This is a genomic window from Kitasatospora sp. NPDC057500 (assembly GCF_042802195.1).
Classification (GTDB): domain Bacteria; phylum Actinomycetota; class Actinomycetes; order Streptomycetales; family Streptomycetaceae; genus Kitasatospora.
On the sequence record NZ_JBHVER010000047.1, the window covers coordinates 1 to 43,831 of the forward strand.

General features: G+C 73.2%; 40 protein-coding genes. 24 read left to right on the top strand and 16 right to left on the bottom strand.

Annotated features, from left to right (window positions below; translation table 11 throughout):
• Window positions 1-80: 80 nt before the first annotated feature.
• The 4 genes from ACFU74_RS13270 to ACFU74_RS13285 form a co-directional block, all read right to left on the bottom strand.
• Complete coding sequence (locus tag ACFU74_RS13270) at window positions 81-1,148, bottom strand: NAD(P)/FAD-dependent oxidoreductase (protein WP_380755822.1); 1,068 nt, start codon at window positions 1,146-1,148, stop codon at window positions 81-83.
• Between the two features lie 129 nt (window positions 1,149-1,277).
• Entirely contained in the window at window positions 1,278-2,276 is a 999-nt protein-coding gene (sigJ, locus tag ACFU74_RS13275) for an RNA polymerase sigma factor SigJ (RefSeq protein ID WP_380755824.1), read from the bottom strand.
• 118 nt (window positions 2,277-2,394) lie between these two features.
• Window positions 2,395-4,521: an ABC transporter ATP-binding protein gene (locus tag ACFU74_RS13280; protein ID WP_380755826.1), complete on the bottom strand. Its 2,127-nt coding sequence runs from the start codon at window positions 4,519-4,521 to the stop codon at window positions 2,395-2,397.
• Complete coding sequence (locus ACFU74_RS13285) at window positions 4,518-6,251, bottom strand: ABC transporter ATP-binding protein (RefSeq protein ID WP_380755828.1); 1,734 nt, start codon at window positions 6,249-6,251, stop codon at window positions 4,518-4,520. Before ACFU74_RS13285 ends, ACFU74_RS13280 begins: the two co-directional genes overlap by 4 nt.
• 321 nt (window positions 6,252-6,572) lie before the next feature.
• Between ACFU74_RS13285 and ACFU74_RS13290 the strand changes: the two genes are divergently transcribed.
• The 3 genes from ACFU74_RS13290 to ACFU74_RS13300 are packed head-to-tail and all read left to right on the top strand — an operon-like array spanning window position 6,573 to window position 10,384.
• Window positions 6,573-8,495 (top strand): AMP-dependent synthetase/ligase, encoded by a 1,923-nt coding sequence (locus ACFU74_RS13290; protein ID WP_380755830.1) that lies wholly within the window; start codon window positions 6,573-6,575, stop codon window positions 8,493-8,495.
• Between the two features lie 60 nt (window positions 8,496-8,555).
• Window positions 8,556-9,785 (top strand): radical SAM family heme chaperone HemW, encoded by a 1,230-nt coding sequence (gene hemW, locus ACFU74_RS13295; protein ID WP_380755832.1) that lies wholly within the window; start codon window positions 8,556-8,558, stop codon window positions 9,783-9,785.
• Window positions 9,786-9,826: 41 nt separating this feature from the next.
• Entirely contained in the window at window positions 9,827-10,384 is a 558-nt protein-coding gene (locus ACFU74_RS13300; protein ID WP_380755834.1) for a Uma2 family endonuclease, read from the top strand.
• On the opposite strand, the gene ACFU74_RS13305 is transcribed toward ACFU74_RS13300, so the two are convergent.
• The 4 genes from ACFU74_RS13305 to htpX all read right to left on the bottom strand — a co-directional run bounded on the left by ACFU74_RS13305 (window position 10,375) and on the right by htpX (window position 13,612).
• Window positions 10,375-11,208: a DUF3097 domain-containing protein gene (locus ACFU74_RS13305; RefSeq protein ID WP_380755836.1), complete on the bottom strand. Its 834-nt coding sequence runs from the start codon at window positions 11,206-11,208 to the stop codon at window positions 10,375-10,377. The two genes, ACFU74_RS13300 and ACFU74_RS13305, sit on opposite strands and share 10 nt — an antisense overlap.
• A gap of 20 nt (window positions 11,209-11,228) precedes the next feature.
• Window positions 11,229-11,999, bottom strand: a complete 771-nt coding sequence (locus ACFU74_RS13310) for a DUF2785 domain-containing protein (RefSeq protein WP_380755838.1) — start codon at window positions 11,997-11,999, stop codon at window positions 11,229-11,231.
• A 42-nt stretch (window positions 12,000-12,041) separates the two neighbouring features.
• The gene (locus tag ACFU74_RS13315) at window positions 12,042-12,629 is read right to left on the bottom strand and encodes a hypothetical protein (protein WP_380755840.1); all 588 of its coding nucleotides are present in this window, start codon (window positions 12,627-12,629) and stop codon (window positions 12,042-12,044) included.
• Window positions 12,630-12,691: 62 nt separating this feature from the next.
• Window positions 12,692-13,612, bottom strand: coding sequence for a zinc metalloprotease HtpX (gene htpX / locus ACFU74_RS13320; protein ID WP_380755842.1), 921 nt, complete (start codon window positions 13,610-13,612; stop codon window positions 12,692-12,694).
• Window positions 13,613-13,886: 274 nt separating this feature from the next.
• Between htpX and hrcA the strand changes: the two genes are divergently transcribed.
• The 15 genes from hrcA (at window position 13,887) to ACFU74_RS13395 (ending at window position 28,137) form a co-directional block, all read left to right on the top strand.
• On the top strand, window positions 13,887-14,921 hold the full coding sequence (gene hrcA / locus ACFU74_RS13325) for a heat-inducible transcriptional repressor HrcA (RefSeq protein ID WP_380755843.1): 1,035 nt from the start codon (window positions 13,887-13,889) through the stop codon (window positions 14,919-14,921).
• Between the two features lie 73 nt (window positions 14,922-14,994).
• A complete protein-coding gene (gene dnaJ / locus ACFU74_RS13330) occupies window positions 14,995-16,140 on the top strand; it encodes a molecular chaperone DnaJ (RefSeq protein ID WP_380627762.1) in 1,146 nt (381 codons plus the stop codon).
• Window positions 16,141-16,221: 81 nt separating this feature from the next.
• A complete protein-coding gene (locus ACFU74_RS13335) occupies window positions 16,222-16,971 on the top strand; it encodes a 16S rRNA (uracil(1498)-N(3))-methyltransferase (protein ID WP_380755845.1) in 750 nt (249 codons plus the stop codon).
• Window positions 16,972-17,059: 88 nt separating this feature from the next.
• Window positions 17,060-20,302, top strand: coding sequence for a S41 family peptidase (locus tag ACFU74_RS13340; RefSeq protein ID WP_380755847.1), 3,243 nt, complete (start codon window positions 17,060-17,062; stop codon window positions 20,300-20,302).
• Window positions 20,303-20,426: 124 nt separating this feature from the next.
• The gene (locus tag ACFU74_RS13345; protein ID WP_380755887.1) at window positions 20,427-20,780 is read left to right on the top strand and encodes a histidine triad nucleotide-binding protein; all 354 of its coding nucleotides are present in this window, start codon (window positions 20,427-20,429) and stop codon (window positions 20,778-20,780) included.
• Between the two features lie 5 nt (window positions 20,781-20,785).
• On the top strand, window positions 20,786-21,706 hold the full coding sequence (locus ACFU74_RS13350; RefSeq protein WP_380755849.1) for a ribonuclease Z: 921 nt from the start codon (window positions 20,786-20,788) through the stop codon (window positions 21,704-21,706).
• Between the two features lie 179 nt (window positions 21,707-21,885).
• The gene (locus ACFU74_RS13355; RefSeq protein WP_380755851.1) at window positions 21,886-23,010 is read left to right on the top strand and encodes a PhoH family protein; all 1,125 of its coding nucleotides are present in this window, start codon (window positions 21,886-21,888) and stop codon (window positions 23,008-23,010) included.
• Window positions 23,011-23,024: 14 nt separating this feature from the next.
• Window positions 23,025-23,519, top strand: a complete 495-nt coding sequence (gene ybeY / locus ACFU74_RS13360; protein ID WP_350546232.1) for an rRNA maturation RNase YbeY — start codon at window positions 23,025-23,027, stop codon at window positions 23,517-23,519.
• Between the two features lie 19 nt (window positions 23,520-23,538).
• A complete protein-coding gene (locus tag ACFU74_RS13365; protein WP_380755853.1) occupies window positions 23,539-24,864 on the top strand; it encodes a hemolysin family protein in 1,326 nt (441 codons plus the stop codon).
• Between the two features lie 33 nt (window positions 24,865-24,897).
• On the top strand, window positions 24,898-25,134 hold the full coding sequence (locus tag ACFU74_RS13370) for a hypothetical protein (RefSeq protein ID WP_380755855.1): 237 nt from the start codon (window positions 24,898-24,900) through the stop codon (window positions 25,132-25,134).
• 30 nt (window positions 25,135-25,164) lie between these two features.
• Entirely contained in the window at window positions 25,165-25,704 is a 540-nt protein-coding gene (locus ACFU74_RS13375) for a DUF4383 domain-containing protein (protein ID WP_380755857.1), read from the top strand.
• A gap of 43 nt (window positions 25,705-25,747) precedes the next feature.
• The gene (locus tag ACFU74_RS13380; RefSeq protein WP_380755859.1) at window positions 25,748-26,101 is read left to right on the top strand and encodes a cytidine deaminase; all 354 of its coding nucleotides are present in this window, start codon (window positions 25,748-25,750) and stop codon (window positions 26,099-26,101) included.
• Window positions 26,102-26,251: 150 nt separating this feature from the next.
• Complete coding sequence (locus ACFU74_RS13385; protein ID WP_158960387.1) at window positions 26,252-26,410, top strand: hypothetical protein; 159 nt, start codon at window positions 26,252-26,254, stop codon at window positions 26,408-26,410.
• 55 nt (window positions 26,411-26,465) lie between these two features.
• Complete coding sequence (gene era / locus ACFU74_RS13390; protein WP_380755861.1) at window positions 26,466-27,395, top strand: GTPase Era; 930 nt, start codon at window positions 26,466-26,468, stop codon at window positions 27,393-27,395.
• Between the two features lie 28 nt (window positions 27,396-27,423).
• Window positions 27,424-28,137, top strand: a complete 714-nt coding sequence (locus tag ACFU74_RS13395) for an alpha/beta fold hydrolase (RefSeq protein ID WP_380755863.1) — start codon at window positions 27,424-27,426, stop codon at window positions 28,135-28,137.
• 3 nt (window positions 28,138-28,140) lie between these two features.
• Here the strand turns inward: ACFU74_RS13395 and ACFU74_RS13400 are convergent, their stop codons facing one another.
• Window positions 28,141-28,407 (bottom strand): protealysin inhibitor emfourin, encoded by a 267-nt coding sequence (locus tag ACFU74_RS13400; RefSeq protein WP_344337572.1) that lies wholly within the window; start codon window positions 28,405-28,407, stop codon window positions 28,141-28,143.
• A 67-nt stretch (window positions 28,408-28,474) separates the two neighbouring features.
• The gene (locus tag ACFU74_RS13405) at window positions 28,475-29,497 is read right to left on the bottom strand and encodes a M4 family metallopeptidase (protein WP_380755865.1); all 1,023 of its coding nucleotides are present in this window, start codon (window positions 29,495-29,497) and stop codon (window positions 28,475-28,477) included.
• Window positions 29,498-29,855: 358 nt separating this feature from the next.
• Here ACFU74_RS13405 and leuA point away from each other — a divergent pair, with 358 nt between their 5' ends.
• The 4 genes from leuA (at window position 29,856) to ACFU74_RS13425 (ending at window position 34,285) form a co-directional block, all read left to right on the top strand.
• Window positions 29,856-31,652 carry a 2-isopropylmalate synthase gene (gene leuA / locus ACFU74_RS13410; RefSeq protein ID WP_380755867.1) on the top strand — a complete coding sequence of 599 codons (1,797 nt, stop codon included), beginning with the start codon at window positions 29,856-29,858 and terminating at the stop codon, window positions 31,650-31,652.
• 280 nt (window positions 31,653-31,932) lie between these two features.
• The gene (locus ACFU74_RS13415) at window positions 31,933-32,586 is read left to right on the top strand and encodes a TerB family tellurite resistance protein (RefSeq protein ID WP_380755889.1); all 654 of its coding nucleotides are present in this window, start codon (window positions 31,933-31,935) and stop codon (window positions 32,584-32,586) included.
• 102 nt (window positions 32,587-32,688) lie between these two features.
• Window positions 32,689-33,435 carry a DNA repair protein RecO gene (gene recO / locus ACFU74_RS13420; RefSeq protein ID WP_380755869.1) on the top strand — a complete coding sequence of 249 codons (747 nt, stop codon included), beginning with the start codon at window positions 32,689-32,691 and terminating at the stop codon, window positions 33,433-33,435.
• A 4-nt stretch (window positions 33,436-33,439) separates the two neighbouring features.
• Complete coding sequence (locus tag ACFU74_RS13425; protein WP_380755871.1) at window positions 33,440-34,285, top strand: isoprenyl transferase; 846 nt, start codon at window positions 33,440-33,442, stop codon at window positions 34,283-34,285.
• A gap of 95 nt (window positions 34,286-34,380) precedes the next feature.
• Here ACFU74_RS13425 and ACFU74_RS13430 read toward each other — a convergent pair whose 3' ends face one another.
• The 4 genes from ACFU74_RS13430 to ACFU74_RS13445 are packed head-to-tail and all read right to left on the bottom strand — an operon-like array spanning window position 34,381 to window position 37,628.
• A complete protein-coding gene (locus tag ACFU74_RS13430; RefSeq protein WP_350546264.1) occupies window positions 34,381-34,791 on the bottom strand; it encodes a Fur family transcriptional regulator in 411 nt (136 codons plus the stop codon).
• 35 nt (window positions 34,792-34,826) lie between these two features.
• Window positions 34,827-35,795 (bottom strand): metal ABC transporter permease, encoded by a 969-nt coding sequence (locus ACFU74_RS13435; RefSeq protein ID WP_380755873.1) that lies wholly within the window; start codon window positions 35,793-35,795, stop codon window positions 34,827-34,829.
• On the bottom strand, window positions 35,792-36,571 hold the full coding sequence (locus ACFU74_RS13440) for a metal ABC transporter ATP-binding protein (RefSeq protein ID WP_380755875.1): 780 nt from the start codon (window positions 36,569-36,571) through the stop codon (window positions 35,792-35,794). The genes ACFU74_RS13435 and ACFU74_RS13440 overlap by 4 nt, the downstream gene beginning before the upstream one ends.
• Before the next feature lie 13 nt (window positions 36,572-36,584).
• Complete coding sequence (locus tag ACFU74_RS13445; RefSeq protein ID WP_380755877.1) at window positions 36,585-37,628, bottom strand: metal ABC transporter substrate-binding protein; 1,044 nt, start codon at window positions 37,626-37,628, stop codon at window positions 36,585-36,587.
• A 191-nt stretch (window positions 37,629-37,819) separates the two neighbouring features.
• On the opposite strand from ACFU74_RS13445, the gene ACFU74_RS13450 reads away from it, so the two are divergent.
• Window positions 37,820-39,202, top strand: coding sequence for a glycine--tRNA ligase (locus ACFU74_RS13450; protein WP_380755879.1), 1,383 nt, complete (start codon window positions 37,820-37,822; stop codon window positions 39,200-39,202).
• 83 nt (window positions 39,203-39,285) lie between these two features.
• Here the strand turns inward: ACFU74_RS13450 and ACFU74_RS13455 are convergent, their stop codons facing one another.
• Both ACFU74_RS13455 and ACFU74_RS13460 read right to left on the bottom strand, forming a co-directional pair.
• On the bottom strand, window positions 39,286-40,476 hold the full coding sequence (locus ACFU74_RS13455; protein ID WP_380755881.1) for a hypothetical protein: 1,191 nt from the start codon (window positions 40,474-40,476) through the stop codon (window positions 39,286-39,288).
• A 148-nt stretch (window positions 40,477-40,624) separates the two neighbouring features.
• Window positions 40,625-41,215: an NADAR family protein gene (locus ACFU74_RS13460; protein WP_380755883.1), complete on the bottom strand. Its 591-nt coding sequence runs from the start codon at window positions 41,213-41,215 to the stop codon at window positions 40,625-40,627.
• Between the two features lie 214 nt (window positions 41,216-41,429).
• Between ACFU74_RS13460 and ACFU74_RS13465 the strand changes: the two genes are divergently transcribed.
• Window positions 41,430-43,781 (top strand): LPXTG cell wall anchor domain-containing protein, encoded by a 2,352-nt coding sequence (locus ACFU74_RS13465; protein ID WP_380755885.1) that lies wholly within the window; start codon window positions 41,430-41,432, stop codon window positions 43,779-43,781.
• Window positions 43,782-43,831 lie beyond the last annotated feature (50 nt).

Consider the following 43,831-nt stretch of genomic DNA (forward strand, 5'->3'; position numbering starts at 1 on the left):
GCCCGGGGCGCATCGTGCGCCCCGGGCCCCTCCGGCGTTCCCGGGCCGCTCAGCACGCCTAGCTCGCCCGCCCCGCCCGCTCAGCGCAGCGACAGCACGACGGTCCTGAGGATCGCCGCCTTGGCCAGCCGTCCGGCCCGCCCGGTGAGCACGGCCGGCCGCATCGAGTCGTCGGGGTGGATGAACTGCAGCAGCCCGTCACGCCGCCCGAGGCTCAGGCACTGCACCACGTACCGGAAGGCGAACGGCTCGTCGGTGCGCCCGGTGAGCAGCTTGCCGAGGTACTGGCCCTGCGGCAGGGCGGTGGCGCAGCCCATCCGCAGGGTGCCGGTGCCGGGGACGGTGACCTCGGCGGCGTCGCCGATCACGTGGACCTCGGGGTGCGAGACCGACCGCAGGTGGTCGTCGACGACCGCCCGTCCGGCGGGGGTGACGGCGAGGCCGGCCTCGGCGGCCAGCGGGTGCGGCTCCAACGAGGCGGCCCAGACGACCAGGTCGGCGGGGATCCGGCCGGCGGCGGTGGTCAGGCCCTCGGCGTCGACGGCGGTGACCGGGCTGTGCTCGTGGATCCCGACGCCGAGGCCGCGCAGCACGCGGTGGACGTGGTCGTGGCCCTTGGCCGAGAACCAGCCGCCGACCTGGCCGGCGGCGACGATCCGCACGGTCCACCGGGGGTGGGCCTCGGCGAGTTCGGCGGCCAGCTCGATGCCGGTGGCGCCGCCGCCGATGACCGCGACGGTGCCGGGGCGCTCGGCGGTGCGCAGCCGCTCGGCGACCTCGGCGGCCCGCTCGACGGGGTGGGCGTGCTCGGCGGCGCCGGGGACGTCGTGCCAGGCGGTGCGGCTGCCGAGGGCGTAGACGAGGGTGTCGTAACCGAGGGTGTCGCCGTTGTCGAGGAGGACCTTGCGGCCGGCCAGGTCGAGTTCGGTGGCGCGGGCCTGGACGTGCCGCACGCCGCGTCCGCGCAGCACTTCGGTGATGGCGGGCCGCCGCACCGGGAGGCCGGCGCTGATCTCGTGCTGGCGGATGCGGTGGAGGATGCGGCTCTCGGGGGCGATCAGGGTCACCCGGCCGCGCTTGCCGGCCCGGGTCGCGGCGGCGAGGCCCGCGTAGCCGGCACCCAGTACGACGATCTGCTTCTCGGTCATGTCGTCCCGCTCCTTCGTGGCGCCGTCGGTGGCGTCCTCTCGCGGTGTCCCCGGGGTGGCCGGGGAGCGCCTGTCCGCGTGTTCGGAAGGGGGACGGCGGCGCCCGCGGGAATGTGACGGTGACCTGCGTCACACCTCCGGCGGGGTGGCGGGGGCGTTGAGGTGGGTGAGCTTCTCCGGGTTGACCACGGTGTACGCCTCGGTGATCCGGCCGTCGGCGACGGTGAAGGCCATCACCCCGCCGATCACGCCCGGCTGCGAGTACCAGATCAGGCCGGGTTCGCCGTTGACCAGGGCGAACTCCACGGAGGTGTCGGCCGTGACCCACTTGGACACCAGGCCGAGGACCAGCCGGGAGACCTTGACGGAGCCCAGCACCGGGCGGACGCCGGCGCTGACGACGCCGCCGCCGTCGGAGTGCCAGACGATGTCGGGGTCGAGGACGGCGAGCAGGCCCTCGATGTCGCCGCGGGCGCTGGCGGCGGCGAACGCCTCGACGGCCTGCCGGTGCTCGGCGGGGTCGGCGGTGGCCCGGCGTCCGCCGTCCTTGACCCGGCGGCGGGCGCGGGAGGCGAGCTGGCGGGTGGCGTCGGGGCTGCGGTCGAGGGAGGCGGCGATCTCGTCGAAGCCGACGGCGAAGACGTCGTGCAGGACGAAGGCGGCGCGTTCGGCGGGGGTGAGCTGTTCGAGGACGGCGAGCAGCGCGAGCGAGACGGATTCGCCGCGCTCGGCGAGGTCGGCGGGGGAGGCGGGGGCGTCCTGGTAGGAGAGGGACGGCTCGGGCAGCCATTCGCCGAAGTAGGACTCGCGGCGGGCCCGGGCGGAGCCGAGCTGGTCGTAGCAGAGGCGGGTGACGACGGTCGTGAGGTAGGCGCGGGGGTCGGCGACGGTGGCGCGGTCGGCGGCGCGCCAGCGCAGCCAGGCCTCCTGGAGGACGTCCTCGGCGTCGGTGAAGGAGCCGAGCATCCGGTAGGCGACGGAGCCGAGGTAACGCCGGTTCGCCTCGAAGGCGTCCTGCCCGGAGGCGTCCTGCCCGGTGGCGGCGGCACCGTCGGCGGCGGCACCAGTGGCGGCACCGGAGGCGGCGGCGGGCTCGGTGGCGGCGGTGGCCGACGGTTCGTCACTCACGGCCCTACCGTAGCGCCCGCCCCCGGGCCGGCGGCAGGGGCGGGCCCGGACGCGCGGGAGCCCGGGGCGGGCCGGCCGGGACCGTCCGCGCCCCGGGCTCCCGGGCGTCCGCGCGGCGCTACTCGACCTCGGCGACCGCCTCGGCGAACTGCGCCTTGTAGAGCCGGGCGTAGGCCCCGTCGGCGGCGATCAGCTCGTCGTGGCCGCCCTGTTCGACGATGGAGCCGTTCTCCATGACGAGGATCACGTCGGCGTCCCGGATGGTGGAGAGCCGGTGGGCGATGACGAAGCTGGTGCGCCCGGCGCGCAGCCGGGCCATGGCCCGCTGGATGAGCACCTCGGTGCGGGTGTCGACGGAGCTGGTGGCCTCGTCGAGGACGAGGATCGAGGGCTGCGCGAGGAAGGCGCGGGCGATGGTGATGAGCTGCTTCTCGCCGGCGCTGACGCCGGTGCCCTCGTCGTCGATGACGGTGTCGTAGCCCTCGGGCAGGGTGCGCACGAAGCGGTCGACGTGGGCGGCCCGGGCGGCCTCGACGACCTGGTCGCGGGTGGCGCCCGCCCGTCGCCCGCCACCACCCTCGGCCGAGTCGCTGCGCTCCACACCTCCTTCCGCGCCGTAGGCGATGTTGTCGGCGATGGTGCCGCCGAACAGCCAGGTGTCCTGGAGGACCATGCCGATGCCGGAGCGCAGTTCCTCGCGGGACATGGCGGCGATGTCGACGCCGTCGAGGGTGATCCGGCCGGAGCTGACCTCGTAGAACCGCATCAGCAGGTTGACCATGGTGGTCTTGCCGGCACCGGTGGGGCCGACGATGGCGACGGTCTGGCCGGGTTCGACCTTGAGCGAGAGGTCCTCGATGAGCGGCTTGCCCGGGTCGTAGCGGAAGGCGACGTCCTGGAAGACGACCCGGCCGCGCAGCACGTCGGGGCGTTCCGGCATGGCGGGTTCGGGGGTCTGCTCGGGGGCGTCGAGGAGTTCGAAGACGCGTTCGGCGGAGGCGACGCCGGACTGCACCAGGTTGGCCATGCTGGCGACCTGGGTGAGCGGCTGGCTGAACTGGCGGGAGTACTGGATGAACGCCTGGACGTCGCCGATGGACAGCGCGCCGGAGGCCACCCGCAGGCCTCCGACGACGGCGATCAGCACGTACTGGAGGTTGCCGATCAGCATCATCGCGGGCTGGATGATGCCGGAGATGAACTGGGCCTTGAAGCTGGAGGCGCAGAGGGCCTCGTTGTGCTCGCGGAAGGTCTCGGCGGACTCCTTCTGCCGGCCGAAGACCTTGACCAGGGTGTGGCCGGTGTACATCTCCTCGATGTGCGCGTTGAGCTGCCCGGTGGACTTCCACTGCTGGACGAACTGCGGCTGGGCGCGCTTGCCGACGCGGGTGGCGACGACGACGGACAGCGGGACGGCGATCAGCGCGATGAGGGCGAGCAGCCAGGAGATCCAGAACATCATGGCGAGCACGCCGACGACGGTGAGCAGCGAGTTGACCACCTGGCCCATGGTCTGCTGCATGGTCTGGCTGATGTTGTCGATGTCGTTGGTGACCCGGCTGAGGATCTCGCCGCGGGGCTGCTTGTCGAAGTAGCTGAGCGGCAGCCTGGCGAGTTTGGCCTCGGCGTCCTGGCGCAGCCGGTAGCCGGCGCGCTGGATGGCGCGGGCGGCGAGGCGGCCCTGGACGACGCCGAAGACGGCGGAGGCGACGTAGACGGCGAGGACCCAGAGCAGGACGTCGCCGATGGCGCCGAAGTCCATGCCCTGGCCGGGGGTGAAGTCGACGGAGGAGAGCAGGTTGGCGAGGTCGTCGTCGCCGCGGGCGCGCATGGAGTCGACGATCTGCTGCTTGGAGGCGTCGGCGGGGAAGCGGCCGCTGATGACGCCGGCGAAGATCAGGTCGGTGGCGTGGCCGAGGATCTTGGGGCCGATGATGGCGGCGCCGATGCTGAGGGTGCCGAGGGCGAGCACGCCGGCGATGAGGGCGCGTTCGGGGCGGAGGAGTTTCAGCAGCCGTTTGCCGGAGCCCTTGAAGTCCATGGACTTCTCGGCGCCCTGGCCGCCCATGAAGCGGCCGGGGCCGGCGGGGCCGCGGCGGGCGGCGGCGGCCTGGGAGTCGCCGGCCGCGCCGGGGCCGCCCGGGCGTCCGCCGGGCGCCTTGCCGGCGTCGGGGCCGGGCTCGCCGGGGACGGGCGCGGTCTTCCCGAGGTCGGGGCCGGGCGCGGGCTTGTCGGGGCTGGTCACGCCGCCTCCTGCTCGGTGAGCTGGGAGAGCACGATCTCCCGGTACGTCGGATTGCCGGCCATGAGCTCGCCGTGGGTGCCGCTGCCGACGACGGCGCCCTCGTCCAGGACGATGATCCGGTCGGCGTCGCGGATGGTGGAGACGCGCTGGGCGACGATCACCACGGTGGCGTCGGAGGTCTCGCGGGCGAGCGCCTTGCGCAGCTTGGCGTCGGTGGCGTAGTCGAGCGCGGAGAAGGAGTCGTCGAAGAGGTAGACGTCGGGCCGGCGCACCAGGGTGCGGGCGATGGCCAGGCGCTGGCGCTGGCCGCCGGAGACGTTGCCGCCGCCCTGGGCGATGGGCGCGTCCAGGCCTTCGGGGAGCTGTTCGACGAACTCCCTGGCCTGGGCGATCTCCAGGGCGTGCCAGAGTTCCTCGTCGGTGGCGTCGGGCCGGCCGTAGCGCAGGTTGCTGGCGACGGTGCCGGAGAACAGGTAGGGCTTCTGCGGGACGAGTCCGACGCTGTCGGACAGCGTGGTGGGTTCGAGTTCGCGGACGTCGACGCCGCCGAGCAGGACCTGGCCGGAGGTGGCGTCGAAGAGCCGGGGGACGAGGCCGAGCAGGGTGGACTTGCCGCTGCCGGTGGAGCCGATGACGGCGGTGGTCTCGCCGGGCCGGGCGGTGATGCCGATGCCGTGCAGCACGCTCGCCTCGGCGCCGGGGTAGCGGAAGTCGACGTTGCGCAGTTCGAGGTGGCCGCGGCGCAGCACCTCGGTGACGGGGGCGGCGGGCGGCACGACGCTGGAGCGGGTGTCGAGCACTTCCTGGATGCGTTCGGCGCAGACCTCGGCGCGCGGCACCATCATGAACATGAAGGTGGCCATCATGACGCTCATCAGGATCTGCAGCAGGTAGGAGAGGAAGGCGGTGAGGGCGCCGATCTCCATCTCGCCGCTGTTGATCCGGTAGGCGCCGAACCACAGGACGGCGACGCTGGAGACGTTGACGACGAGCATGACGCCGGGGAACAGGTAGGCCATCAGCTTGCCGACCTGGAGCGAGACGCCGGTGAGGTCCTCGTTGGCGTCGGCGAACCGGTTCTGCTCGTGGTCGTCCTTGACGAAGGCGCGGATGACCCGGATGCCGGTGATCTGCTCGCGCAGCACCCGGTTCACGGTGTCGATCCGCTCCTGCATGCTGCGGAAGCGCGGGCGCAGCTGGCGGACCAGGACGGTGACGACGACGCCGAGGGTGGGGACGACGGCGAGCAGCAGCCCGGAGAGCGGCACGTCCTGGTTGAGGGCCATGATGATGCCGCCGACGCACATGATCGGCGCGGCGACCATCAGGTTGAAGGACATCAGGACCAGCATCTGGACCTGCTGGACGTCGTTGGTGGTGCGGGTGATCAGGGAGGGCGCGCCGAACTGGCCGACCTCGCGGGCGGAGAAGCCCTGGACGCGGTCGAAGACGGCGGCCCGGACGTCGCGGCCGACGGCCATGGCGGTGCGCGCGCCGTAGTAGACGGCGCTGATCGAGCAGAGGGTCTGCAGGAGGGTGACGCCGATCATCACCGCGCCCACGCGCAGGATGTAGCCGGTGTCCCCCTTGATCACTCCGCTGTCGATGATGTCGGCGTTGAGCGTGGGCAGGTAGAGCAGCCCGAGGGTGGACACCAGCTGGAGGAGCACCAGCAGGGTGATCGGTCGGGTGTAGGGGCGCAGGTACGCCCTGAGCAGTCTGATCAGCACTGGCTCACTCTTGTCGTCGGCGGCGGCTTTGGCATCCCAATTCTCGTGGTTCGGGAGGCCGGTACAGGAGATTCCGGGCAAGCGAGCCGGATCTTTGTCCAGCCCTTTGCCGAACGTTCCGGGGGTCGTGCTCGTGCCGTGCACCGGCGGCGCGGGAGGGTGCCGGCTCGGCCCGCCCTCTTACGGAATGACCGGTTTCCCCCTAGGCTGCTGGCAGCCCTCTTGTTACTCGCCGGTACCGAGTCCGGTTGCCAGGGGGCCGGCGGCCGCCCCCACGGACGTCACATCATTCAGACGGCCACCCGCCCCCGGAGGTCCTCGTTGAGTTCCGCGCAGTCCCTGATCGACTCCGGCCGTACCGACATCGTGGCCGGGCGCCCCGCCTCCGTCGCCCACCTGTTCCAGGAGCGGGTCGCGCTGACCCCCGGCGGTGAGGCCTACCGCCACCCCGTCCCGGTGGACGAGCACGCGGCGGACAGCACGCCGGGCGCCGAGCAGTGGCGTTCGCTGACCTGGGCGCAGACCGCGGCCCGGGTGTACGCGGTGGCGGCCGGTCTGCTGTCACTGGGCATCGAGGCGGAGGACCGGGTGGCGCTGGCCTCCTCCACCCGGCTGGAGTGGATCCTCGCCGACCTCGGCAACATGTGCGCGGGCGCGGCCACCACGGCCGTCTACCCGAGCACCAACGCCGACGAGACGGCGTTCATCCTCTCCGACTCCGGCTCCCGGGCGCTGTTCGCCGAGAACGCCGCCCAGTTGGAGAAGGTGGTCGCCGAGCTGGACCGGCTGCCCGGGCTGGAGACGGTGGTCCTGTTCGACGCGCCGGACGGGCCCCCGGCGGCCGGCCGGCTGAAGGTGATCACCCTCGCCGAGCTGGAGCGGCTGGGCGCCGAGCACCTGGCCGCGCACCCGGACGCGGTGGAGAAGGCGATCGCCGCGCTCGACAAGGAGCAGCTGGCCACCCTCATCTACACCTCCGGCACCACCGGCCGCCCCAAGGGCGTGCGCCTGGTGCACGACTGCTGGGCCTACGAGGGGCGGGCGCAGGAGGCGAGCGGGCTGCTGGCCGCCGACGACGTGCAGTTCATGTGGCTGCCGCTGTCGCACGTGTTCGGCAAGACGCTGATCTCGGGGCAGATCGCGACCGGGCACGTGATGGCGCTGGACGGCCGGGTGGAGCGGATCATCCACAACCTGCCGGTGATCCGGCCCACCATCATGGCCTCGGCGCCGCGGATCTTCGAGAAGGTCTACAACGGCATCGCCGGCAAGGCCAGGGCGGAGGGCGGCGCCAAGTACAAGATCTTCCTGTGGGCGGCGCGCACCGCCCGCGACTACGCCCGCACGGTCCAGGACAACCGGGTGGCGACCGGGGTGGACGGCGCCCCGGCGGTGCTGCGGATGAAGCACGCGCTCGCCGACAAGCTGGTGTACGCCAGGATCCGGGCGGCCTTCGGCGGGCGGCTGCGCGGGGCGGTGTCCGGCAGCGCCGCACTGGCCCCGGAGATCGGCTACTTCTTCGTCGGCGCCGGGGTGCCGATCCTGGAGGGCTACGGGCTGTCCGAGACCAGCGCCGGCTCCAGCGTCAACCGGGCCGAGGACATCCGGGTGGGCACGGTGGGCCGCCCGCTGCCGGGCACCGAGGTGCGGATCGCCGAGGACGGCGAGATCCTGCTGCGCGGCCCGGGCGTGATGCGCGGCTACCACAACCTTCCGGAGAAGACCGCCGAGGTGCTGGAGGCGGACGGCTGGTTCCACACCGAGGACATCGGCGAGCTGTCCCCGGACGGCTTCCTGAAGATCACCGACCGCAAGAAGGACCTGTTCAAGACCTCCGGCGGCAAGTACGTCGCGCCGAGCGAGGTGGAGGGCAAGTTCAAGGCGGCCTGCCCGTTCGTCAGCAACGTCCTGGTGATCGGCAACGGCCGCAACTACTGCACCGCGCTGATCGGCCTGGACGAGGCGGTGATCATGCCCTGGGCCGCCGAGAACGGCCTCGCCGGCAAGGACTACGCCGAGGTGGTCGCCGACCCGCGGACCCGTGAGCTGATCGACGGCTTCGTGCGGCGGCTCAACGGCCGGCTCCAGCGCTGGCAGACGATCAAGAAGTTCCACCTGCTGCCGCGCGACCTGGACGTCGAGCACGGCGAGCTCACCCCGAGCCTGAAGATCAAGCGCCCGGTGGTGGAGCGGACCTACGCGGAGGCGGTCACCGCGATGTACGCGGGTGCCAACGAGGACTGAGAGGCCCGCCCGTCCCGTACGGCCGGGGGGACCACCCCGGCCGTACGGGACAATGGGGTCATGCCCTCCGCACTTCCCGACGGCGAACCGGTGCCGTCCGACGGTTCCCTGCCCGCGCACGCCCTCGACGGGCTGGGTTCCCGGCCGCTCGGCTTCTACCTGCACGTGCCCTACTGCGCGAGCCGCTGCGGCTACTGCGACTTCAACACCTACACCGCCACCGAGCTGCGCTCCTCGGGCACCGTCGCCTCCCAGGAGACGTACGCGGACAACGTGGTCGCCGAGGTCCGGCTCGCCCGCCGGGTCCTCGGCGCGGACGCGCCGCCGGTGCGCACCGTCTTCCTGGGCGGCGGCACCCCGACCCTGCTGCCGGCCCGCGACCTGGTGCGGATGCTCGCCGCGATCCGCGACGAGTTCGGGCTCGCCGACGGCGCCGAGGTGACCACCGAGGCCAACCCGGAGTCCGTCGACCCCGCGTACCTGGCGGAACTGCGCGAGGGCGGCTACAACCGGATCTCCTTCGGCATGCAGTCCGCCCGCCCGCACGTGCTGCAGCTGCTCGACCGCCACCACACCCCCGGGCGCCCCGAGGCCTGCGTCGCCGAGGCCCGCGCGGCCGGCTTCGAGCACGTCAACCTCGACCTCATCTACGGCACCCCCGGCGAGTCCGACGACGACTGGCGGGCCTCCCTGGACGCGGCGATCGGCGCCGGCCCCGACCACGTCTCCGCCTACTCGCTGATCGTCGAGGAGGGCACCCGGCTGGCCGCCCGGGTCGGGCGCGGCGAACTGCCGATGATCGACGACGACGTGCACGCCGACCGCTACCTGATCGCCGAGGAGGCGCTGAGCGCCGCCGGCTACTCCTGGTACGAGGTCTCCAACTGGTCCACCACCCCCGAGGGCCGCTGCCGCCACAACGAGCTGTACTGGACCGGCGGCGACTGGTGGGGCGCCGGCCCCGGCGCGCACAGCCACGTCGGCGGCGTGCGCTGGTGGAACGCCAAGCACCCGGCCGCCTACGCCCGCGCCCTCGCCGAGCACCGCACCCCCGCCCAGGGCCGCGAGCGCCTCACCGCCGAGGACCGCCGGGTCGAGCGGATCCTGCTGGAACTGCGTCTCGCCGACGGCGTCCCCCTCGACCTCCTCACCCCCGCCGGCCGCACCGCCGCCGCCCGCGCCCTCGCCGACGGCCTCCTCGCCCCCGCCCACTACGACCACGGCCGCGCCGCCCTCACCCTCCAGGGCCGCCTGCTGGCCGACGCGGTGGTGCGTGACCTGGTGGACTGAGTGTCGTTAACGTGGTGTCAGCCGTCGGAGGGAGCGCGCACATGACCGCCATCGATGACCGGATGACTGGGATCTTCGAGAACCTGGAGGTCCCTGAAGGCTTCAAGGCCGAGCTCATCAGGGGGGAAATCGTGATGATGGCGGGGCCGGACCTGGCCCACAACCTCATCGTCGAGGCGATCGTCGACCAGATCCCGCGCGGTCGCTGGCACCGGCTCCAGACGCAGGACGTCGCCTTCCCCGCCGACGCCAGCGAGCCGCAGCCGGATCTGGTGGTGATCGAGCGGGGAGCCGTCGAGGGGCCCGGGCGGCTGGTGCCGGCGCCGGCCGTGACGCTGGTGGTCGAGGTCGTATCGAAGACCAGCGTGCTGCGCGACTACCGAACCAAGCGGGAGCTGTACGCCGAGGGCGCGGTTCCCGTCTACCTGATCATCGATCCGATCAAGGGCCTCTGCGTGCTGCTGACCGAGCCGACCCCGGCGGGGGCCTCGGGGCTGCCGGACTACGCGGCCGAGCGGACCACCAAGTTCGGCGAGCCGGTGCCGTTGGACCTGCTGGGTGTCGTTCTCGACACCTCGGAGTTCCGGACCTACTCCTGACCCGGGAGGGTGACGAAGTCGATCAGCTCCTCGACGCGGCCCAGCAGCTCGGGCTCCAGGTCCTTGTAGGAGTTCACCGTGGACAGGATGCGCTTCCACGCGGCCGGGGTGTCCTCGGGCCAGCCGAGGCGGCGGCAGGTGCCGAGCTTGAAGTCCTCGCCGCGGGGGACGGCGGGCCAGGCGGGGATGCCGACGGAGGAGGGCTTCACGGCCTGCCAGACGTCGATGTAGGGGTGGCCGACGACCAGCACGTGCGGGCCGGTGACCCGGGCGGCGATGCGGTGCTCCTTGGTGCCCGGGAGCAGGTGGTCGACCAGGACGCCGAGGCGGCGGCCCGGGCCGGGGGCGAAGTCCGCGACGATCGCGGGCAGGTCGTCGACGCCCTCCAGGTACTCGACGACCACGCCCTCGATCCGCAGGTCGTCGCCCCAGACCCGCTCCACCAGTTCGGCGTCGTGCCGGCCCTCGACGTAGATCCGCGACTCGCGGGCCACCCGGGCGCGGGCGCCGGGGACGGCGACCGAGCCGGAGGCGGTGCGCCCCGGGGTGCGGGCGGGCGCCGGTCCGGCCGGCCGGACCAGGGTGACCGTCCGGCCCTCCAGCAGGAAGCCGCGCGGCACCATCGGGAAGACCCGGTGCTTGCCGAACCGGTCCTCCAGGGTGACGGTGAGGCCCTCGGCGGTCTTCTCGCAGCGCACCACCGCCCCGCAGAAGCCGCTCGCCGCCTCCTCGACCACCAGGTCCCGCTCGGCGGGCACCTCCGGCGCGGGGGCCTGCTTCTTCCACGGCGGGGTCAGGTCGGGTCCGTACTGGCGGCTGCGCATTCCACGCAGTCTACGAGGCGTCAGCCGAGGTAGTACGAGGTGTTGACCGCCAGGACCTCGGCGAGTCGCCCGCGCAGGGCGGCGGCGTGGCGCAGCGCCACCGGCTCGGCGCCCGGGACCGGGCGCACCCCGCGGTCGGCGAGCAGGTACACCACCCGCAGGGTGCGCAGGGTGTTGGAGACGGTCGCGGGGACGACGCCGGGCTTGCGGCGGCCGGTGGCGGCGATCGGGTCGAGCCAGGCCAGCGCCTGCCGCTCGGTCAGCTCGGGGCGGGTGAGGACCTGGCCGACGGCGCGGCCGAGGCGGTCGTCCTCCATGGCGTCCAGGACGTGGTCGGTGGGGGCGAGCAGCCGGGCCGTGGCCAGGTCCAGCAGGGGCGCCGGGTCGGCGACGAGCGGGCTGCGGCCGAGGGCGCCCAGCAGGTCGGCGCCGTGCGCGACGGCGTGCAGCCAGCCGAGTCCGGGGTCCCAGCCGCGCAGGTCGGTCTCGGTGGGGTACCAGTGGGCGAAGGCGGCCGACCAGGCGGGGCGGTACGCGCCGGCGTCGACGAGTTCGGCGAGGACCAGCGGGGCGAAGGTGCGGGCCTGGATCTCGGGGTCGGACAGCCGCTCGGCCATCTCGTCGCCGAGGGCCAGTCGCTGTCCGGGGGTGAGCAGGGGCACCCAGCGGCACAGCTGCTCGTAGGCGTGGGTGTCGCGGGTCCCGGGGTCGGGGGAGCGCATCGCGGCGCTCACGGCGGTGAGCAGTTCGGGGGTGGGTTCGGCGGTCTCGATCTCGGTCCAGTTGATCACGGCCGGACCCTAGGCGGCCCGGGTCGCCGCGGCCACCGGTTTTCACAGCCCCGGGGCGCCCCAGAGGGGGAACCAGCGCGACAGGTCGGGTTCGATGCGAAGATCGTTTTTGAGCATGTTCGCTACTTCGATCTCCAGGGGGTTGTCCCGCTTCTCTCCGCCGCCGGGCCGTATACACAGCGGGTAGAAGGTGCCGCGCTTGTACAGGTAGACCAGGGCCAGCGGGCGGCCTCCCGCGGTGTCCCGGAAGCCGACCAGCGAGCAGAGCAGCTGCGGCCCGAAGCCGTGCGCCTCCAGCTCGCTGTTGACCGCGTGCAGGTCGTTGACCAGTTCCGGCAGCTCCTCGGGGGCGTGCCGGGCGAGCAGCCAGGAGTAGCCGTAGTCGTCCCGGGACGCCTCGACGGGGACGCCGCCGCGCGCGGTGTCGGCGTCGAGCAGCGCCCGGACCTGGCGTTCGACCTCGTCGAAGGCCCCGCCCTCGACCGAGGCGAAGCAGACCGAGCCGAGCCCGGTGGGCCGGAAGCCCGTGCCGGCCTCCAGGGTCAGCGCGGCGGACGGCACCCCGAACAGCTGGTCGAGGTCGGGTCTGACGGGCTTGCTGCGGCCGAACAGCGCGTCCAGGATTCCCACGGCGGTCCTTCCGGTGGCGGTGGTGGCAGGGTCAACGGGTCAACGGGTCAGCGGGTCACGGGTCACCGGCCGAGCCGGGTGGAGATCTTCGCGAGCTGCGCCAGCCGCTGCTCCAGGCTCGGGTGGGTGGAGAACAGCTGGGCGGCGGCCTCCCGGGCGCTCAGCGCGGGGGCGAAGTAGAAGGCGTTGTAGGCCTGCGCCCGGCGCAGGTCCTTGGTCGGGATGGCGGCGATCTGGCCGGTCACCTTGGTGAGCGCCGAGGCGAGCGCGCTGGGGCGGCCGGTGAGCTGGGCGGCGGCCCGGTCGGCGGCCAGCTCCCGGTAGCGGGAGAGCAGCCGGGTCAGCAGGAAGCTGATCGCGTAGACGGCGATCGACACCAGCGGGATCACCAGCGCGGCGATCGCGGCGTTGGAGTCGTTGCTGTTGCGCCCGCCGCCCATGAAGCCCCCGTACATGGCGATCCGGGTCATCGCGCCGGCCAGCACGCCGAGGAAGCCGGCCACCGTCATCACGGCGACGTCCCGGTGGGCGACGTGCGACAGCTCGTGCGCGAGCACGCCCTCCAGCTCCTCCGGCTCCAGCCGGCGCAGCAGCCCGGTGGTGACGCAGACCACCGCGTTGCGGGGGTTGCGGCCGGTGGCGAAGGCGTTCGGCATGTCGTTGTCGGCGACGGCGACCCGGGGCTTGGGCATGTCGGCGAGCGCGCAGAGCCGGTCGACGGCGCCGTGCAGCTGCGGGTACTGCTCCGGGGTGACCCGGTGGGCGCCCATGGCCCGCTCGGTGATCCTGTCGCTGAACCAGAACTGGGCGACGAACAGGCCGCCGGAGATCAGGACGATGATCGGCCAGGCGCCGCGCAGCAGGGCGATCAGCAGCCCGGTGAAGCCGACGTACAGCAGTCCGATCAGGAACATCGTCCCCACCATCCGGCCGGTCAGGCCGCGGTCGGGGGCGAAACGGGTGTGCTGGCCCGGGGTCGACATCGCTGTTCCTCCGTTCGCCGTCCGCTTCCGATGCTGCCACCCGGGCGGGCACGCGGCATCACCCGCGTGCCGCGAACTGCGGGCAGGATCACCCCGGCAGGGCCGTTCCTGCCGTCGGACCCGGGCCTTACACTGGCAGGTACGGTGCTGGCACTCGGGTGTTCAGAGTGCCAAGGCCGGGGTCCTGCGGGGCCGGCCGGACAGCTCGAATGCGGACACATGCCACAACGGCGTGTCACAACGGACAACGCGTGAAGACGGAGGTGCGTGCCCCATGGCCGGTGAGGTCCGTCAGCTCGACGACCGCAAGCTCGCGGTGCTTCGCGCGATCGTCCAGGACTACGTGGGGACGGAGGAGCCGGTCGGCTCCAAGGCCCTGGTCGACCGGCACAACCTCGGGGTCTCCCCGGCCACCGTCCGCAACGACATGGCGGCGCTGGAGGAGGACGGCTACATCCACCAGCCGCACACCAGCGCCGGACGCATCCCCACCGACAAGGGCTACCGGCTGTTCGTCGACAAGCTGGCCGAGGTCAAGCCGATGAGCGCGCCCGAGCGGCGGGCGATCCGGCACTTCCTGGACGGCGCGGTGGACCTCGACGACGTGGTCGCCCGCACGGTGCGGCTGCTGGCCCAGCTGACCCGCCAGGTCGCGGTGGTGCAGTACCCCTCGCTGAGCCGCTCCACGGTGCGGCACATCGAGCTGGTCGCGCTGGCCCCGGCGAAGGTGATGCTGGTCCTGATCACCAACACCGGCCGGGTCGAGCAGCGGCTGGTGGACTGCCCGGGCACCGTCGGCGAGAGCTTGCTGGCGGACCTGCGGGCCCGGGTCAACGCACGGGCCGCGGGCCAGCGGCTCCCGGAGGTCCCGGGGCTGCTGGAGGAACTGCCCGCGCTGTTCGAGGCGGCCGACCGGCCGACCGTGTCGACGGTGCTGGCGACGCTCTTCGAGACGCTCGCCGAGCAGAGCGAGGAGCGGATCATGCTGGCCGGCACGGCCAACCTGACCCGCTTCGGCCACGACTTCCCGCTGACCATCCAGCCGGTGCTGGAAGCACTGGAGGAGCAGGTCGTCCTGCTCCGCCTCCTGGGTGAGACCGCGGACGCCGGGATGACGGTCCGGATCGGGCGGGAGAACGCCTACGAGGGCCTGAATTCCACGTCGGTCGTCTCGGTCGGTTACGGTTCGGGCGACGAAAGCGTGGCCAAACTGGGTGTGATCGGTCCGACCCGGATGGACTACCCGGGCACAATGGGGGCGGTGCGAGCGGTGGCACGGTACGTGGGCCAGATCCTGGCCGAGTCGTAGGAACGAGCCCGCCGGAATCCGGCGGTGCCCGAAGTCGCAAGCACACTTACAGGCGGAACAAGCGGAGCATTTGGTGGCCACGGACTACTACGCGGTACTCGGCGTCCGACGGGATGCGGGGCAGGACGAGATCAAGAAGGCGTTCCGGCGCCTGGCACGCGAACTGCACCCGGACGTCAACCCGGACCCGAAGACGCAGGAGCGGTTCAAGGAGATCAACGCCGCCTACGAGGTGCTCTCCGACCCGCAGAAGCGCCAGGTCTACGACCTCGGCGGCGACCCGCTCTCGCCGAACGGCGGGGGCGGCGGGGCGGGCGGCTTCGGCGCGGGCGCGGCCGGCTTCGGCTTCTCCGACATCATGGACGCCTTCTTCGGCGCCGCCTCCGGCCAGCGCGGCCCGCGCTCGCGGACCCGGCGCGGCCAGGACGCCATGATCCGCCTGGAGATCACCCTGGAGGAGGCCGCGTTCGGCACCACCAAGGAGCTCCAGGTCGACACGGCCGTCACCTGCACCACCTGCAGCGGAGAGGGCGCCGCGCCCGGCACCTCCGCGCAGACCTGCGACATGTGCCGCGGCAAGGGCGAGGTCTCCCAGGTCACCCGGTCCTTCCTGGGCCAGGTCATGACCTCCCGCCCCTGCCCGCAGTGCCAGGGCTTCGGCACCGTCGTGCCGACCCCGTGCCCGGAGTGCGCCGGCGACGGCCGGGTCCGCGCCCGCCGCACCCTGACCGTCAAGATCCCGGCCGGTGTCGACAACGGCACCCGCATCCAGCTGGCCGGCGAGGGCGAGGTCGGCCCCGGCGGCGGCCCGGCCGGCGACCTGTACGTCGAGATCGCCGAGACCACCCACGCGGTGTTCCAGCGGCGCGGCGACGACCTGCACTGCACCGTCACCATCCCGATGACGGCGGCCTCGCTCGGCACCCAGGTGCCGCTGCAGACCCTGGACGGGGTGGAGGAGGTCGACATCCGGCCCGGCACCCAGTCCGGCCAGTCCATCCCGCTGCACGGCCGGGGCATCACCCACCTGCGCGGCGGCGGCCGGGGCGACCTGATAGTGCACGTCGAGGTGCAGACGCCCACCAAGCTCGACGCCGAGCAGGAGGACCTGCTGCGCCGCCTGGCGGTGCTGCGCGGCGAGGAGCGGCCCTCCGGCCAGTTCGCGCCCGGGCAGCAGGGGCTGTTCTCCCGGCTGAAGGACGCCTTCAACGGCCGGTAGCCGTCCCGCGCGGGGGTGCCGAGGCTTCCTCGGCACCCCTTTCGCGTTCCCGTTCCCCTTCCCACCCCGGAGGTTCCCCGCATGACCGCGCCCGTGTTCGTCGCCGACACCGAGCGGATCGCCGCCGCCGCGCCCGGCGCCCTGGTGCTGCTGGACGGGCCGGAGGGCCGGCACGCGGCCGCCGTGAAGCGGCTGGAGCAGGGCGAGGCGGTCACCCTGACGGACGGCCTCGGCCTCGGCGTGGACGGCACCGTCGCGCGGGTGCTCGGCAAGGACGCGGTCGAGGTGGCGGTGGCGGCCGTGCGCGAGGAGCCGCAGCCGCAGCCGCGGATCGTCGTCGTCCAGGCGCTGCCCAAGGGCGACCGGGGCGAGCTGGCCGTGGAGACCATGACCGAGGTCGGCGTGGACGTGGTGATCCCCTGGGCGGCGTCGCGCTGCATCACCCAGTGGAAGGGCGAGCGCGGCGGCAAGGCGCTCGCCAAGTGGCGGGCCACCGCGCGGGAGGCCGGCAAGCAGTCCCGCCGGCTGCGCTTCCCCGTGGTCCGCGACGTGATGACCACCCGGCAGCTGGCCCCGGTGCTGATCGGCGCCGCGTTCGCGGCCGTGCTGCACGAGGAGGGCGCCGAGCCGCTGGCCGGCGCCGCGCTGCCGGACACCGGGGACCTGGTGCTGGTGGTCGGCCCGGAGGGCGGGGTCTCCCCGGAGGAGCTGGCCGCCTTCGCCGCGGACGGCGCGAAGCCGTACCGGCTCGGCCCCTCGGTGCTGCGCACCTCGACCGCCGGCGTGGCGGCCGGCGCGCTGCTGCTGGGCCGCACCGGCCGCTGGTCGTAGCACCGGTTCCCCGGCGGCGTCCCCCGCAGGGGGCCGTGGTCGGGAAAGTCCCGGCGCGCGGGGCGGCCCCGTGCCTAGGGTGACGGGTGTGAGCGAACCCGAGAGCACTCCCGTGGGCGCCTATCTGCGCCACCCGCACCTGCACGGTGACCTGATCACCTTCGTGGCCGAGAACGACGTGTGGCTCGCCCCGCTGGACGGCGGCCGGGCCTGGCGGCTGACGGCGGACCACGTCCCGGTCCGCCGCCCCCGGTTCTCCCCGGACGGCCGGTACGTCGCGTTCACCTCCACCCGCGACGGCGCCCCCGAGGTGCACCTCGCGCCGGTGGACGGCGGCCCGTCCCGCCGGCTCACCTACTGGGGCGACGACCAGACCCAGCTGCGCGGCTGGACGGCGGACGGCCGCCCGATCGCCACCACCGCCGCCGGGCAGGCCTCGCTGCGCCGCACCTGGGCCCACGCCGTGCCGCTGGACGGCGGCGAGCCGGTGCGGCTGCCGTACGGGCCGGTCGGCGGGCTGGCCTTCGAGCCGGGCGGCGACCGGGCGCTGCTGGTCTCCGCGTTCGGCGTGGAACCGGCTTGGTGGAAGCGGTACCGGGGCGGGCGGGCCGGGAAGCTGTGGATCGGCGCCGAGCGCTTCGAGCGCGTCCACGAGGAGCTGGCCGGCAACATCGAGTCGCCGCTGTGGGTGGGGGAGCGCATCGCCTTCCTCTCCGACCACGAGGGCGTCGGCGCGCTGTACTCCAGCCTCCCGGACGGCTCCGACCTGCGCCGCCACGGCACCTCCCCGGAGGGCTTCTACGCCCGCGACGCCGCCACCGACGGCACCCGGGTGGTCTGGCACAGCGCCGGGGAGGTGTGGCTGCTGGAGGACCTGGCCGGCGCCGAGCCGCGCCGCCTGGACGTCGGCCCGGCCGGTCCGCGCGCCGGCCGCCGCCCCCGCCCGGTCTCCGCCGCCCACTGGCTGGAGGGAGTCGCCCCGGACCGTACCGGCCGGGCCGGCGCGGTGGTGGTGCGCGGCACCGTGCACTGGCTGACCCACCGCGAGGGGCCGGCCCGGGTGCTGGACGAGACGCCGGGCGTGCGCGGCCGCCTCGCCCGGGTGGTGCCGGGCCCGGCGGGCGAGGACGCCGCCCAGGGCGTGGTCTGGGTGACCGACGCGGAGGGCGAGGACGCGATCGAGTACGCGCCCGCCGTGCTCGGCGCCGAGCGCCGCCGGCTGGCCGCGGGCCTCCTCGGGCGGGTCCGCACCCTGCTGGTGTCGCCGGACGGCAAGCAGTTGGCGGTCGGCTCGCACGACGGCCGGGTGCTGCTGGTCTCGCTGGCCGACGGGGCCGTGCACGAGCTGGCGCGCAGCGCCGACGGCGAGGTCAGCGGGCTGGCGTTCAGCCCCGACTCGGCGTGGCTCGCCTGGTCGCAGCCGGCCCTCGGGCCGTGGTCGCTGCGCCAGATCGTGCTGGCCAACCTGGCCACCAGGACGGTCTCCGAGGCGACCCCGCAGCGCTTCATCGACACCTCGCCGGCGTTCACCGCGGACGGCCGGCACCTGGCGTTCCTCTCGGTGCGCAACTTCGACCCGGTGTACGACTCGCACGTCTTCGACCTGTCGTTCCCCAACGGCTGCCGCCCGTACCTGATCACGCTGGCCGCCGACACGCCGTCCCCGTTCGGGCCGATCCGGGCCGGCCGGCCGGTCGGCGGCGAGGACGACGAGCCCCGCGGCAAGCGGACGGACGGCGAGGAGGGCGGGGCCGACGCGCCGCCGGTGACCCGGGTCGACCTGGACGGCATCGCCGACCGGATCGTGCCGTTCCCGGTGGAGGGCGGCCGGTTCGGCGCCCTGCGGGCCGCCAAGGACGGGGTGCTGTGGACGCGCGTCCCGCTGGTCGGCGAGCTGGGCGACGAGGCGGCCTCGCTGGAGGACGAGCGCCCGCGGCCCACCCTGGAGCGCTTCGACCTCCGCAAGCGCCGGGCCGAACAGCTGGTCGACGGCCTGGACGCGTTCGCGGTGAGCGGCGACGGCACCCGGCTGGCCGTACTGGACGAGGGCGAGCTGCGGATCCTGCCCGCCGGCCACAAGGCGTCCGGCGAGGACGAGGAGGCCGACGTCGACCTGGCCCGGCTGCGGGTGACCGTCGACCCGGCGGCCGAGTGGCGGCAGATGTACGACGAGAACGGCCGCCTGATGCGGGACAACTTCTGGCACCCGGACCTCGCCGGGGTGGACTGGGCCGGGGTGCTGGCCCGCTACCGCCCGCTGGTGGAGCGGCTCGGCTCGCACGACGACCTGGTGGACCTGCTCTGGGAGGTGCACGGCGAGCTGGGCACCTCGCACGCGTACGTGGTGCCGCCCGGGACGCACACCGAGGCGGCCCGCCGGCAGGGCCTGCTCGGCGCCGATCTGGTCAGGGACGGCGAGGCGTGGCGGATCGCCCGCATCCTGCCCGGCGAGTCCTCGGACCCCCGGGCGCACTCGCCGCTGGCCGCGCCCGGCGCGGCGATCCGCCCGGGGGACGCCGTGCTCGCGGTCAACGGCCGCCCGGTGGACCCGGTCACCGGCCCGGCGCCGCTGCTGGCGGGCACCGCCGGGCAGCCGGTGGAGCTGACCGTGGCCGGCAAGGACGGCACCGACCGGCGCCACCCGGTGATCGTGCCGCTCGCCGACGACGAGGCGCTGCGCTACCACGACTGGGTGGCCGGCCGGCGGGCCGCGGTGCGCGAGCTGTCCGGGGGCCGGCTCGGCTACCTGCACGTCCCCGACATGCAGACCACCGGCTGGGCGCAGATCCACCGCGACCTGCGCTCGGAGATGGCCAGGGAGGGCGTGATCGTCGACATCCGGGGCAACCGGGGCGGGCACACCTCGCAGCTGGTGGTCGAGAAGCTGTCCCGGCGGATCGTCGGCTGGGGCGTCGCCCGGGACATCGCCAACCCGTCGCCGTACCCCGAGGACGCCCCGCGCGGGCCGGTCGTCGCCCTGGCCGACGAGTACTCCGGCTCGGACGGCGACATCGTCAACGCGGCCATCCAGGCGCTGGGCATCGGCCCGGTGGTCGGCACCCGCACCTGGGGCGGGGTGATCGGCATCGACAGCCGGTACTCGCTGGTGGACGGGACCCTGGTGACCCAGCCGAAGTACGCGTTCTGGTCGGAGCGGGTCGGCTGGGGCCTGGAGAACCACGGCGTGGACCCGGACGTCGAGGTGCCGTTCCCGCCGCACGCCTGGGCGGCGGGGGAGGACCCCCAGCTCGCCGAGGGGGTCCGGCTGGCCCTGGAGGCGCTCGCCGAGCGTCCGGCGAAGACCCCGCCGGCGGTGCCGGGCCACCGGTAGCCGCGGGCGCGGCGGGAGGCCCGGCCGGGTCTCCCGCCGGTCCGGCCGGACCGGCCTCCCGCCGCGCGGAGGCTCGGCTAGCATGCCGCCGTACGTACCGACCCGATTCCGCGAGGAGACCCCGATGGCCGGCGAGCCGCAGTCCGACTGCCTGTTCTGCAAGATCGTGGCGGGCGAGATCCCGGCCACCGTGGTGCGCAAGACCGAGCGGGTGCTCGCCTTCCGCGACATCGCACCGAAGGCCCCGGTGCACGTCCTGGTCATCCCGCACGCCCACTACCCGAACGCCGCCGCGCTGGCCGCCGAGGAGCCGGAGATCGCGGGCGAGCTGCTCGCCGAGGCCGGCCGGGTCGCCGCCGACGAGGGCGTCGAGGACTACCGGCTGATCTTCAACACCGGCGCCGGCGCCGGCCAGACGGTCTTCCACGCCCACGTCCACGTGCTCGGCGGCAGGCCGATGACCGAGAGCATGGTCTGACGGGGGTGTCGCAGCGCGAACTCGTCGTCCTCGGCACCGCCAGCCAGGTGCCGACCCGGCACCGCAACCACAACGGCTACCTGCTGCGCTGGGACGGCGAGGGCCTGCTGTTCGACCCCGGCGAGGGCACCCAGCGCCAGATGCTGCGCGCCGGGGTCTCCGCCACCCAGCTCACCCGGATCGCCGTCACGCACTTCCACGGCGACCACAGCCTGGGCCTCGCCGGGGTGATCCAGCGGATCAACCTCGACCGCGTCCCGCACCCGGTGGACGTCTACTTCCCGGCCTCCGGCGAGGTGTACTTCGAGCGGCTGCGCCACGCCACCGCCTTCCACGAGACGGCCGTGCTGCGGCCCCGCCCGATCGAGGAGCCCGGCCCGCTGCCGGCGCCCGGCGCCCGCTTCGCGCTGGACGCCGTCCGGCTCTCGCACCCCGTCGAGTCCTTCGGCTACCGGCTGCGCGAGCCGGACGGCCGCCGGCTGGTGCCCGAAAGGCTGGCCGCCCTGGGCATCGGCGGGCCGGACGTCGGCCGGCTCCAGCGGACCGGCGCGATCGAGGCGGACGGCCGGCGGGTCACCCTGGACGAGGTCAGCGAGCCCCGGCCCGGCCAGCGGTTCGCCTTCGTCATGGACACCCGGCTCTGCGAGGGCGTGCACGAGCTCGCCGAGGGGGCCGACCTGCTGGTCGTCGAGGCGACCTTCACCGACGCCGACGCCCGGCTCGCCGAGGAGCACGGCCACCTCACCGCCGGCCAGGCCGGCAAGGCCGCCGCCGAGGCGGGCGCCCGCACCCTGGTGCTGACCCACTTCTCCCAGCGCTACCCGGACCCCGGCCAGCACCTGGCCGACGCACGCAAGCACTTCGACGGCCCGATCGTGCTTGCCGAGGACCTCGCCCGGGTACCAGTACCGCCCCGGCAGCGGTGACCAGCGGCGGACGGTCCGGAAAACCGCTCGCGCCACCCGGGCGGTCTGCCGCAGCATCGTCGGGTGCGGCCCCGCCGCCCGCCGCGTCGATCACGTACGCGGCGTACCCTGGTGCCCCGGGAGAGACCCAGCGGCACCACGAGACACGGATGGGATGAGGCAGGCCCCAGCGCCGACCTATGAGTGACACATCGCAGACCCGTACCAACGGACAGCCGCGCCCCGAGCCGGCCGACGACGGCCGCGTCAGCGCCCGGATCGTCATCCCCGAGAAGCATCCGATGGTCACCCTGCTCGGCGCCGCCGACTCGCTGCTGCGGGTGATCGAGCAGGGCTTCCCCGCCGCCGACATCCACGTCCGCGGCAACGAGGTGACCGCGACCGGCGCCCGCGCCGAGGTCGCCCTCGTCAAGCAGCTGTTCAGCGAGATGATGCTGGTGCTGCGCACCGGCCAACCCCTGACGGAGGACGCCGTGGAGCGCTCCATCGCCATGCTCCGCGGTGCCGCGGAGGACCCCGACAGCCCGGCGCCGTCGCAGGTGTTCACCGCGAACATCCTGTCCAACCGGGGCCGGACCATCCGTCCCAAGACCCTCAACCAGCAGCGCTACGTCGACGCGATCGACAAGCACACGATCGTCTTCGGCCTCGGCCCGGCCGGCACCGGCAAGACCTACCTGGCGATGGCCAAGGCCGTCCAGGCCCTCCAGGCCAAGGAGGTCAACCGGATCATCCTGACCCGCCCGGCCGTCGAGGCGGGGGAGCGGCTGGGCTTCCTGCCCGGCACCCTCTACGAGAAGATCGACCCGTACCTGCGCCCGCTGTACGACGCGCTGCACGACATGATGGACCCGGACTCCATCCCGCGCCTGATGGCCGCCGGGACCATCGAGGTCGCGCCGCTCGCCTACATGCGCGGCCGCACCCTCAACGACGCCTTCATCATCCTCGACGAGGCCCAGAACACCTCGCCCGAGCAGATGAAGATGTTCCTCACCCGCCTCGGGTTCAACTCCCGGGTGGTCGTCACCGGCGACACCAGCCAGATCGACCTCCCGGGCGGCACCCGCAGCGGCCTCAAGGTCGTCCAGGACATCCTGGCCGACGTGCCCGACATCCACTTCTCCGTCCTCACCAGCACCGACGTGGTCCGCCACAAGCTGGTCGGCCGGATCGTGGACGCGTACGAGCGCTGGGACGCCCGCCAGGAGGCCCAGGAGACCGACGAGCGCCGCCTCCCGGTCAAGCCCGCCCAGCGGCGCGGCTCGCGCGCACCCCGACAGTCCCATCGCACCGAAAGCTGAGTAACCAGCCCGTCATGTCGATCGACATCGCCAACGAGTCCGGTTGGGACGTCGACGAGGAGTCCGTCCTCGCCGTCGCCCGCTACGCACTGGACAAGATGCGGATCCACCCGCAGTCCGAACTGTCCGTGATCCTGGTGGACGGGGCTGCGATGGAGGAACTGCACATCCAGTGGATGGACCTCCCGGGCCCGACGGACGTGATGTCCTTCCCGATGGACGAGCTGCGCCCCGGCAAGGAGGGCGAGGAACTCCCGCAGGGCCTGCTCGGCGACATCGTGCTCTGCCCCGAGGTCGCCGAGCAGCAGGGCAAGGCGGCCCCGTCGAAGCACTCCATGGACGAGGAGCTCCAGCTGCTCACCGTGCACGGCGTGCTGCACGTGCTCGGCTACGACCACGAGGAGCCGGACGAGGAGGCCGAGATGTTCGGCCTCCAGAAGGCGATCCTCGACGGCTGGCGGGCCGAGCGGGGCCTCGGCGGCATCTCGCCGGCCCCCACCACCCACTGAGCACGGAGTCCGAACCCCTGTGAGTGGTGAGAGTACGAGTTTCATCCTCGGTGCCGTGCTGCTCGTCGTGCTCGGCTGGCTGGCCGCGTGCGCCGAGGCGGGCATCTCCCGGGTCTCCCGGTTCCGGGCGGAGGAGGCCGTGCGCTCCGGGCGCAAGGGCTCGGCCCGGCTGCTGGCGCTGGCCACCGACCCGATCCGCTACCTCAACCTGGCCACCCTGATCCGGGTCGCCAGCGAGATGGCGGCGGCGGTCCTGGTCACCGTGGTGTGCGTGCGCACCATCGACACGACCTGGCAGGCCGTGCTGCTGGCGTTCGGCGTGATGGTGCTGGTGTCCTTCGTGGCGGTGGGCGTCTCGCCGCGCACGATCGGCCGCCAGCACCCGCTCACCACCGCCACCGCGGCCTCCTTCGTGCTGCTGCCGCTGGCCCGGATCCTCGGCCCGATCCCGCGGCTGCTGATCCTGCTCGGCAACGCCCTGACCCCGGGCAAGGGCTACAAGGAGGGCCCGTTCGCCTCCGAGGCCGAGCTGCGGGCGCTGGTCGACCTGGCGGAGAAGAACGACGTCATCGAGGACGAGGAGCGCCGGATGGTGCACTCGGTCTTCGAGCTGGGCGACACCATCGTCCGCGAGGTGATGGTCCCGCGCACCGACCTGGTGATGATCGAGCGGCACAAGACCGTGCGGCAGGCGCTGACCCTGGCGCTGCGCTCGGGCTTCTCGCGGATCCCGGTGGTCGGCGACAACGAGGACGACGTGGTCGGCATCGTCTACCTCAAGGACCTGGTGCGCCGCACCCACATCAACCGGGACTCCGAGTCCGACGAGGTCGGGGCCGTGCTGCGCCCGGCGGTGTTCGTGCCGGACTCCAAGCCGGCCGCCGACCTGCTGCGCGAGATGCAGCAGATGCGCTCGCACGTGGCGATCGTGATCGACGAGTACGGCGGCACGGCCGGCCTGGTCACCATCGAGGACATCCTGGAGGAGATCGTCGGCGAGATCACCGACGAGTACGACCGGGAGATCCCGCCGGTGGAGGACCTCGGGGACGGCTCGTACCGGATCACCGCGCGGCTGCTGGTGGAGGACCTCGGCGAGCTGTTCGGGATCGAGCTGGAGGACGAGGACGTCGAGACGGTCGGCGGCCTGCTGGCCAAGAACCTCGGCCGGGTCCCGATCCCCGGCTCGTCCTGCGAGATCCCGCTGCCCGAGGAGGTCCCGGGCGGCCTGACCGCGATCCGGCTGACCGCCGAGAGCTCCGCCGGCCGCCGCAACCGGATCGGCTCCGTCGTCGCCGCCCCCGTGCCGGCCGGGGCCGGGGCGGCCCGGGAGGGCGGCGAGTAGCGTTCGGGGGGCTCCGGGGCGACGATGGGAGGCATGACGCACCAACTTCGCGCGGAGTACGGCCCGCAGGGGACGGCGGGCGGGGTGAAGGTCTGGCACGTCGTGCGGGAGAAGGACCCGGCGCTCGCGCTGTGCGGCCGGACCGTTCCCGCCGAGGCCGAGACCAGGCCGGAGCAGGAGTGGGGGACCGGCCTTCGGGGTTGCCAGCAGTGCGGCTCGCTGTACATGCACGAGGTGCCGCACATGCAGGGGAGCCACCCCTACAGCTAGCCAGGCGTTTCGACCACCTCGGAGGTCGCCATGAAGCTGCAAGACGAACTGCCCGTCGACCACAAACTCGTGCTGGTCTGGCGGATCGGGGCGGGGCTCGGCGGAATCTTCCTGATCGTGTTCGGCTGCCTGGGACTGGCCGACCACCCGGGCTTCCTGTCCACCGAGGGCGACGAGATCGCCGGGATGTCCACCAACGGCGCGCTGAGCATCCTGTCCATCGTGGTGGGCGGGATCCTGGTGCTCGGCGCGGTCGTCGGCGGGAACTTCGCCGCCAATCTGAACATGGCGGCCGGTGTGCTGTTCATCCTGTCCGGGTTCTACGGGCTGACGGTGCTCGAACGGCCGGACGCCAACATCCTGAACTTCGGCATCCACAACGTGATCTTCGCCTTCGCCTTCGGCGTGGTGATCACCGCGTTCGGGATGTACGGGCGGGTCAGCGGCCACCTGCCGCACGACAACCCGTACTGGCGCAAGCGGGTGGGGGAGGAAGCGGAACTGCCGACCGGTCCCAAGACCTTCGTGAAGGTGATGCGGCCCGGACCGCCCAACCCGATCGGGCACTGAGGACCCCGTCGGGCCTCGGCCGCCGGGGCCTATGCTCCTGGGCATGAGTGACATCGTCGAGCTGGACCCCGAAGACAAGAAGATCATCACCCTGGCCCGCTCCGCCCGCGCCCGCAACGGCGTCGCGGAGGGGGCCGCGGTGCGTGACGAGACCGGCCGCACCTACGTGGCCGGGACGGTCGCGTTGGAGTCGCTGCGGCTGAGCGCGGTGCAGACGGCGGTGGCGATGGCGGTGGCCAGCGGCGCGAAGTCGCTGGAGGCGGCGGCCGTGGTGACCGAGGCGGAGCAGCCCTCGGAGGCCGACCTGGCGGCGGTGCGGGACCTCGGCGGGGCGGGCACCCCGCTCCTGCTGGCCGGCCCGGACGGGACGCTGCGGGTCTCGGCCGAGGCCCGCTGAACGCAGGCCCGGCGCGGCCGGGACGAGGCCGGTGCCCGGGGTTCACGCCCCGGGCACCGGCGCGTTCCGGGCCCCTGGATCTGCCGGATAATCTCACCGGGGACGGGCGGGGAGACGCGCGGGGAGACGGCGCGGTGAGGGGGCTGGGCGATGGGGCCGTTCGCGTTCTTCGCGGGGCTGCTGCTGGGCGTGATGGGCATGGGCAAGTGGCAGGAGACCGGGTCGCCGTTCTGGCTCTGGGGCTCGGTCGCCTTCCTGCTGCTCGTCCTCGGCTGGGGCCTCGGCGCGGTGTTCGGCGGGAAGAAGTGAGGGCCCGGACGGGCGGTGTCCGCCCCGGCGGGGGTGATCAGGGAGAATGGAGCCCATGAATGCCCCTTCCTCCTCGTACCGCTCCGGCTTCGCGTGCTTCGTCGGCCGGCCCAACGCGGGCAAGTCGACCCTGACCAACGCTCTGGTGGGGACGAAGGTCGCGATCACCTCCGACCGCCCGCAGACCACCCGGCACACCGTCCGCGGCATCGTGCACCGCCCGGACGCCCAGCTGGTTCTGGTGGACACCCCCGGCCTGCACAAGCCGCGCACCCTGCTCGGCGAGCGCCTCAACGACCTGGTCCGCTCCACCTGGGCCGAGGTCGACGTGATCGGCTTCTGCCTGCCCGCCGACCAGAAGCTCGGCCCCGGCGACAAGTTCATCGCCAAGGAGCTCGCCGGGATCAAGAAGACCCCCAAGGTGGCCATCGTCACCAAGACCGACCTGGTCGACTCCAAGCGGCTGGCCGAGCAACTGATCGCCGTCCAGCAGCTCGGTGCCGAGCTGGGCATCGAGTGGGCCGAGATCATCCCGGTCTCCGCCGTCGGCGACAAGCAGGTCGAGCTGGTCGGCGAGCTGATCAGCAGGCTGCTGCCGGAGGGCGTGCCGCTCTACCCGGACGGCGACCTCACCGACGAGCCCGAGCAGATCATGGTGGCCGAGCTGATCCGCGAGGCCGCGCTGGAGGGCGTGCGCGACGAGCTGCCGCACTCGCTGGCCGTCGTGGTCGAGGAGATGCTGCCGCGCGAGGGCCGCCCGGCGGACCGGCCGCTGCTGGACATCCACGCCAACGTCTACATCGAGCGGCAGAGCCAGAAGGCGATCGTGATCGGGGCCAAGGGCGCCCGGCTCAAGCACGTCGGCACCACCGCCCGCAAGCACATCGAGGCGCTGCTCGGCACCCCGGTCTTCCTGGACCTGCACGTCAAGGTCGCCAAGGACTGGCAGCGCGACCCGAAGCAGCTGCGCAAGCTCGGGTTCTGACCGGCGGACCGGCGGGGAGGGGCGCGGCGTGGAGCTGCACACGCGTGAGTGGGGCACCGGTGACCGGGTCGCGCTGCTGGTCCACGGGATCATGTCCGACCACCGCAGCTGGCGGTCGGTCGGCCCGGCGCTCGCCGGGCGCGGCTACCGGGTGATCGCCGTCGACCTGCGCGGCCACGGCGCCAGCCCGCGCGGCGACGGCGGCACCGCGGTGGACCGCTACCGCCCCGAGCGGTTCGCCGACGACCTGGTGGACACCCTGCCGCGGGGCGCCGAGCTGGCCATCGGCCACTCGCTCGGCGCGCTGACCCTGCTGCATGCCGTCGAGCGGCTGCGCCCGGCCCGGGCGGTCTACTCGGACCCGGCCTGGAAGTTCGTCCAGCCGGGGCTCTTCGACCCGGCGGTCTTCGTCCAGTTCAAGCAGGCCACCCGGGCGCAGATCGCCGCGGTCAACCCGCGCTGGGAGGCCGGGGACGTGGAGGTCGAGCTGGCCACCCTGGCGCTCTGGGACCCGGACACCGCGCTGGCGCTCTCCGCGCTGCACGACCGGGCCGCGCTGCCCGGCGCCCCGGCGGTGCCCTCGCTGGTGCAGCTCGCCGACAACAGCTGGCTGATCGGGCCCGAGGACGCCGCGACCCTGCGCGGCCTCGGCTACGAGGTCCGTACGGTGCCCGGGGCCGGCCACACCATCCACCGCGAGGACCTCCCCGGCTTCCTGGCCTCCCTCGACGGCTGGCTGTGACCGCTACGCGCCTTCGCGAAGGACCAGGGAGACCAGCTCGCGCTGGGACTCGGTGAGCTTGGGGTCCGCGCAGTGCACCGTCCGCCCGTCGACGGTGATCTCGTAGTGGAAGCCGTCCGGTACCCCGTAGGAGGGCGTGCGCAGCCCGCCCGCGACGGCCTCGCGGGCGAGCGCGTGCACGTGCGGGGCGTCCACCCGCTCGGTGGTGTCGAGCTCAGCGCGGCGGACGTGTCCCGCGAGGCCGCCGGTCCGGGTCACCTGGATACGCATGGTGTCCATGGTGCTACCCAGCGATGGCGTCCGCCGGGGTTTTCCCGGACCTTGACTTAAGAGCGGCTCAAGTCGGGCTGATGCCGACCTTCGCCCAGGAGGCGGTCACCGTGTCGGCCACCTCCGGCTCCGGGTAGCGGGCCTTCGCGGCGGCCACGGTGGCCCGGGCGAAGGCGGTGAAGTCGGCGTCGGAGGGCAGCCGCCGGCCGGTCAGCGCGTCGTACCAGATCCGGCCGGCCCGCTCCCAGGCCGGCCCGCCGAGCGCGGTGGCGAGCAGGTAGAAGGCGTGGTTGGGGATGCCCGAGTTGATGTGCACCCCGCCGTTGTCCTGCGCGGTGCGCACGTAGTCGCGCATGTGGGCGGGTTGTGGGTCCTTGCCCAGCCGGGGGTCGTCGTAGGCGGTGCCGGGCGCCTTCATCGAGCGCAGCGCGACCCCCTGCACGCCGGGGGCGAGCAGTCCGGCGCCGATCAGCCAGTCCGCCGCGGCGGCGTCCTGGTGCAGCGCGTACTGCTTGACCAGCGAGCCGAAGACGTCGGAGACCGACTCGTTGAGCGCGCCGGGCTGGTTGCGGTACTCCAGGCCGGCGGTGAACTGGGTGACACCGTGGGCGAGTTCGTGGCCGATGACGTCGATGCAGGCGGTGAAGTCGCCGAACACCTCGCCGTCGCCGTCGCCGAACACCATGCGCCGGCCGTCCCAGAAGGCGTTGTCGTAGTCCCGTCCGTAGTGGACGGTGGCGTCCAGCCGCAGGCCCTGGTCGTCGATGGAGTGCCGCCCGTAGACGGCGGAGAGCAGCGTCCAGGTGGCGCCGAGTCCGTCGTAGGCGCGGTTGGCGGACTGGTCGGGCAGCGGGCCCTCGCCCTCCCGGCGGACGGTGCGGCCGGGCAGGCGTTCGCGGTGCCCGGCGTCGGAGATCACCCGCTCCAGGCGGTCGGCGGGGGCCCGGGCGGGCAGGGCGGCGGTGAGCCGGGCGGCCCGGTGCGCGGCGTCGAGGGAGAGCGAGCGGGCGGCGGGTTCATGACCGTCCTCGGCGAGGCGGTCCAGGACGTACGGCGGAACGATCGCGCAGAGCGTCGGTTCGGCTGTCATGTGGCCCAGAGTGAGGCATTGATGACGTGTTGTCACCGGCGCGGACCGGATTGCGCGCCGCCCGCCCGCTTCCGTGCGCCGTCTCAAGGAGTGGGAAGACCGGCGGGCCCGCTTCGGGGTCGCGCGGCGCTGGGTTAGGCTGGGCCGCATCATGCGCAACGGGCTGCTTCTTCTTAGCTGCCGCGTCGAGGGCCTGTAGTCCACCAGGGCCGGCTCCCTCGCCGCGGGGACTGTGCTGCGCGCTGAATTCGGGTGACCCCCTGGCGGGTCGCGAGCGGCAGCAGGCCGGCCGAGTCGGGTGAGGACACCGCCCCGACCAGCCCGCACCACGCATCACAGGAAGCCGAGACTCACCTCCATGACCGAGCAGAGCTCCGCCGCGCCCGTTCCCGCCGCCCGGGCCTTCGTCGACCGCCCCACCCCGATCACCGCCGACTCGGTGCGCCAGCGGCCGTCCGGCATGCGGCACGGCCGCTACCTGCCGTTCGGCACCGTCGACCTGCCGGACCGCACCTGGCCGTCGAAGGTCATCACCAAGGCGCCGCGCTGGCTCTCCACCGACCTGCGGGACGGCAACCAGGCGCTGATCGACCCGATGTCCCCGGCGCGCAAGCGCAAGATGTTCGACCTGCTGGTCGCGATGGGCTACAAGGAGATCGAGGTCGGCTTCCCCTCCTCCGGGGCCACCGACCACGCCTTCGTGCGCTCGCTGATCGAGGAGGGGGCGATCCCCGAGGACGTCACCATCTCGGTGCTGACCCAGGCGCGCGAGGAGCTGATCGAGAAGACGATCGAGTCGCTGGTCGGCGCGCCGCGCGCGACCGTCCACCTGTACAACGCGACCGCGCCGCTGTTCCGCCGGGTGGTGTTCCGCAACGACAGGGCGGCCACCAAGGCGATCGCCACCGAGGGCACCCGGCTGGTGATGGAGTACGCCGAGAAGCTGCTGGGCGACGACACCGTCTTCGGCTACCAGTACTCGCCGGAGATCTTCGTCGACACCGAGCTGGACTTCGCGCTGGAGGTCTGCGAGGCGGTCATGGACGTCTGGCAGCCGGGCGAGGGCCGCGAGATCATCCTGAACCTGCCGGCCACCATCGAGCGGGCCACCCCGAACGTCCAGGCCGACCAGTTCGAGTGGATGTCGCGCAACCTGTCGCGCCGCGAGTTCGTCTGCCTGTCGGTGCACCCGCACAACGACCGGGGCACCGCCGTCGCCTCCGCCGAGCTGGCCTACATGGCCGGCGCCGACCGGATCGAGGGCTGCCTGTTCGGGCAGGGCGAGCGGACCGGCAACGTCGACCTGGTGACCCTGGGGATGAACCTGTTCTCGCAGGGCGTCGACCCGCAGATCGACTTCTCCGACATCGACGAGGTGCGCCGCACCGCCGAGTACTGCAACCAGATGGAGGTGCACCCGCGCCACCCGTACGCCGGCGACCTGGTGTACACCTCCTTCTCCGGCTCGCACCAGGACGCCATCAAGAAGGGCTTCGACGTCCTGGAGGCGGACGCGGCCGCGGCGGGCGTGCCGGTCGAGGAGCACACCTGGGGCGTGCCGTACCTGCCGATCGACCCGAAGGACGTCGGCCGCACCTACGAGGCGGTCATCCGGGTCAACAGCCAGTCCGGCAAGGGCGGCGTGGCGTACGTGCTGAAGAACGACCACAAGCTGGACCTGCCGCGCCGGATGCAGATCGAGTTCTCCCGGATCATCCAGGCCAAGACCGACGCCGAGGGCGGCGAGGTCACCCCGGCCGAGATCTGGCGGGTCTTCGAGGACGAGTACCTGCCGACCACGGCGAACCCGTGGGGCCGGATCTCGCTGACCGGCTCGCGCACCCTGACCACCGAGGACGGCCGGGACGCGCTGACCGCCGAGGCCGTGGTGGACGGCGTGCCGGTGACCCTGGCCGGTACCGGCAACGGCCCGGTCTCGGCGTTCGCCGACGCGCTGGTGCGGATCGGTGCGGACGTACGGGTGCTGGACTACGCCGAGCACGCGCTGAGCGAGGGCGGCGACGCCCAGGCCGCCGCGTACGTCGAGTGCGCGGTGGACGGCCGGGTGCTGTGGGGCGTCGGGATCGACGGCAACACCGTGCTGGCCTCGCTGAAGGCGATGATCAGCGCCGTCAACCGGGCGCGGCGGGGGTAGTTCGTACGAGTGGTCATCGCCGGGCCGTCCCGTTCGGGGCGGCCCGGCGGCGTTCCCGGGCCGGGCCGTGCGGCCCCCGGGCCCGGGGCGCGCGCGTTGTGTCCTGCGCCACATTTTTTCGAGGTTCGGGACGTTCGAAGTACTGACACGTGTCGGCAACCGTGGCAACATCGTCCCACCGGAACGCCGGGTCGGTGGGACGGCCCGGTGGCCGGTCGCGTGACCTGCCCATTGTTGTGCAGGCCGCCTGCCATGTCTGGGGAGTGGCGCCGTGACAGGGATGTGGGGTGTTCGCCCGCGGTGGCGGACTGACGTTCTCGGTGACTTCTTCTGTCCAGGCTGCGGCGGGGACCGCAACTACCGCCGGCAGTACGGCCGGCGGTGGCTGCGGCTGCTGGGGACCCCGGTGCTCCCGCTCGGACCGGTGATCGGCAGCGTGCAGTGCACCAGCTGCCACGGCCGGTTCGGGGTGGAGAGCCTGGAGCAGCCCACCTGCGTACGCCTGGGCGGGATGCTGCGCGACGCCCAGTACACCGTCGCGCTGGCCCTGCTGGCCGCCGGCGGCACCGCGCACCGCGCGGCCCGCGAGGCCGCCTGCGCGGCGGTCCGGGACGCCGGGTTCGAGGACTGCGGCGAGGCCCAGGTGCTGGCCGCGCTGGCGGCGCTGTCCGGCCTCGGCGGCGAACTGTACGACGCGCACGGCATGGCCGGCGGGCTGGCCGTGGAACTGCACGCGGTGCTCGAACCGATCGCCCCGCACCTGGCCCAGCCGGGCCGGGAGCGGCTGCTGCTGCAGGGCGCGGCGATCGCCCTGGCCGACGGCCGGTACCGCCCGCAGGAGCGGGACGCGCTGGACGCCGTCGGGCGCTGCCTGGACCTGCCGCAGGCGCGGGTGGGGGAGCTGCTGGAGGCGGCGACCCGGGCGCCCTACTAGGGAACGTCCCGGGGTTGCGCGGCCGTCCTCCGGGGAGGGGCGGCTGGGGGACAATGGTGGGATGTCCACACTGTTCGAGGCCCGCCGCGGCGAGGCGGGCGCATGAGCCTCTTCCGGGACGACGGCGTGGTGCTCCGGGCGCAGAAGCTCGGCGAGGCCGACCGGATCATCACCCTGCTCACCCGCAACCACGGCAAGGTGCGCGCGGTGGCGCGCGGGGTGCGCAAGACCAAGTCGAAGTTCGGCGCGCGCCTGGAGCCGTTCTCGCACGTGGACGTGCAGTTCTTCAGCCGGGGGAGTGAGTTGGTCGGGCGCGGGTTGCCGCTGTGCACCCAGGTGGAGACGATCGCCCCGTACGGCGGTCCGATCGTCGCCGACTACGGCCGCTACACCGCCGGCACGGCCATGCTGGAGACGGCGGAACGGTTCGCCGAGAACGAGGGCCAGCCGGCCGTCCAGCAGTACCTGCTGCTGGTCGGCGGCCTGCGCACGCTGGCGGCCGGGCTGCACGAGTCGCACCTGGTGCTGGACGCCTTCCTGCTGCGGTCGCTCGCGGTCAACGGGTACGGCGCGAGCTTCGACGACTGCGCCAAGTGCGGCATGGAGGGCCCCAACCGGTTCTTCTCGCTCCAGGCGGGCGGCGTGCTCTGCCCGGACTGCCGGGTGCCCGGATGTGCCGTACCCTCCCCTGAGACACTGGTACTGCTCGGGGCGCTGCTGTCAGGGGACTGGCGGACTGCCGACGCCTGCGAGCCGAGGTACTGGCGGGAGGGCAGCGGCCTGGTCGCGGCCTATCTGCAGTGGCACCTGGAGCGGGGCATCCGCTCGATGAGATACGTGGAGAAGTGAGCACATGGCAGCGCGACGGCTCTTCGGCGGCGGCAAGCAGAGGGAGTACCTCCCCCCGACCCCGCACCCCAGCGGCGCCCGGCCCCCGAAGATCCCCGGCGAGCTGGTCCCCGGCCACGTCGCGATCGTCATGGACGGCAACGGCCGCTGGGCGAAGGAGCGCGGGCTGCCGCGCACCGAGGGCCACAAGGTCGGCGAGGGCGTCGTGCTGGACGTGCTGAAGGGCGCGATCGAGCTGGGCGTGAAGAACGTCTCGCTGTACGCGTTCTCCACCGAGAACTGGAAGCGCTCACCCGACGAGGTGAAGTTCCTGATGAACTTCAACCGCGACGTCATCCACCGCCGCCGCGACGAGATGGACGCGATGGGCGTGCGGGTGCGCTGGGCGGGCCGGATGCCCAAGCTGTGGAAGAGCGTCGTCCAGGAGCTCCAGGTCGCCGAGGAGCAGACCAAGGACAACGACGCGGTCACCCTGTACATGTGCGTCAACTACGGTGGCCGGGCCGAGATCGCGGACGCCGCGGCGGCCATCGCGGCCGATGTGGCGGCGGGCCGGCTGGACCCGAAGAAGGTCAACGAGAAGACCCTCGCCAAGTACCTGTACCACCCGGACATGCCGGACGTGGACCTCTTCCTGCGCCCCAGCGGCGAGCAGCGGACGTCCAACTTCCTGCTCTGGCAGTCGGCGTACGCGGAGTTCGTGTTCCAGGACGTGCTCTGGCCGGACTTCGACCGGCGCGACCTGTGGCGGGCCTGCGAGCAGTACGCGATGCGCGACCGCCGGTTCGGCGGGGCGATCCCCAACGAGGTGCCGGCCGATCTGGCCGCCGAGGTGCCGGCGCAGCGCTGAGCGCGCCCGGGTGCGCGCGAGGGCCCGCGGGAGGTTTCTCCCGCGGGCCCTCGTGTCGTTCCCGGCGCGGTGTCCGGCTCCGTTCCCGGTGCGGATCAGGCCTTCTTGGCGCACTCCGCGCAGGTGCCGAAGATCTCCAGGGTGTGCGCGATGTCGCTGAACCCGTGCTCGGCGGCGACCGAGTTGGCCCAGCGCTCGACGGCCGGGCCCTCGACCTCGACGGTGGCACCGCACTGGCGGCAGACCAGGTGGTGGTGGTGCCCGCTGCTGCACCGGCGGTAGACGGCCTCGCCGTCGGCGGTGCGCAGGACGTCGACCTCGCCGGCGTCGGCGAGCGACTGGAGCGTCCGGTAGACGGTGGTGAGGCCGACCGAGTCTCCCCGGTGCTTCAGCATGTCGTGGAGCTCCTGTGCGCTGCGGAAGTCCTCGATCTCGTCCAGGACCGCCGAGACGGCGGCGCGCTGCCGGGTCGATCGGGCTCGCGGCGACGGGCCTGCGGTGGTCACCGTGGGTCCTCCTGGTGGTGTGGGCGACTGGCACCTCATTGTGCCAGCCCCGCACCGGGCGCCGGAGTGCCCGCGTCCGCCCGGCCCCGGGGGGCCGCCGCGGCCTGCTCCTCGGTGCCGGCGCCGGTCTGCCGCGGGTCCGGCAGCAGGACGTCGCAGACCTGCGGTCCGGCGTCGGGGGTGACGCGGTGGCGGCGCCGGGCGAGCGGTGCGGCGAGCAGGCTGAACACCGCGAACACCGCGATGGCGAGCAGCACGATGGCCGGGCCGGAGGGCACGTCGAGCTGGTAGGAGCCGGTGACGCCGGCCAGGGCGACGACCACGCCGACCGCGATCGCGCCGGCCTGGGTCGCGGCGAAGGAGCGGGTGAGCTGCTGGGCGGCGGCCACCGGGACCACCATCAGCGCGCTGACCAGCAGCAGGCCGACCACCCGCATGGCGACGGTGACGGTGACCGCGGCCATCACCGCGAGCAGCAGGTTGAGCAGTCGCACGGGGACGCCGGTGACCTTGGCGAAGTCCTCGTCCTGGCAGATCGCGAAGAGCTGGCGGCGCAGGCCCAGGGTGACGGCGATGACGACGGCGCCGAGCGCGGCGATCGCGGCCAGGTCGGCGGGGGAGACGGTCAGGATGGAGCCCCAGAGGTAGCTCTCGAGTGAACCGGCGCCCGCCTGGGCGGACTTGGAGACCAGCAGCTTGCCGCAGGCCATGCCGCCGTAGAAGAGCATCGCGAGGGCGATGTCGCCGCGTTGGTTGCCGCGCGAGCGGACCAGTTCCATGGTGACGGCGCCGAGCACGCAGACCAGGACGGCCATCCAGACCGGGCTGGTCTGGAAGACGAAGCCGAGGCCGACGCCGGTCATCGCCACGTGGCCCATGCCGTCGCCCATCAGGGCCTGGCGGCGCTGCACCAGGTAGATGCCGACGGCGGGGGCGGTGACGCCGACCAGGACGGCGGCGATCAGCGCCCGCTGCATGAAGTCGTAGCCAAGCATCTCGGTCATGACAGCAGTCCCCGGATCCGTTCGTGGTCGTGGCCGTGGTCGGCGTGCGGGTGGACGTGGTCGTGGCCGGGCAGGGCGTGCAGGCCGGTGTTGGGCACGGGCGGGCCGTCGTGCGCGACGCAGCCGTCGCGGAGCACCACGGCGCGGTCGATCAGCGGTTCCAGCGGCCCGAGTTCGTGCAGCACCAGCAGTACGGCGGCGCCGCGGACGACCTCGGCGCGCAGGGTGTCGGCGAGCACCTGCTGGCTGGCGGCGTCCACGCCGGCCATCGGCTCGTCCATGATCAGCAGGTCGGGGGAGCCGGCCAGCGCACGGGCGATCAGCACCCGCTGCTGCTGGCCGCCGGAGAGGTCGGCGACGCCGTCGCGGGCGCGGTCGAGCATGCCGACGGCGGCCAGCGCGCGGTCCACGGCGGTGCGGTCGGCGCGGCGGAAGGGCAGCAGCCGGTGCAGTGGCAGACGGCCGGTGGAGACGACCTCGCGCACGGTGGCGGGGACGCCGGAGGCGGCGGTGGTGCGCTGGGGGACGTAGCCGATCCGGTGCCAGGCGCGGAACCGGGCGAGCGGGGTGCCGAACAGTTCCAGGCCGCCGCGCTCCAGCGGGACGGCGCCGGTGACGGCCTTGACGGTGGTGGACTTGCCGGAGCCGTTGGCGCCGAGCAGGGCGACCACTTCGCCGGGGCGGACGGTGAGGTCGACGCCGCGCAGCACCGGCCGTCCGCCGCGCGAGGCGACGGCGTCGTGCAGGCGGACGGCCGGGGGTGTCGGGGGGGTCATACCGGTGATCCCGTCAGCTGGTGGGGGTGGTGGCGGCCGGGGCCGCGGTCGGGCCGGTGCCCGTGCCCGCGTTCGCGCTTGCGTTCGCGTTCACGCCGAGGGCGGTCTGCAGGGCGGTCAGGTTCTGCCGCATGACCGTCAGGTAGTCGTCCTCGGCCTGGTCCTTGACGCCCTCCAGCGGGTCGAGGACGGCGGTCCTGAGGCCGAGGTCCTTGGCCACGGTCTCGGCGAGCCGGGGGCTGGCCAGGGTCTCGAAGAAGATCGTGGTGACGCCGTTCTCCTTGGCGGCCTTCTGGACGTCGGCCATCCGGGCCGGGGTGGGCTCGGACTCGGGGTCGACGCCGTTGATGGAGACCTGGGTGAGGCCGTAGGCCTCGGCGAGGTAGCCGAAGGCGGCGTGGCTGGTGACGAAGGTGCGGTTGGGCGCGTCCTTCAGCCCGTCCTTGAACTCCTGGTCCAGGGCGGTGAGCCGGCCGACCAGTTCGTCGGTGTTCCGCCGGTAGTCCTCGGCGTGCTCCGGGTCGGCCTGGGCGAACTCGGCGCCGACGCTCCTGGCCACGGCGGCGTAGCGGGTCGGGTCGAGCCAGATGTGCGGGTCGCCGGCCGCCTCGTCGTGGTGGTGGCCGTCGTCGTGGCCGTCGTGGTCGTGGCCGTCGCCCTCGGCGTGGCCCTCCGGGAGGTGGTGGTCCTCCAGCGGGACGGCGGCGGTGGCGTCGACCTTGTGCTTGGCCCCGGAGCCGGCGACGGCCTTGTCGACGGTGGGCTGCAGGCCCTTGAGGTAGACGATCGCGTCGGCCTTCTGGACCCGTCCGACCTGCTTGGCGGTGAGTTCGAGGTCGTGCGGCTCGACGCCGGCGGCGGTCAGGCCGGTGACCTTCACGTGCTCGCCGCCGATCTTCGTGGCGAGGAACTCCATCGGATAGAAGGACGCGACGACGTTCAGCCGGCCGTCCGGGCCCTGGTCGCCGCCGTTGCCGCAGGCCGTCAGGGTGAGGGCGGCGGCGACGGCGGTGGCGGTCAGGGCCAGGGTGCTGCGGGCACCTCGTCGGATCATCATGACAACCATTCTCAGATTAGATGGAAATGATTGTCAAATCACCCGGATGGGTGAACGGGCGGTGACGGTGAGTGGGCCGGTACCGGCGATACCGATTTGAACCCCGTACCCATATGGCCGGTAACCTGAGGTATTCGGGTACGCGCAACCAGCCGTGCCCTGACCGGGCCGTACGTACTGAAGAGAGCACTGTGGCAGCCGACAAGATCGAGACGATCGTCAGCCTGAGCAAGCGCCGTGGCTTCGTCTACCCCTGCAGCGAGATCTACGGCGGCACGCGTGCCGCCTGGGACTACGGACCGCTGGGCGTCGAGCTCAAGGAGAACATCAAGCGCCAGTGGTGGCGCGCGATGGTCCAGGCCCGCGAGGACGTCGTCGGACTCGACTCGTCGGTGATCCTGGCCCGCGAGGTCTGGGAGGCGTCCGGCCACGTCCAGACCTTCAACGACCCGCTGACCGAGTGCCTCTCCTGCCACAAGCGCCACCGGGCCGACCACCTGGAGGAGAAGTACGAGGCCAAGCACGGCTTCCCGCCGCCGAACGGCCTCCAGGACATCAACTGCCCGGACTGCGGCACCAAGGGCCAGTTCACCGAGCCCAAGGACTTCTCGGGCATGCTGAAGACCCACCTCGGCGTCACCGAGGAGGCGAGCGGCCTGGCGTACCTGCGCCCGGAGACCGCCCAGGGCATCTTCACCAACTTCAAGGCCGTCCAGACGACTTCGCGCAAGAAGCCGCCGTTCGGCATCGCCCAGGTCGGCAAGAGCTTCCGCAACGAGATCACCCCCGGCAACTTCATTTTCCGGACCCGCGAGTTCGAGCAGATGGAGATGGAGTTCTTCGTCAAGCCGGGCGACGACGAGCAGTGGCACGAGTACTGGCTCCAGCAGCGCTGGGACTGGTACGTCGGCCTCGGCCTGCGCACCGAGAACATGCGCCTGTTCGAGCACCCGAAGGAGAAGCTCTCCCACTACGCCAAGCGCACGGTGGACATCGAGTACCGCTTCAACTTCGGCGGCAGCGAGTTCTCCGAGCTGGAGGGCATCGCCAACCGCACCGACTACGACCTGTCGGTGCACAGCGAGGCCTCCGGCCAGGACCTCAAGTACTTCGACCAGGAGTCCGGCGAGCGGTACTTCCCGTACGTCATCGAGCCGGCGGCCGGCCTCAACCGCGCCCTGCTGGCCTTCCTGCTCGACGCCTACTTCGAGGACGAGGCGCCGAACGCCAAGGGCGTGATGGAGAAGCGCGTCGGCATGCGCCTCGACCCGCGCCTGGCGCCGGTCAAGGTCGCGGTGCTGCCGCTGTCGCGCAACGCCGACCTCTCGCCGAAGGCCCGCGGCCTGGCCGCCGACCTGCGCACCGCGTGGAACGTCGAGTTCGACGACGCCGGCGCCATCGGCAAGCGCTACCGCCGCCAGGACGAGATCGGCACGCCGTTCTGCGTGACGGTCGACTTCGACACCCTGGAGGACAACGCGGTGACCGTGCGCGAGCGCGACACCATGACGCAGGAGCGGGTCTCGCTGGACCAGGTGAAGTCCTACCTGGCCGCGCGCCTCATCGGCTGCTGACGTCCTTCCGCAGCGCGGGGAGCCCCCGTCCGCCCTTCCGGGGCGGGCGGGGGCTCCGTGCCGTTCCCGCCGTGGAGCTCCGCCTAGCGGCGGCCCCAGCGGGAGCGCGGGCGGGCGGCCGGGGTGGTCGGCAGGCCGGCCGTGCGGAGCGCGGCGAGGGTGGTGCGGTGGCGTACCGGGTCGTCCAGCAGCGGCGTGAGCAGCGCCTCGTACAGGTCCGGGCGCCCGGCCAACGCGGCGGCCAGCCGGACCAGTTCGGCCGGCGGGCGGAGCGCCGGCAGCTCGCCCAGCAGCAGGGTGGGCAGCGGCGGGGCCATGGTGACGGCGAGCGCGGCGAGGTCTCCGGCGGGCCGCCCGGCCGCCTGGCGCAGCAGGGTCCGGGCGTCGACGGCGCGGTCCGCCCGGTAGAGCCCGGTGGCCAGTGCGGCCAGCTCGGTGGTCGGTGCGGAGCCCCACTCCCAGAGCAGGGTGGTGCCGTCCGCGTGCTGCCCGGCCCGTTCCAGGGCGTCCAGCAGGGCGGGCAGGGCGCCGGCCGGGCAGGAGCGCAGCGCGTGGAACAGTGCGCCCGCCTCCTCGGCCAGTCCGGCCTCGCGCAGCTCGGCGAGGGTGGTGGCGGTGTGCTGGGGACCGGCCTGGACGGCGCTGCGGACCAGGCGGACGGAGGCGCCGGCCGGGCCGCGCCGGGCGAGCAGGGCGGCCAGTCGGGCGGTGTCGTGCGGGGTGAGGTGCTCGGCGCCCTGGTCCAGGATCGCGTCGGCCTCGTCGGGGGAGGCCTGGCGGTACAGGGCGGTGATCCGCTCGGCGAGGGCGGCCAGCTCACCGGGGGAGCGGCGCCGGGGCGGGGCGGGGGGCGCCTGCTTCCCGGCCGCCGGAGCGGCGGGCGGGTCGGCGGGCGGGTCTGTGGGCGGCCCGGCGGGCGGGGTGCTGGGCGGTGCGGGTGGCGGCGGGGCGGGCGTGCCGGTGGGCTGGCGCGGGATCCAGCGGCGCGGCGCCGGCTGCCGCAACCGCTCCTCCAGCGCCTTCAGCCGGTCGCTCAGCTCCAGGCAGCGGACGCCCAGCCCCTCCCGCAGCGTCCGCGCCTGGGTGAGCTGCCGCAGCAGCTCCCCGTCCGGCCGCTGCCGTTCGGGCAGGGACTGCAGTGCCTCGGCGAGCCGCCGCTCACGCTGCCCCGCGTACTGTCGGGCACGCAGTAACTCGTCGAGCTGAGCCCTGAGTTCGAGAGCCGCCTGCTCGCTCTCGCTGCCGCCCGCATCCGGGGTGAGGGGCTGTTCCATGTGCCGTGTACGCATGATCACCGCAACCTGTCCAACTTGGCCCTGACGGCCAGACATCCTCTCGTCGGAATGCGGCGGTGGCGTTACGGCAGTGCGTCCACCGTCTTGCGAGTGGTGTCCAGGAGCGCACGGGGCGCAGGAGCGGTGCTCACCCGGCGCCCGCGGCCAGCCGGGCGCGGGTCTCCATGAGGGCGAAGCCGAGCAGGTTCTCGCCCCGCCACTCGGCGGGGCGCCGGGCGCGCTCGTTGTCGGCGCCGAGGCCGATGCCCCAGATCCGGTCGAGCGGACTGGCCTCCACCAGGACCCGCTGACGGGTCGACAGCAGGTAGCCGCGCAGTTCCCCGTGATCGCCGAACTTGGCCACGTTGCCCCGGACGACCAGCTCGAACCGGCCGGCCGTCCATGCCGCGTCGTCGAAGTTCCGGACCTGGCGGCCGAGCTTCTTCGCCTCGGCGGGGCTCGCCGCGGCGAGGATCCGGGCGAGCGTCTTCTCGTCGCCGAACATCCGGGCCTTGCCGGCCATCATCCAGTGCTCGGCGGTGGCGTACTCGACGCCGTCGACGGTGAACGGGTGTCCGGGCCACCACTGGCTCAGCACCCCGGGCCCGAGCGATCCGTCCCGCTGCTCCTGGTGCCCCCAGAACATCAGCCACTTGGGCTCCGCGCCGGCCGCCACGGCGGCGGTCAGTGCGGCGCGGTCGCGGGTCTCGACGGGGTCGATCGTGCGTTCGTCGCTCATATCGTCATGCTGACACAAAGGGGTTCGCGGCAGCCAGCGGGTTTTCGGGCCCCCGGCAGATAGTCGCAAATGGAACTGTTGATCGATGAACTAAATAATGTGACATATTATTGGGCCCGGTCGAATCCGGACGTATCGTCACGATTCCGCCAGGGAGGACACCCTCACCCTCCCTCACCCTCGAACATCTCTGGAGTCCCCCATGAGAGACCGCATGCCACCCGCTGCCGTCGGCGGGCAACGCCCGGCGTCCGAACACCGGTCCCGCCGCCTGCCCGGCCGGGCGGTCCTCGGGACTCTCGCCGCCTCGGCTCTCGTGCTCGCGCTCGCCCCGTCGGTGCCGGCCTCGTCGGCCGCCGCGGCCCCGGGCAAGGCCGCTCGGGGGGCTGGGACGCAGCGGCCGATCGGCCCCGACCCGGTGGTGGACCTGCTGGCGCACGGCAACCTCACCATGGCCTCCAACTCGGTGCTGACCTGCGACGACAGCGACGGCTCGGCCTGCAACGACACCGAGGGCACCAACAACGGCCGCACCAAGTACGTGAAGACCGATCCGAACGCGCCCGGCGACAACGCGTCCTCGGCGCAGCTGGTGATCCCGGCCGGGGCCCGGGTACTGTCGGCGCGCCTGTACTGGCAGTTCAACCCGACCAACACCAGCACCGCCGGCGGCACCTCAGGGGACATCAACACCGGCAACCAGGTGTCCTGGAAGGTCCCGGGCGGCAGCTCCTACGAGCGGCTCACCGCCGACACCTACGACTGGTTCGACCAGCAGGTCGGCGGGACCCCGCCGGAGCCGCTGCTCGCCGGGGCGGGCGTGAAGGACGTCACCGCCCAGGTCAAGGCCGCGGGCCCGGGCAGCTACACCGTCGCGGACATCCAGGCCTGCGCCGGACGCTCCTCCGCGCAGAACTTCGGCGGCAACAACGTCGGCTGCTGGGGCGGCTGGTCCCTGGTCGTCGCCTACGAGAAGCAGTCGGAGCCGCTGCGCTACCTCCAGGTCTGGGACGGCTTCCAACTGCTGCGCACCCCCGACAACCTGGCCACGCTCACCCTCTCCGGGATACACACGCCCGCCACCGCCCCGCCGGCCACGATGGGCGTCACCGTCGGCGACGGCGACGCGCCGATCGCGGGCGACCAGCTGCTGGTCGGCTCCACGACCGACAACCTGACACTGCTGCCGATGCCCGGCCCCACCGGCGTCGACACCGACAACGCCTTCGCCGGCCGGATCGACCACGTCGCGGCGAACGGGACCGGCACCAACACCACCACCCGTGACCCCGCCCCGGTCAACAACTACGGCTACGACGCCCGGATGATCGACGTCACCGGCAGGATCCCCGCCGGCAGCACCCAGGCCGTGCTCCGGATCAACGGCGCCGGCGACGCGCTGCACCCGCAGGCGGCCTGGCTCGCCGTCGACGCCCTGGAACCCGACCTCCGGATCACCAAGGCCAACCAGCCGACCGGCTCCACCACGAACAACCCGCCCGGCACCGTCGACCCCGGCGCCGAGATCACCTACACCTTCACCGTCGCCAACCGGCACGAGGACGGCACCAGCGCCGACCTCGACACCGCCACCGGCGTCACCCTGACCGACGTGCTGCCCGCCGGCACCGGCTACGTCGACGGCTCCGGCCCCGGCTGCACCGCCGTCGGACGGAACGTCACCTGCACCACCGCCGACCTCGCGCCGGGCGCCGAGACCACCGTCTCCTTCCGCGCCCGGGTCGACGCCGGCCTCGCGCCGGGCACCAGGCTCGACAACACCTCGTCGCTGTCCTACCGCGGCGCCCAGACCGGCCGCGACCAGCAGCGCACCAGCAACACCGTGCGCAACACCGTCGCCGAGCACGCCGGCTACCGGCTCGCCAAGACCGCCGACAAGGCCCAGGCGCTGCCCGGCGACACCGTGACCTACCAGGTGGACGTCACCAACACCGGTAACGCGCCGCTCACCGGGCTGACCGTCACCGACGACCTCTCGGCCGTCCTCGACGACGCCGTGTACAACGGTGACGCCACCGCGACGGTCGGCAAGGCCTCCTACGCCCAGCCGGTGCTGAGCTGGACCGGCGACCTGCCGGTCGGCGGCAGCGCCCGGGTGACGTACACGGTGAAGGTGAAGGACCCGGCCGCCGGGGACCGCACGCTGCGCAACACCGTCGTGGCCGACCGGCCCGGTGGCAACTGCCCGGCCGGTTCGACGGCGGGGGAGTGCACGGCCACGGTGACGGTGACCACGTCCACGCCGTCCCCCACGGCCTCGCCGACGTCGTCCCCGACCGCGTCCCCGACCTCCTCGCCCTCCGGCTCCCCCTCCGGCTCGCCCTCCGTCGAGCCGACGGGCTCGCCGACGACCTCGCCCTCGCCGGGCGCGACCGGCGGCAGCAGCGCCCACCCGGCGCCCACCGGCACGCCGGACCAGCCGGGCGGCGGCGGCCTCGCCCAGACCGGCAGCCAGGTCGCGGTGATCGGTGGCATCGGCGCCGCCGTGATCCTCGCCGGCGCGGCCCTCGTGCTCGCCTCCCGCCGTCGGCGCCACCGGCACTGACGCGTCCTGAGCCCGACGGAAGGCGGCCCCACTGCTGTTCGCAGTGGGGC

Bases quoted from the DNA above. Each gene is read 5' to 3' on its own strand.
- ACFU74_RS13305 (WP_380755836.1), bottom strand. From the start codon at position 11,208: ATGCGCAGCCGCCAGTACGGACCCGACCTGACCCCGCCGTGGAAGAAG.
- ACFU74_RS13460 (WP_380755883.1), bottom strand. From the start codon at position 41,215: ATGAGCGACGAACGCACGATCGACCCCGTCGAGACCCGCGACCGCGCC.
- hemW (WP_380755832.1), top strand. From the start codon at position 8,556: ATGCCCTCCGCACTTCCCGACGGCGAACCGGTGCCGTCCGACGGTTCC.
- ACFU74_RS13270 (WP_380755822.1), bottom strand. From the start codon at position 1,148: ATGACCGAGAAGCAGATCGTCGTACTGGGTGCCGGCTACGCGGGCCTC.
- ACFU74_RS13400 (WP_344337572.1), bottom strand. From the start codon at position 28,407: ATGCGTATCCAGGTGACCCGGACCGGCGGCCTCGCGGGACACGTCCGC.
- ACFU74_RS13355 (WP_380755851.1), top strand. From the start codon at position 21,886: ATGAGTGACACATCGCAGACCCGTACCAACGGACAGCCGCGCCCCGAG.
- htpX (WP_380755842.1), bottom strand. From the start codon at position 13,612: ATGTCGACCCCGGGCCAGCACACCCGTTTCGCCCCCGACCGCGGCCTG.
- ACFU74_RS13345 (WP_380755887.1), top strand. From the start codon at position 20,427: ATGGCCGGCGAGCCGCAGTCCGACTGCCTGTTCTGCAAGATCGTGGCG.
- ACFU74_RS13375 (WP_380755857.1), top strand. From the start codon at position 25,165: ATGAAGCTGCAAGACGAACTGCCCGTCGACCACAAACTCGTGCTGGTC.
- ACFU74_RS13455 (WP_380755881.1), bottom strand. From the start codon at position 40,476: ATGGAACAGCCCCTCACCCCGGATGCGGGCGGCAGCGAGAGCGAGCAG.
- hrcA (WP_380755843.1), top strand. From the start codon at position 13,887: ATGGCCGGTGAGGTCCGTCAGCTCGACGACCGCAAGCTCGCGGTGCTT.
- ybeY (WP_350546232.1), top strand. From the start codon at position 23,025: ATGTCGATCGACATCGCCAACGAGTCCGGTTGGGACGTCGACGAGGAG.
- ACFU74_RS13380 (WP_380755859.1), top strand. From the start codon at position 25,748: ATGAGTGACATCGTCGAGCTGGACCCCGAAGACAAGAAGATCATCACC.
- ACFU74_RS13415 (WP_380755889.1), top strand. From the start codon at position 31,933: ATGTGGGGTGTTCGCCCGCGGTGGCGGACTGACGTTCTCGGTGACTTC.
- ACFU74_RS13405 (WP_380755865.1), bottom strand. From the start codon at position 29,497: ATGACAGCCGAACCGACGCTCTGCGCGATCGTTCCGCCGTACGTCCTG.
- ACFU74_RS13300 (WP_380755834.1), top strand. From the start codon at position 9,827: ATGACCGCCATCGATGACCGGATGACTGGGATCTTCGAGAACCTGGAG.
- ACFU74_RS13370 (WP_380755855.1), top strand. From the start codon at position 24,898: ATGACGCACCAACTTCGCGCGGAGTACGGCCCGCAGGGGACGGCGGGC.
- era (WP_380755861.1), top strand. From the start codon at position 26,466: ATGAATGCCCCTTCCTCCTCGTACCGCTCCGGCTTCGCGTGCTTCGTC.
- ACFU74_RS13440 (WP_380755875.1), bottom strand. From the start codon at position 36,571: ATGACCCCCCCGACACCCCCGGCCGTCCGCCTGCACGACGCCGTCGCC.
- ACFU74_RS13335 (WP_380755845.1), top strand. From the start codon at position 16,222: ATGACCGCGCCCGTGTTCGTCGCCGACACCGAGCGGATCGCCGCCGCC.
- ACFU74_RS13435 (WP_380755873.1), bottom strand. From the start codon at position 35,795: ATGACCGAGATGCTTGGCTACGACTTCATGCAGCGGGCGCTGATCGCC.
- ACFU74_RS13385 (WP_158960387.1), top strand. From the start codon at position 26,252: ATGGGGCCGTTCGCGTTCTTCGCGGGGCTGCTGCTGGGCGTGATGGGC.
- ACFU74_RS13465 (WP_380755885.1), top strand. From the start codon at position 41,430: ATGCCACCCGCTGCCGTCGGCGGGCAACGCCCGGCGTCCGAACACCGG.
- ACFU74_RS13445 (WP_380755877.1), bottom strand. From the start codon at position 37,628: ATGATGATCCGACGAGGTGCCCGCAGCACCCTGGCCCTGACCGCCACC.
- recO (WP_380755869.1), top strand. From the start codon at position 32,689: ATGAGCCTCTTCCGGGACGACGGCGTGGTGCTCCGGGCGCAGAAGCTC.
- leuA (WP_380755867.1), top strand. From the start codon at position 29,856: ATGACCGAGCAGAGCTCCGCCGCGCCCGTTCCCGCCGCCCGGGCCTTC.
- ACFU74_RS13425 (WP_380755871.1), top strand. From the start codon at position 33,440: ATGGCAGCGCGACGGCTCTTCGGCGGCGGCAAGCAGAGGGAGTACCTC.